We start from the raw sequence: 57,671 nt of genomic DNA, 5'->3' as shown, positions 1-57,671 counted from the left end.
GTACATCGAAGCACAAGCACCGTGCAGGGCTGAGCCGGAGGGAGTGGCGCGCACCGTCGCGCTCGACTGACCATGGACGACGACTTCACCGCCCGCGCCGGGGAGTACTGGCCCCGGCTCACGCGTACGGCCCGACTGCTCACGGGGAACGCCGCAGACGCGGACAGACGCGCGAGAGCGGCGCTGGCGGAGGTCTGCGCGCGGCGCCGGGTGCCGGGCGACGACGCGGAGTTCTACGTCCGGCGGGCACTGGTGCGGGGCTTCCTGCGGCGGTGGCCGCGCCTGCTCGACCGCCTCGGCCCCGGCGCCGGTTCCGGCTCCCACGCCGGGCACGCGCGGCAGCCGTACGCCTCCGATCCGCTCGACCCGCTCACCGAGGTGCTGGCCGGTCTGCCGCCCCGCCGGCGGGCCGTGGCCGTCCTGCGGCACTGGGACGGTCTGACCCGCCGGGAGACCGCGGCGGTGCTCGACACCTCGCCGGGTGCGGTCAAAGCGCTCTGGCGCCAGGCCGAGAAGGCGCTGCGCGCCCATCCCGCGTACCGCGAGGGCCCGTACGACGGGAGTCCGGCCGTGCCGGGACCCTTACCCGCTTCCGCCGTCGAGGCGGCCGGCCGTACGCGCCGTAGACAGCGCCGGCGCCGCACCGCCGTGCTCACGTCGGCCGGGGCGCTGCTCCTCGTGCCGCTGGTCGCGGGAGCCGTACGGGGCTCGGACTCCGGTTCCGGGACGAGCCCGTCCTCCGTGACCAGGACGGCGGTCCGGGTGGTGACCTCCGGTGAGCGCGTCGCCGCCGCGCCCGGTGTGGAGTTCTGGCTCACCGGGGACGGCACGCACCACTCGGCGCCGGGGCGCCCGAACCGGTTCCGTGCCGCCGGCGGGGACGGGGAGCCCGGTCTGACCGTCCACGCCGACCCCACGTCCGGCGGACGGGTGTTCCTCTCCGGTGTCCACCGGGGCTCCCGCGCGGCGGCCCGAGTCGAACTCGGCACGCCCGACGGCACGTTCACCGCCCGCGTCCTCACCCTGGCGGGCTCCCCCGGCTGGTCGGCCTGGTACGCGGACACCCAGCTCACCGGCGGCGACACCTGGTCGAAGAGCCTCACCGTGCGGGCGTACGACTCCGCCGGCAAGCTCCTCACACGGACGGACACCCCCTCATGAACGCCCCCGACCTGCTCCACGGCCTCGGCACCCGGCTGCGGCGGACCCGCCTGCGGCTGCGTCGCACCAGGGCCCGCCGGCTGCGCCGCACCCTGGCCGTCCTGCTGGCCCTGTTCCTCTCCGCGTGCGCCGCGCTCGTCGTCGCGTACCGGATGACCCCCGTCCCCGACCCGCACCCGGAGACCGTCAGCCAGAGCACGGTCTTCGTGGACACCGGCGGCGAGTACCTGGGCCGGCGCGGACCGGTCGACCGCCAGGACGTCCCCCTGCGCCAGGTCCCGCGCCATGTCCAGGACGCGGTGATCGCCGCCGAGAACCGCTCGTTCCGTACGGACTCCGGGGTCGCCCCGTCCGCGATCCTGCGGGCCGCGCTCGCCACCGTCACGGGCGGCGACCGCCAGGGCGGCTCCACGATCACCCAGCAGTACGTGAAGAACGCCCTGCTGACCCCCGAGCAGTCGCTGAAGCGCAAGGCGCACGAGGCGCTGATCGCCGTGAAGCTGGACCGCACGCGGTCCAAGGACGACATCCTGGAGGGCTACCTCAACACCGTGTACTTCGGCCGCGGCGCCGCCGGCATCGAGTCGGCGGCGCGGAACTACTTCGGGGTCGGCGCGAAGGACCTGACCGTCTCCCAGGGCGCGGCCCTCGCGGCGATCGTCAACCTGCCCTCCTACTACGAGCGGGCGGGCGCGGACGCGAAGGTGACGGGAACCCTGGAGCGGCGCTGGGTGTGGGTGCTCGACGCGATGGCGGACTCGGGCGCGATCAGTGCCGGCGAGCGGACCGGCGCACGCTTCCCGGCCTTCCGCTTCTATCCGCCGGGGAGCACGGACGGCCGGCGCCAGTACCTGATCGACGCGGCGTCCGCCGAGGCCGCCGACCGGCTCGGCATCACCGAGGACCAGTTGGCCCGCGGCGGCTACACGGTGCACACCACCTTCGACCTGCGCCTCCAGGACGAGACGGCGGAGCTGGTGCGCGAGCGGACACCGGCCGGCGGCAAGGGCGGCAAGGGCGGCGCGGGCGCACGGCTGCACACCGCCGTCGTCGCGACCGTCCCCGGGGACGGGGCGGTCCGGGTGCTGTACGGCGGGGCGGACTACGCCCACCAGCCGTTCAACGACGCCGTGGCCGGGGCGGTCGAGGCGGGCACGGTCCTCGACCCGTTCGTCAAGAGCCTGCGGACCGGCGGCCCGCTGGAGAGCCTCACCAAGGAGACGGCGCCGACGCCCCTGCGCCTGAACGCGGCCTACGCCACCCTGGCCGCCGACGGCACGTACGCGGCCCCGTACACCGTCGCGAAGATCACCAGGGCGGGCCGTACCGTCCACACCGCACGGCCCCGGACGCAGACGGCGATGCACGAGAAGGAAGCGGCCTTCGTCACCGCGCAGCTGGGCGGTCCCTACGCCACCGACCGCCTCTTCGCGCGGGCCGCGGCCGCCGTGCCGGTCCTGCCCGTCAGCCACTCGGCCGGCGCGGGCAGCGGGCCGGGGACGCGGACGGTCTGGCAGAGCGTGTACTCGCCGCGGCTCGCCCTCACCGTCGCCCTGTTCGCCGAGCGCGGCGGCAGACCGGCCCGGGTCGCGGGCCTCACCGGTACGCAGCAGCCCGACACGTACGCCGCGCGGCAGGCGAACGACGTGTGGCGGCTGGCCGGCTCCCCCGGCGGCGCGCCCCCGGTGACGGCGGAGCCGACGCCCGCGCCACAGCCGTAGCGGCACACAGCCGTAGGTCCGGGGCGCCACACCGCAGCCGTGGCGCCGCGGCCGACACCACAGCCGCGGTGCCGGCGGTCACCCGGACGGACCCGCCCGTTGGTGGGCGGGTCCCGGCCGTGGTGCCGTGGACGGGTGCCCGGTGACCAGGTCCAGCCCGCCCCGCGCATCCTGCTGACCCAGGCGGAGTTGGCGGCGCTCGCGGACGCCGTGCACCGCGCCGCGGACGCGGGGAGCGTGCGGGACGCCGGGGGCGGCGGAGGCGTTCAGGGCGTCGGGGGCGTCGCGGGCGCCGGGACCGTGGCGGAGTCCGCGCAGCGGCTGCTGGAGGAGCTGACGCTCACCCGGCGGCTGCTCGACAGCTGCCCCGCCGGTGTCGCCGTGCTCGACCGCGAGCTGCGCTACCTCTACCTCAACGACGCGCTCGCCCGGCTCAACGGCGTCCCGGCGGCCGAGCACCTGGGCCGCAGGCTGCGGGACGTGCTGCCCGACCTGGAGGCGTCGGAGCAGCTGCTCGAACAGGTGCTGCGCACGGGGGTCCCACAGGTCACCACCGTCGGCGGGCAGACCCCGGCCGACCCGGGCGGGGACAACCGGTGGTGGCTGGGCGCCTACCACCGGCTGACCGGGCCGTCCGGCGAGGTTCTCGGGGTGGCCGGGGTCGTCCTGGAGGTCACCGAGGCGCTGCGCGGCCGCGAGGACCTCGTCCGGGCGGGCAACCGGATGGCGCTGCTCGACGAGGCGAACCGCAGCACCGGCGCGACACTCGACCTGCGCCAGGCGTGCCAGGCGCTGGCCGACCTGCTGGTGCCGCGCTTCGCGGACTACGCGGCGGTGGACGTGGTGGACCCGGAGGGCACACCCCGGGTGCCCTCCGAGCGGTATCCGCTGCGCCTGCGCCGGATCGCGCTCGCCACCACACCGGACCTCGCGGAGGTGTCCTCGCCGCTCGGCCGGCTCGGTGAGTTCGTCGTGCACCGGGCCGGGTCCCCCATGGCGCACGTCCTGGCCGACCGGCGCCCGCTCGTGCTCAGCCACCCGGACGACGAGGCCGTGCGGCAGTTCACCCCGTCGCCCGAACGCAAGGAGCAGTTCCTGCGGATGGGCACGCACTCGGGGATCTACCTGCCCCTGGCGGTCCGCGAGGAGCTGGTGGGCGCGGTGATGGTGTTCCGGTCCGGCGACTCCCCCCGGCTGACCGACGCGGACGCGGAACTCCTCGGCGACCTCACCGACCGGGCCGCGACGGGCATCGCCCACGCGGTCCGCTTCACCCGCGAGCACGAGACGGCCCTGGAGATGCAGCGCGCCTTCCTGACCGCGCCCACGGTGACGGGTCCCGGCGTGGAGACCCTGGGCCGCTATCTGCCGGCCGGCGCGGGAGCGGAGGTGGGCGGCGACTGGTTCGACACGCTCGCGCTGCCGCACGGCCGCACCCTGCTCGTGGTGGGCGACGTCATGGGCCACGGCACCCGCGCGGCGGCGGCGATGAGCGAGTACCGCTCGGTCCTGCGCACCCTGGCCGTGCAGAGCAGCACCCCGGACTTCATCCTGCTCCAGGCCGAACGCACGGTCCTCGCCCTGGAGCTGGACCGTGTGGCGACCTGCCTCCTGGTCCTCCTGGACCCGCGGCAGGAGTGCGCCACCTTCTCCAACGCGGGCCACGTCCCCCCGCTGCTCGTCACCCCCGACGGCACCCGGACCCTGCTCAGCCTGCCGGTGGCCCCGCCGCTCGGCGTCGGCCTCGGCTCCTTCTCGTCCACCACGCTCCCCGTCCCGCCGGGCTCGGTGCTCCTCCTGTGCACCGACGGCCTGATCGAACGCCGCGACCGCGACATCGACTCCGGCCTCCGCACCCTGGCCGCCCTCCCCCTCACCCCGACGGCCCCCCTCCCCGCCCTCCTGGACACGGTCACGGCCCACCTGGACCCGCACACCTCGGAAGACGACGTGGCCATCCTCCTGGCCCGCACGAAACCCCCCGACCCCCACACGGATCGCATGCCCTGGCTCCCGGCGGGGTGGCTGCACGACCCGGGTCCGGCGGCCCGCTGAGTCCCGGACCCTATCGCTTCTCGTACGGGTCCGAGGGCGTCGGCGTCCTCCGGACCGATACGGCGTCCAGGACGGGGCGGGCCGTGTCCGAGCCCGGGGTGCCCACGGGGTGCCAGGTGCCGGTGACCGTCACCCACGTGTCGGCCGCGGGGGCCGTCGCGCCGCGGATCTCGACCTTCAGCGCCTGCGCGTCGGCGGCGCAGCAGGTGACCAGCAGGCGGGCGACGGACCACGTGCCGTCGTCGTCGCGGGTCACGAAGCCGGTCAGGCGGACCGTGCGGCCCTTCAGGGACGCGCCCGTGTCCCACTCCGCGCGGGAGGCGAACGCGCCGAGGGTCAGGTCGACGGGGTCCCCGGCCGGGAGCTCCGGGAAGGTGCCCGCGCCCTGTGCCGCGACCCGGGCCTCCTCGCGTTCCGCGCTGTACGAGCCGAGCGCGGGCGGCGGGAACAGGAGGAGGGCCAGGGCGGGAGCGGTGAGGAGCCAGGCGACGCGGGGGTTGCGGGTGTGGTCGTGGGCCCTGGACCGCCCGTCCTGCCCGTCATCACCGTCGTCCTCGTCGTGGTCGTGGTCATGGTCATGGTCATGGTCGTCGGTCCGGGTGAGGAGGCCCAGCAGGGCGAGGGCGATCAGGACCGTGCCGGAGATGACCAGGTAGGGGCGCAGGCCCTCTTTCACGTACCGCAGGTACAGCTCGCTGAAGAGAGCGATCCTGAGCAGCGCCGCCCCGCACAGGAGCAGCAGCACGCCCTGCGGGCGCAGGCGGACGCGGGAGCCGGGGCGGGGGATCACAGCAGCCACCCGCCCACCAGCACGCTGCTCAGCACGGCGACCACCCAGGTCACGGACGAGAACCGTACGGCGAACGCCCGCCCGAAGGTGCCCGCCTGGAGGGCGATGAGCTTCAGGTCGACCATGGGCCCGACGACCATGAACGCCAGCCGGGCGGTGGGCGAGAACCCGGTCAGTGAGGCCGCCACGAAGGCGTCCGCCTCGGAGCACACGCACAGCACCACGGCGAGGACGGCGAGCAGCAGCACCGACAGCCAGGGCGAGCCGGTGAACACGTCGAGCAGGGACCGCGGCACCAGGATGTTGAACGTCGCCGCGGCGGCCGCCCCCAGCACGAGGAAGCCACCGGCGTGCAGGAAGTCGTGCTGCAGTCCGTCCCGGAAGCCGCGCCACCCGCCCGCGGGGACCGCACCGCCGCTCCCGCGCCGTACGGACGGCAGCCACTCCTCCTTGCCGAACCGCACCCACAGCCAGCCCATCACCACGGCGGTGGCGAGCGAGGCGACGAGCCGGGCGCCGACCATGGCCGGCTGCCCCGGGAAGGCGAGGGAGGTGGCGACGAGGACGACCGGGTTGATGGCGGGCGCGGACAGCAGGAAGGCGAGCGCGGCCGCCGGGGCGACCCCGCGCCGCATCAGGCTGTCCGCCACCGGTACGGACGCGCACTCGCACCCCGGCAGCACGGCACCGGCCGCCCCGGCGACGGGCACGGCGAGCGCCGGGTTCCTCGGCAGGACGCGCCGGAAGACCCGCTCGGGCACGAACGCCCCGATCGCCGCCGACACGACCGTGCCGAGCAGCAGGAAGGGGATGCCCTGGACGACGACGGCCGTGAACACGGTCCACCAGGCGGCCGCCGCGGGTGTGGCGAGGTCCAGCGCCAGCATCGGCCCGAGCACGGACCCGACCGTGGCGACAGTGATCAGCGCGCCCCCGCCGACCACGGCGTACACGAGCGCACGGAACGCCGTCCGCGCCCCGTCACCCGCACTCCGCCGCAATCTCTCCATACGACGCAGCAGGCTAACGACCGCCCCTGTGCGCCACCCATGCGCCCCGCCTTATCGGGGCCGCGAGGAACTGCGCACCCCGTCACAGGCGCGGAAAATCGCACGCGGGCCCCGTCACAGGCGCCGGAGAACTGCGGGCCCCGTAAGGGGCGCGGGGAACTGCGCGCCCAGCCCTCACCGGGCCGGCAGCCGACAACGATCCCAGGCGGCCCCAGGGCCAGGGCGAGCGCAGGGCCTAATGAGGCACCGCGTTGGCCGCACTGACAAGCGCGGTGAACGCAACGACGGCAGCGCCGAGCGCCGCGATGTAACGAGCGGGAAGGTAACGCGCGGCAATGCGTCGGAACACGGCGACAACCTCGCATCGTCAACGTAGGCCAGCGTATTAAATCTGCACCATCGTGCGCTTAATGCGCCGCTTAACCTAGGGCGTGTTCGCCCCCGGGGCAAGGGCCGCATTGAGCCGATCGACGGCCTGCCCGGGCAGGGCCAACCTTCCTGTTTTCAACGGAAGTTGCGGAGCGGACAGCTGTAAGTCGACTTACTGGCATGCTTACGCCATGGCCGAGCGCGACGACCCGGGAATCATCGGGCGCAGAGTGCAGCTGCTGCGTACGGAACGCGGGCTGACACAGAGACAACTGGCGGAACCCGCCTACACCCCCGCGTACGTCTCCACCCTGGAGGCAGGACGCGTACGGCCCTCCGAGGAGGCGCTGCGGCACATCGCCGAGCGGCTCGGGGTCGCGTACGAGGAGCTGGCCACCGGGCGGCCCGCCCACCTCGCCACCGATCTGCGGCTCAGGCTCACCGACGCCCAGCGGACGCTGGCGACCGGCGAGGCGGAGATCGCCGCCGAGCAGTACACCGCCCTGCTCGCGGAGGCGGAGGCCCACGGCCTGGACGCGGAGTGCGCGGCGGCGCTGCTCGGGCTCGGCGAGTGCGCCCTGGACACCGGAGACCTCGCGACGGCCAGGCAGCGCTTCGAGCAGTCGGAGCAGCGGCTCGCGGACGAACCGCTGCCCGTCCGGGTCCCGGCCCTGCGCGGCCGGGCCGTCTCGCACTACCTCGCGGGCGAACTCCGCTACGCCTGCTACCTGCTGGAATCCGCCATCGACGAGCTGAACCGGGGCGGACTGCACGACCCGGACGCCCTGCTGCTGCTCTACGCGGCGGTGATCGCGCCCTACATGGACATGGGGGCGCACGCGCGGGCGGCACAGGCCGCGGAGTTCGCGCTCGCGCTGGCCCCGCAGGTCGGCGACCCGGCGCTGCTGGCCCGTATGCACCGGTCCGTCGCCCGCACGATGATCGCCGAAGGGCGGATGGCCGAGGCCGACGCGTCCCTGGGCAAGGCGGCCGAGCTGTACCGGCAGCTCCAGATCCGCACCGAGCTGGCCAACTGCCACTGGATGCGCGGCTACTTGTACGCACAGAACGGTGACCTGGAGCGCGCCGAGAGCGAGTTGCGCGAGGCGCAGGCCATGCACTCCGCGCAGCGCGCCGCGCTCTACACCAGCCAGGTCGCGGTGGAACTGGCGGACGTGCTGCACCGGCGCGGCAAGTCGGACGAGGCGGCGGCGCTGCTGCACGGCGTACTGGGCGACCTCAGCTCGGAGCGCGGGGCGGTCCATTCCGCGGGCGCGCACCGGCTGCTCGGCATCATCGCGGAGGACGGCCGGGACACCGAGACGGCCGAGGAGCACTACGTCCGCGCGCTCAGCCTGCTCGAACGGGCGGGCGCGGCCGGTGATCTGGCCGACCTGTGCCGGCTGCTCGGCGACCTGCTCCGCCGTACGGGGCGGATCGACGCGGCGCTGGACGCGTACCGGACGGGGCTCGGGCATCGGACCGCGCCCGGTACGACGACCCTGGGCCCGGCGCCGGCGCATCCGCCCCTCTGACCGGCTGCCCCGGCTTCCGGCGGGGGCGGCGCCGCGGGGGCCGGGCGGGCAGTTCCCCGCGCCCCCAAAGGGCCAAAAGCTGGGGCGCAGCCCCGCTTTTGAGGGGCGCGGGGAACTGCGCGCTCGGCCCCCACCGGCCCGCAGAAAGGTCACCGCACGGAACGAAACGGCGCCGCATAGGCTGCCCTCGTGACCCCTGCCGCCACCGCCCGCACCGCGCTGGACCTCACCGCCGGTCTCCCCCTGTCCGCCCTGGAGGACCTCTACCGGGACCTGCACCGCCACCCGGAGCTGTCGGGGCGCGAACACCGCACGGCCGGAGTGCTCGCCGGGCAGCTGCGGACGGCCGGGTACGAGACGGCCGAGGGCGTCGGCGGCACCGGCGTGGTCGGCGTGCTGCGCAACGGCGACGGGCCGACGGTCCTGCTGCGCGGCGACATGGACGCGCTGCCGGTCACCGAGGAGACCGGACTGCCGTACGCCTCCGAGGCCCCCGGCGTCATGCACGCCTGCGGCCACGACCTGCACGTCACCTGGCTGGCCGGCGCCGCGGGCGCCCTCGCCGCCGGGCGGGACACCTGGTCCGGGACGCTCCTCGTCGTCGGGCAGCCCGCCGAGGAGACCGGCAGGGGCGCCGCCGCGATGATGGAGGACGGCCTGTACGAGCGCTTCCCGCGCCCCGACGTCCTGCTCGCCCAGCACGCGGCCCCCGGCCCGGCCGGGCTGTACGCGCACACGCCCGGCCTGATCATGTCGGCCTCCACGGACGTCGACATCGTCGTGCACGGGGTGGGCGGGCACGGCTCGCGGCCCGAGGCGACCGTCGACCCGGTGGTGACGGCCGCGTACATCGTGACGCGCCTGCAGAGCGTCGTCTCGCGCGAGGTCGCGGCCCGCGAGCAGGCGGTACTGACCGTGGGGCGGATCGAGGCGGGCACGCGGCACAACATCATCCCGTCCGAGGCGCACATCGCCCTCAACCTCCGTACGCAGTCCGCCGAGGTGCGGGAGCGGATGCTCGCCGCGATCCGGCGCATCGCCGCCGGGGAGTGCGCGGCGGCGGGCTGTCCGCGCGAACCCACCGTGACGGTCGGCGGGAGTTTCCCGATGACCGTGAACGACGCGGACACCGACCGCCGGGTGGCGGCCGTGCACGGCGAGGTGTTCGGCGCGGGCACCGTCCTCGACTTCGGAGCCGTCATGGGCAGCGAGGACTTCCCGTTCCTCGCCGGGGACGGACTCCCCTACGCGTACTGGTTCGTGACGAGCACGCCCGCCGAGGTGTGGGACGCGGCGGCCGCCACGGCCGGCGACGACCTCATGGAGCAGCTCGCCGCCGTGCCCAGCAACCACAGCCCGCACTTCGCGCCCGACCTGGCGACGGTCGGCCCCGGCGTGCGGACACTGGTGTCGGCCGCCCTGGAGATGTTCACCCCGTGACGGCGCTCGCTCACACCTGCGTCTGCAGCCGGCTGAGGTGCCGGTGGACGTCGTCCAGCGCGCCCTGCCGGCGCCCGGGCACGCGCAGCCGCAGCGCGGCCAGCGCGGTCCCCAGCTCGCGGGCCCGCGTCGAGTCGCCGATACGGCCCCACTGGTGGTGCGCCCGGTCGACGGCCGCCTCGACCCCGGTCGCGTCCGGGGACTGCCCCGCGGCCAGCCGTGCCTCGGCCACCGCCAGCCAGGTCCGGCAGCTCAGCTCGGGGTCGCCCGCGAACATGGCGAGGTCCGCCCGTACCTCCATCCAGTGCACGACCTCGTCGGCCCCCGGACCGTGCGTCCGCAGCGCCGCCCGCTCCCACCGCTCGGCCAGCGCGGCGGCCTCGCCGTGCCGGCCGCTCTGCACCGCGGCGGTGATCTCGGCATGCGGATCGGCGGACGGATCGGCTGGCGGATCGGCTGGTACGGGCGCGGATGGGAGCGGTGTCACGGACAGGGGTACGGGCGGTGTCCCGGGGGGCGTCACCGGCATGGGTACGGCGGCCGGGGCCGGAACCCGGTGTCCGGGCTCGACCGCCAGGACGAGATCGCGGCTGGCGGCGTCCGGTTCCTCTCCGTACGACCGTGTCAGCGCCTGCTGGTGGAGGTACGCGAGCGGCGGGCGGTGACCGCTGCGCAGGATGGTGGCCACGGACTTCATGTACGTGGGCGCCGCCACCGACCGGCGCGGGGGAGGCGGGGCGACGCGGCCGTACAGCGCGGCGCCCGGCCCCACGGTGAGGGGCCTGCCGGTCAGGTGCTGCCAGCTCTCCGCGTCGGTGTGCAGGTCGACGAGGACCGTCGTGCTGCCCGGGGCGCGCAGCCGGAGCTCCTCCCGGATCCAGTGCCACGGGAAGCCGGTGTACCGGACGGTCGCGGAGGTCGTACGGGCCAGCGCGAGGTGCGGAAGCCGCTGGCGGCGGTCCAGTTGGAGCTGTCCGGTGAGGAAGACCGTGAGCGGGCCCGGGGCCGTCGCGGCGCCCCGCAGCCGGGTCAGGACCGCCTGCGGTTCCAGCGGGTCGGCGAGTTCGACCACGTTCGCGGTGTCCGTGCCGGACAGCACGGCGGGCGCCACCGCGGCGAGCACGGGGAGGACGGAGGCGGCGTCCACGAGACAGCCCTTGCCTGTCGGCGACGCTGCGATCAGCAAGACGGTTCCGGGCATCCCCGTAGTCTCCTCCCCTTGGATCACCACGGCGTCACGGTAACGGGTGCGGATGCAAAGCGGTGGGGTGCGAGGGCGGTACGGGTCAGGTGGTGCCGTTTTGCCCCTGCCGGGCCCGGCGCACCTGCCCCGGCTGCCCCGCCCGCCGCACCGCGAAGATCGTCGTGTCGTCGACGAGGCCCGCGCCGTGGCGGAGGGTGCCTTCCCTGACCAGTTCCACCAGAGGGCGGGGGCGCGCGACGGCCGGGTCGGTGGAGACGGCGAGGGAGACGCGCGCGCGGAGGGGGAAGAAGACGCCGTCGGCGTCGCGGGCCTCCGTCACGCCGTCCGTGACGAGGAGCAGCGTCTCGTCGGGGGCGAGGGGCACCCGGCGGACCGGCGGGACACCCGAGCGCGGCCCGGCGAGTCCGCCCAGGCCGAGGGGCAGGCCGTCGCCCGGCGGCAGGGGGCGTACCCCGGACGGTCCGGCCACGAGCGGGGGTTCGTGCCCGAAGTTGACGACCTCGATGTGGTCGTCCGGGGCGCCGGGCGGTGGGAACGCGACGAGGACCGCGGTCGCGAAGCGCTCCACGCCGCGTTCCGGCTCTCCGCCGAGGTCCGCCACGTACTGGCGGTGGCGGCGCATCCGTACCTCCAGCCGTTCGGCGACGACGGCGAGGGACGCGTCGTGGTACGCGGACTCGCGGAAGGTGCCGAGCAGGGCGGCGGCCGCGTCGACCGCGGGGAGGCCCTTGCCCTGGACGTCTCCGAGGAGGACGCGGGCGCCGTGCGGACTCGGCTGGATGTCGTAGAAGTCGCCGCCGACGCGGGCCTCGCTGTCGGCGGCCAGGTAGACGGCCGCGTGCTCCAGTCCGGCCCAGGGGGTGGGCATCGGGCGCAGGACGGTACGGCGGGTCGTGTCGGCCACGTCCCGCATGTGCAGCATCCGCCGCTCCTCGCGGACCCGCACCGCGCAGGCCGTGGTCGCGAGTGCCCCGCCCACGGCGACGAGGATGAAGTCGGGCAGGCCGGTCTGGTCCTGGTGCGGCCAGGCGGTGTCCACCTCGATGTAGGTGACGAGGGCGAGCACGGCGAAGGCGGCGGTGCCCTTCACTCCGCAGATCGCCGCCGCGATGCCGGGGACCAGGACGATCCAGGAGATGATCCTGAACTCGCCCGAGGTGTTGCTGTCGGTCACGGCGATCGCGACGAGGAGGAGGAGCGGGGGTGCCCAGGCGACGGTCCGCCCGCGTACGCGGAGCAGTTGCTGCCGCTGGGCGGGGGTGCCGTGCTCCGCGCCCGTCATCCGCCCAGCCAAGCACGCCCACCCACGCACCGCACGCGGGACGCCTGCTCTCTGCCGCCCCCCATCCGTGCGGCCCGGCTGCGGCTTGGCGCGCCCCTAGGCCAGCGGGGGCACAACCGAGCCTCCCCTGCAGGCCGACCGTGGCTTGGCGCGCAGTTCCCCGCGCCCCCTAGGCCAGTGGGGGCACAACCGAGTAGCCCGTGCAGGCCGACCGTGGCTGAGCGCGCAGTTCCCCGCGCCCCTGGGGCAGAGGGGGCACAACCGAGTAGCCCGTGCGGGCCGGTCGTGGCTGAGCGCGCAGTTCCCCGCGCCCCTGGGGCAGTGGGGGCACAGCCGAGTGGCCTGTGCCGGTTGGGCGTGGCTTGGCGCGCAGTTCCTCGCGCCCCTTGGGGGCGGCGGTGGGCGATCGCGACGAAAGCCAGGGCGAAGCCCGGCTTTCAGGGGCGCGGGGAACTGCGCGACCAGCCACGGGCGGCCCGCACCACAACCACGAGCCCAGACACCCCCCACCCCAGGGGCGCGGGGAACTGCGCGACCAGCCACGGGCGGCCCGCACCACAACCACGAGCCCAGACACCCCCCACCCCAGGGGCGCGGGGAACTGCGCGACCAGCCATGGGCGGCCCGCACCAGACACACCACCCCGAACCGCCCTCACCTAAGGGGCGCGGTCAGCCATGGGCGGCCCGCGCCACACCCACGAGATCAGACACCGCCGGCGGTGGGTGGTGGTGGTCCGGGTTCACTCACTCGTTCCCGTCCCGGACCACCCGTTCCTCGGACCACCACCCACCAGGCACCCACTCCCGGCCGGAGCCCGAGGCATCGCCCCCCACCAGGTAACACCCGTTCGGGTGAACCCTCCACCGGAGGCGGACCGATCCACCCCCGCCCGACCGATGAGTTTCCGTACCCCCGGGGGTCTGCACCTCGAGACCGAGCGAGGACTGCGTCGCCGGACCGATGCCCTTCAGGGTCAGCAGGCGCACCCTGGACACCAGCGGCAAGGACCGGACGAGCGAAGAACAACCACCGGAACGACGCGATGGGCGGACCGACATGACGAGCAGCAACCGCACCGACCACTGGGCCGGGCCGGCCATCGAGACCGCCGGCCTGGTGAAGACCTTCGGCGACACCCGCGCGGTCGACGGAGTGGACCTGCGCATCGAGTCGGGCACGGTCTACGGCCTGCTCGGCCCGAACGGCGCCGGCAAGACGACGACCGTCCGCATGCTGGCGACCCTGCTGCGCCCGGACGCCGGAGAGGCCCACGTCTTCGGCCACGACGTCGTACGGGAGGCGGACGCGGTCCGCAGCCGGGTGAGCCTCACCGGCCAGTACGCCTCGGTGGACGAGGACCTGACCGGCACGGAGAACCTCGTGCTGCTGGCCCGGCTGACGGGCCACTCCAAGAGGGCCTCGTACGACCGCGCGGCCCAGCTCCTCGACGCCTTCGGCCTGTCGGACGCGGCCGGCCGCCAGGTGAAGAACTACTCGGGCGGCATGCGGCGCCGTATCGACATCGCCGCGTCCATCCTCAACACCCCGGACCTGCTGTTCCTGGACGAGCCGACGACGGGCCTGGACCCGCGCAGCCGCAACCAGGTCTGGGAGATCGTGCGGGCCGTCGTCGCCCAGGGCACGACGGTCCTGCTGACGACGCAGTACCTGGACGAGGCCGACCAGCTGGCGTCCCGTATCGCCGTCATCGACAAGGGCAAGGTGATCGCCGAGGGCACCAAGGGCGAGCTGAAGGCGTCGGTGGGCGCGGGCGCCGTGCACGTGCGGCTGCGGGACGCCGACCGGCGCCCGGACGCCGAGCGGCTGCTCCGCGCGGCCCTCGACGCGGACGTCCAGCTGGAGCCGGACCCGGTGGCCCTGACGGCCCGGGTCGGCAACGGCACCCCGCACGGCAGCGGAGCCGCCGAGAAGGCGTCCCGCGCCCTCGCCGAACTCGCCCGCGCGGGCATCACCGTCGACAACTTCTCCCTGGGCCAGCCGAGTCTGGACGAGGTGTTCCTCGCCCTCACCGGAAAGCCCGAGCACGAGCCCGCCGGCCGCCCGGAGACACAACAGCCCACGCAGCAGCCCTCGCAGAAGAAAGAGGCCACGGCATGAGCACCGCGACCCAGTCCACCAACGCCGCGGACGCCGCGGATCTCGCACCGGTCCGGGCCGACAGCCTCGCCGCGGTCCTGGTCTCCGGCGAACGGCCGCCCCGGCCGAACGCCCTGCAGGCGTCCCTCACCTTCGGCTGGCGGGCGATCCTCAAGATCAAGCACGTCCCCGAGCAGCTCTTCGACGTGACCGCGTTCCCGATCATGATGGTGCTGATGTACACGTACCTGTTCGGGGGCGCGCTCGCCGGTTCGCCGCAGGAGTACATCCAGTACCTGCTGCCCGGCATCCTGGTGATGTCCGTGGTCATGATCACCATGTACACGGGCGTCTCGGTCAACATCGACATCGAGAAGGGCGTCTTCGACCGGTTCCGTTCGCTGCCCATCTGGCGTCCGTCGACGCTGGTCGGCTATCTGCTCGGCGACGCGCTGCGTTACACGATCGCGTCGGTCGTGATGCTGAGCGTCGGGCTGATCATGGGCTTCCGTCCGGACGGCGGCGTCCAGGGAGTGGTGGCGGGGGTTCTGCTGCTGATCGTCTTCTCGTTCGCCTTCTCCTGGGTGTGGACGATGTTCGGCCTGCTGCTGCGCACCGAGAAGTCGGTCATGGGCATGAGCATGATGATCCTGTTCCCGCTGACCTTCCTCAGCGACATCTTCGTCCGCCCCGAGACCATGCCGGGCTGGCTCCAGGTCTTCGTCAACAACAACCCCGTCACCCACCTCTCCTCGGCGGTGCGCGGCCTGATGGACGGCTCGTGGCCGAGCGCCGGGATCGCCTGGTCGCTGGGCTGGGCCGCCGCGCTGATCGCGGTCTTCGGCCCGATCACGATGCGGCTCTACAACCGCAAGTAGCCACGGCGGGGGAGGAAGAACCTCCCCAGGGACCGGACCGAGGGCCGCCCCGAGGGCCGGCCTGGGGTCCGTCCCGGGGACCGGACCGAGGGCCGCCTTGAGGACCGCCCAGGGACCGGACCGTCGGATCCCCCGGAAGAACGCAATCCGCGCCCGGATGCAGCACCCCGGCCGTGCCCCGGTGGCGGGGGCCGCGGCCGGAGTTCCTCCTTGAGGAGTGCGGAAAGTCCTCTCGGCGCTGCTGATCGTGCTCGCCTGCGTCCTCGTGCCGCTGGGCGGCCTCTCGGCATGGGCGAAGTACGAGATCGGCGACACCGGGCGGTACGTCGACACGATGGCACCGCTCGCCACCGGCCCCGGCGTCCGGGACGTGATCGCGGACACGGTCACCGACGGGATCATGAGCGAGGTCGAGGCGGGCCCCCTGGAGAGGGAGGTCCGCGCGTACGTCCACCGGGCGGTCCGGTCCTTCACGGGTACGGACGCCTTCCACGCGGCCTGGAACACGGCGAACCGCACCGCGCACGACGCCGTCCTGCGGGCCCTGCGCAGCGACCGCGAGGGCGCCGTCACGCTCGACCTGGCACCGGTCACGGCCCAGCTGAAGTCGCGGCTGGCCGACGACCGGGTGCCGATGGCCGACCGCATCCCCGTCGCGCGCACCGAGGTCACGGTCCTGCGCGCCCAGGAGCTGAACTCCCTGCGAAAAGGATTCCACGTGCTGGAGATCGCGGGTTTCTGGCTCCCCCTGGCGGCGGTCGCCCTGGCCGCCGGCGGCATCCTGCTGGCCGTACGCCGCCGCCGCGCCGTCACCGCCACGGCCCTCGGCATGGCCCTGGGCGCCGCCCTGCTGGCCCTCGCCACGGTCGCGGGGCGCGCCCTGACGCTCGACGGCCTCCCCGCGCACGTCCCCCGCGCGGCGGCCGGCGCGGTCTACGACGCCCTGACCGAGACGCTGCGCGCGGCCACCTGGTTCGTCCTCGCCCTCGGCCTCGCGGTGGCGCTGGCGACCTGGCTCACGGACCTCCGCGCGCGACGTCGCGCAGCGTCCGCAGTGCCCGTCCCAGCACCGGCACCGGAACCGACGCGAGCCCGAGCCTGACGGCGTCCGGTGCGCCCCGCGGCCCCACGGCGAAGGCGGGTCCCGGAGTGACCGCGATACCGCGCGCGGCGGCGGCCGCCGTGAAGGTGTCCGCACGCCACGGCGCGGGCAGTTCCCACCAGGCGTAGTACGCGTACGGATCGGCCCGCACGGTGAACCCCCCGAGCAGTTCGGCGACGACGCGCTGGCGCCGGGCCGCGTCCGCCCGCTTCTGCGCGACGAGCCGTTCGACGGTCCCATCCCTGATCCACCGCGTGCCGGCCTCCAGTGCGAACCGCCCCGCCGTCCAGCCGCCCGACCGCAGTGCGCCGGCCACCGCGCCGACCCGTTCCCCGGGGGCGACGAGGAAGCCGACGGTCAGCCCCGGGGCGACCCGTTTCGACAGCCCGTCGACGACATGGACGCGCTCGGGGGCGTAGGCGGCGAACGGCACGCCCTCCTCGTGCAGGAAGGACCAGACACGGTCCTCCACCACGGGCAGGTCCAACGCACGGACCACGGCGGCCAGTTCGCGTTTGCGCGCGTCGCCGGCCGTCACCGAGGTGGGGTTGTGCAGCGTCGGCTGGACGTACAGGGCGCAGAGCGGCGCGGTGCGGTGGGCGGCGGCGACGGCGTCGGGCCGCAGCCCCTCCTCGTCCGTGGCGAGCGGTACGAGCGGGCAGCCGATCCGCTCCGCGATCTCCTTGACCAGCGGATACGTCAGCTCCTCGACGCCGACCCGCCCGCCGGGCCGTACCAGCGAGGCGAGGACGCCCGCGATGGCCTGGCGGGCGTTCCCCGCGAAGAGCAGCTGGTCGGGGCGGGGTCGCCAGCCGGATCCGGCCAGCAGCCCCGCGACGGCCTCGCGTGCGGCGGCGGTCCCGGTGGCGGGGACGGTACGGGTGGCGTCGTCCAGGACGTCGGCCCGCAGCAGCGGAGCGAGGCCGCCGGCCAGCAGCTCCGACTGGCCCTGCACACTGGGGTAGTTGAGCTCCAGGTTGACGCTCACGTCGGGCGTGGCCTCGGCGAGGGCCCGGCCCGACGGCACCGGCGAGGCCCGTACGTAGGTACCGCGCCCGACCTCGCCGACGACGAGCCCGCGCCGTACCAGTTCCCCGTACACCCGCCCGGCCGTGGATCCCGCGATGCGCCGCCGCCGGGCGAACACCCGCTGCGGCGGCAGCCGTTCGCCGGCCTTCAGCCGTCCCGAGTAGATCTCCTCTGCCAGCCGGTCGGCGATACGCCGGTAGTCCTCCACATCCACCGCTCCCCTTCCGATTGCACCGAGGGCAAAGATCCTATTGCACCGACCAGTTGACGCGATCTAGGGTCCGTCACATGGCTCCCTTCCTCGCATACGAGGACAAAGGCGCGCAGAACTCCGCGGCGCTGCCCCTCGTCCTGATCCACGGCCATCCCTTCGACCGCACGATGTGGGCCCCCCAGGTGGCGGCCTTCTCCCCGGACCGCCGGGTGATCGTCCCGGACCTCCGCGGCTACGGCGCGTCCCCGGTGGTCCCCGGGGTCACCCCGCTCTCCGTCTTCGCCGAGGACGTCGCGGCCCTCCTCGACGAGCTCCGGGTACCCGAATTCGTCCTCGGCGGACTGTCGATGGGCGGGCAGATCGCCATGGAGTGCTACCGCCTGTTCCCCGGGCGCATACGGGGCCTGGTCCTCGCGGACACCTTTCCGGCCGCGGAGACCCCGGCGGGGAGGAGGTCCCGTGCCGCGACGGCCGACCGGCTGCTGCGCGAGGGGATGGCCGGGTACGCCGACGAGGTCCTGTACGAGATGGTCGCCCCGTACGCCCGTCCGGAGGTGGCGGCGCACGTCCGCCGCATGATGGTGGCGGCGCCGCCGGAAGGGGCCGCGGCGGCCCTGCGCGGGCGGGCGGAGCGGCCCGACTACCGCGAACTGCTGACCCGGGTCGCCGTGCCCACGCTGGTGGTGGTGGGCGAGGACGACGGGTTCACTCCCGTGGGGGATGCGGAGGCGATGCACGAGGCTCTGCCGGACTCGGTCCTGCATGTGGTGCGCGGCGCGGCACATCTGCCGAACCTCGAACAGCCCGCCGACTTCAACAGTGCGCTGTCCGCCCTGTTGACCCACCTCTGACCCTCGTCCGCCGCCTGCGCCCGCGCCCCGCCCCCGCCCCGTCAGGAACACCTCGTCCGCCGCGTGCGACCCGGCGAGGGCTGATCGTCGCGCAGTTCCCCGCGCCCCCAAAAACACGGCGCCACGCCCCAGCCCCGCCCCGCCAGGGGCGCGAGGAACGGCGCGACAAGCCCCCACCCACCGGCACCCGACCACGTGAGCCAGGCCGCAACCCGCCCTCCAGGGGCGCGAGGAACGGCGCGACAAGCCCCCGGCGGCCGGCACCCGAGGACGGGAGCCAGGGCGCAGCCCGGCTTTCAGGGGCGCGGGGAACTGCGCGGGCGACCCCCACCCACCCGCACCCGAACCGAAGGCCCCGCGGAGCAACCCCCCGCGCCCCGCCCCCGTCCTTGAGGGAGGATCCATGCACGGGCACAGGGCGAACGGGGTGGAAGGGGCGCGGCCTTGCGGAGCGCGACGGCTGAGACGGGCGAGTGGACCCGGGACGACGACGTCCCGCTGTCGCGGCGCGGCGGCACCCGGGCAGGCGCCTGGTTCGCCGGCCTGCTCCTCCTCGCCGTGAGCGTCGTCCTCGGCTGCCGCGTAGCCGACACCGACGCCGTGACCCCCGTACCGCAGCTGCTCGCGTTCCTGCCGTGGCTCCTCGCCCCCACCGGCATCGCCCTCCTCCTCGCCGCGCTGTCCCGCTGGCGCGTCGGCCTCGTCTGGGGCGTGGCCGCCCTCGGCGTGACCGCCTGGTACATCGAGCCGTACGGAAAAACGATGGAACCCGGAGGCGTACCGGTCGCCGAGGTCCGCGTCCTCACCGCGAACGTCGAGTTCGGCCAGGCGACGGACGAACTGATCGGGGCGGTCAGGAAACAGCGCCCCGACTTCGTCTTCGTCCAGGAGTGCGAGCAGACCTGTGAGAAGGCGTTGCAGCAGGCGCTCGGCAGGAAGGCCCAGCGCGCCGAGGACGGGAAGAGCGAGACGGTCGTCTATCCGTACCGGCAGGCCGTCGAGGGGCCCGAGTCCGAGGGGTCCGTGATCCTCAGCCGGCATCCCCTGAAGGCCGCGAAGGGCATCCCCGCCACCATGGGCATGCCCGGCGCCACCGCCGACGTGGACGGCCACGAGATCCGGCTCCAGCTGGCCCACCCCATGCCGCCGCTCCCCGCCCACCTGGACACCTGGCGCAAGGAGCTGTCCGCGCTGCGCGACTACGCCGCCGCGAACGTCGGCCGCCCCACCGTCGTCGCCGGCGACTTCAACGCCTCGCAGGACCACGCGGCCTTCCGCCGCATCCTGGACACCGGCTTCATGGACGGCGCCCGCCTCACCGGCGACACCCGCACCCCGACCTGGCCCGCCCCGACGGCCCCTCCCCTGGGCACCCAGATCGACCACGTCCTGGTGTCCCGCGGCTTCACGGCGAACAGGACCCGCTTCCTGGACCTCGACAACACCGACCACCGGGCACTGGTCGTCGACCTGACCCTCAACAAGAACCCGTGAGCCCCCGGACATGACGACCCCGGACATGACGACGTGGGCCGCCCTCTGTGCAGGAGGGGCGGCCCACGTCCGTGGGGGGTGGGGTGGTGCGACCTGGGGGGACCTACCGGTCCTGGTTGACCTTCGCCAGCGCCTTCGCGAGCCCGTTGGCCCACAGCTGGTTGACCCGCGACCGCTCAGCGGCGTTGGGGGTCGCGTTCGTGCAGGACGTGCCCGGACCGCCGCCCGACATCAGCTCGCTGCACGGCCCGGAGTAGTGGTCGGGGAGGCCGAGCACGTGCCCGGTCTCGTGGGCGGTCACGCGGGTGGAGTTGTACTGCTGGTTCTGCCGGTAGTCGAGGAAGATGTAGCCGCGCCCGTGCCCGTCCGTGGAGGCGTACGAACCACGCGAGTCGTTGCCCTCGCGGTACGTAAAGCTCGCGCCGCTGGTGCCGGCCTGGAGTCTGACGTTGGTGACGGAGCTGTTCCAGATCTGCGTGCTGCGGGCTATCTGGGAGGCGAAGGTCGGCGCGGCCGAGGCGTTGTAGACCACGGTGACCGCGGCGGCGTCCGGGTTCGCGGCACGCTTCTGCGCCACGGACTTCAGCACGGCGTCGAAGAACGCCTGGTTGGCCTTCGCCTCTTCGCCGGAGCCGTTGTAGGCGGTGTAGCCCGCGGTGGCACCGGAGGACACCGGGGCCGGGGCCGCGGCGGCCGGAACCGTACCGAGCGCGGCCGCGGTCAGGCCGAGTCCGACCGCGGCGGAGAGCAGGGGTGTGGACAGGCGCATCGAGGACTCCTCAGGGTGGGGGGTGAAGTCGTCCTCGGTGAGTTTCGGCGCCTGTGCGGCCGCTGTGATGATGCCAATCGGCGATAGGACGCAGCTATCCGCCCGGAACCGACCGTCCAAGTCGCCAGTTTTGGATGGGGTTTGTGCGTCTGGTGAAAGCTGAACTTCCGTCTTAGGCTCCGACGCCATGGACCTCGAGGTGAGGCACCTCCGTGCGCTGTGCGCCATAGCCGACACCGGCAGCCTGCACCGGGCCGCCCGGCAGCTCGGCGTCTCCCAGCCCTCGTTGAGCACCCAGCTCAAACGCATCGAGCAGGAGCTCGGCGGCCCCCTCTTCCTCCGCGAACGCACCGGCTGCCGGCCGACCCCGCTCGGGCTGGTCGTCCTCGGCCGCGCCCGTCCGCTGGTGGCCGAAATGCGCACCCTCGTCGCGGAGGCGCGGGCCGCCGCGACGGACGCCGACGGACACCGGCTCCGGATCGGTTCCACCGCGAGCCGCGCCCTCGCGGGCTGGCTGCGGCGGCTGCGCGCACGGCAGCGGGAGCCGGTCCTGCAGATGGACGTCTCCCCGAACGCCCTGCTGCGCATGCTCGCCGACGGGCGGCTCGACGTGGCCTTCGTGCACGAGGTGGAGGGCAGTCCGCTGCGGGTGCCGGAGGGGCTCGCGCTGCGCGTGCTGGTCGCACGCGAGCCGCAGTTCGTCTCCCTGCCGGCCGACCATCCGGCGGCCGCGTATCCGGAGGTCCGGCTCGCCGACCTGGCCGAGGACCGGTGGATGATCGATCCGACGGTCGACGGCGAGTGGGACGCCGTGCACCGCATGCTGCGGGCCGCCGGGCTGCGGCCGCGGGTGCTGCACGGGGACTACCACACGGCCGCCTCACTGGTCGCCACCGGCGAGGTCGTCACGGTGTGCCAGCCGACGTGCCAGCCGCGTCCGGAGATGGCGGTGCGGCGGATCCAGGGGGACCCGCTGGGGGTCCGGCTGATGCTCGCGGCCCGTACGGAGGCGGATGTGGACTTCGTCTTTCCCGCGCTGTGGGAGGCGTACGCGGAGGTCGCCCGGGAGGCACCCGGCTACGGGGAGTGGCTGGATCTGGTCGGCGTGTAGCGGGCGGGTGGGGGCGAGCGCGTCCCTGGAGCAAAGGAACCGGAGGCGCCCCCTGTCTCAGGAGGCGCCCCCGGTCATGGGTGCGTCGGGCTCAGACGCCGATGTCCCCGCCGTCCTTGCGCCAGACGGCCACGACCGCCGGGCGGACCATCTTGCCGGGGCCGTCGGGCCAGACGCTCGCCGGGTTCTCGACGGTCGCACCGGTGATCTCGCCCGGGTGCTGCACCGCCACCAGGACGCGGCGGTCCTGGACGATCGGGCCGCAGGTCTCGGCACCCTTCGGCACGGTCAGGAACTGCTTCAGCTCACCGCGCCGGTCGCCCTTCGTCGCCACACCGAACAGGCCGTCGTGGGAACCGAGCTGGGCACCGTCGGTGGAGATCCACAGGTTGCCGTGCGGGTCGAAGGCCACGTTGTCCGGGCAGGAGATCTGGCTGACCTTGTCCTTCGGGTAGCCCGCGAAGTACGTGGCCGGGTCCTTCGGGTCGCCCGCGACGAGGAACAGCGACCAGGCGAAGCTGGTGGCGTCGGCGCGGTTGCGGCGCTCGGTGAGCTCCAGGACGTGCCCGTGCTTGTTGGCGTTGCGCGGGTTGGCCTCGTCCGCCTTGGCGTTGGAGCCGACACCGCGGTTGGTGTTGTTCGTCAGGGCGACGTACACCTTGCCGGTGTGCGGGGAGGGCTGGACGTCCTCCGGGCGGTCCATCTTCGTGGCGCCCACCTTGTCGCCGGCGAGGCGCGTGAAGACGTACACCTCCTCGGCGGTCATGCCGGGGACGTGCGAGACGGCGCCCTTCGCGGTGGCGGTGGCCAGCGGGATCCACGTACCGCTGCCGTCGAACTCGCCGTCGGCCGGGAGCTTGCCGGTGCCGTCGATCTCGATCGCCGGGGAGTCGCCGGTGAGCTTGGCGACGTACAGCGTGCCCTCGTCGAGCAGGGTCAGGTTGTGCTCGCGGGCGGCGCGGCTGTTGCCGTGGCGCATCCGCTTGCTGCCGACGAACTTGTACATGTAGTCGAAGCGCTCGTCGTCACCGGTGTAGGCGACCGGGCGGCCGTCGTCCGTGAGACGGATCGTCGCGCCCTCGTGCTTGAACCGGCCGAGCGCGGTGCGCTTGCGGGGCGTCGAGGTCGGGTCGTACGGGTCCAGCTCGACGATGTAGCCGAAGCGGTGCACCTCGTTCGGCTCCTGGGCGACGTCGAAACGCTTGTCGAACCGCTCCCACTTGCGCTCGGTGGCGCCGGTGCCGATGCCGTAGCGGGCGTCCGTCGTACGGCTCGCGTTGGCGAAGTACTGGTTGAAGTTCTCCTCGCCGTGCAGCGTCGTACCCCACGGGGTCTCGCCGCCGGCGCAGTTGTTGAGCGTGCCGAGGACCTTCTTGCCGGTCGGGTCGGCGGAGGTCCGCAGCAGGGCCGAGCCGGCCGCGGGACCGGTCACCCGGAACTCGGTGGTCGCGGTGACGCGCCGGTTGAGGTGGTGGCGGGGCACGGCGGTGAGCTTGCCGCTGCGCCGGTCCTCCTCGACCACGACGACGCCCAGACCGTGGGCGGCCCAGGCGATCTCCACCTGCTCGCGGGTCGGGTTCGCGGGGTCGTACCCCTTGAACATCAGGATCTCGTCCGTGTACTCGTGGTTCGCCACGAGCAACTGGCGGCCGCGCTCACCCGGCAGCGGGAGCAGCGCGAGGAAGTCGCAGTTGTAACCGAACTGGCCGGCCTGCGCCCTGGCCGTCTGCCGGTCCGGGTCGAAGGCCGGGGCGCCGCGCAGGATGGGCTCGCCCCAGCGGATGACCACGTTCTGACCGTAGCCCTCGGGCACGGTCACGGCGTCGGCGGTGTTCGGCGCGACGGGAGTGAAGCGCAGGCCGCGGGCGGCCTTGCCCTTCGAACCGTGCGAGCCGTGCGAGGCGGCGGCCGTGGCCGGCTGGGCGGCGGCGGGGGTCGCGCCGGCCGAGAGAACCGCGCTCCCGGCCGCCGTGGTCACGGTCACCGCGGCGGCGGCACGCATCATGGATCGGCGGCTCAGCGCTCCGGCGATGACGTCGCCGACGTATTCGTTGGCGCTGGTGTTGGGCGCCGGGTGGAAGCAGGCGTCACCACAGCGGTAGCGGCAGGTCATCTCGGAGCGGCCGCCCGGGTGTGAGCCGGTCGAGCCGATCAGCGGCAGCAGGTTGCGCACGTTCACTCCCCTATGTCTGTGTCTGGCGTGACGCTAAGGGCACGCCCGTTCGGGGGCGCAGCCAAGAGGTGAACGAGTGGTGAACCCCCGGAGTCCGCAGGGGTGCCAAGGCAAAGGAGAGGTAAGGCGAACCTAAGTTGGCGGGCATAATTGACCCCGCCCAAGATCCCCGAATCCTGCGGCTAACCTTACGTGTCCGTCCTGGCCAGGGATTGACGGAACCAACTCATGCGAAGGGTTGCGCACATGGGCATTCTCACCCGCCTGCGGAATGCGTTCGGAAAGTCACGCAAGGGGGACGCTGCCGCTGCCCCTTCCGCATCTGCCGCCGAGCCGACCGTGCCGGCGGCCCGGCAGGAGACGGCTCCCGAGCCCACGCCTGCGGCAGCCGAGCCTGACGCTTCTGTCCCCGCACCCGCCGGGGAGTCCCGCACGGGCTCCGGGTCCGGCACGGGCTCCGGGTCCGGCACGGGCTCCGGGTCCCGTTCCGGGAACGAGGCCGAACCGAAGACCGCACCGAAGACCGAGCCCAAGGCGTCCGTGGTGGACGACCTGGTCTCGGCGGCGTTCGACAACGTGACGGTCCCGAAGCAGGCGGCCGCGCCCGCGGCGCCGGCCGACCGGGAGAAGCAGGCGAAGCCTGCGGCCGAGGCCGAGCCCGCGGAGGAGACCGAGGCCGGTCCCGCCGCGAAGGCGCAGACGCGGGCCGAGCCTGCCGCCGAGGCCGCGCCCGCGCCCTCCGAGATCGAGCCCGAGGCGAAGCCCGAACCCGCCGCCGAGGCCGCGCCGGCCGCTGAGCCCGAGACGAAGCCCGAACCCGCCGCCGAGACGGCACCGGCCGCCCAGCCCGAGCCGAAGCCCGAACCCGTCGCCGAGACGGCACCGGCCGCTGAGCCCGAGGCGAAGCCCGAACCCGTCGCCGAGACGGCGCCGGAGCCGGAGATCGAGCCGGAGCCTGCCCCCGCTGAGAAGGCCGAGCCCGTGGTGGCCGAGGCGCAGCCGGTCGCCGCCAAGACAGAGGACGCGGCCGAGGCCGAGCCGGTGGCCGAGCCCGTGGTCGTCGACGTCGAGCCCGAGCTGATCATCCAGCTCGTCCCGGAGCCCGAGACCGAGCCGGAACCCGAGCCGGTCGTCGCCTCCGAGGCCGAGGCCGAGGCCGCCGCCGAGAAGGCGTCCGCGGCGGAGGCCGAGGTCGAAGCCGCCGTCGCCGAGGTGGTGGCGGAGGACGAGCCGGCCGCCGACGCCGAAGCCGACGAGGCCACGCGGAAGCCGTCCGAGGCGAAGGCCGAACCTGCCGCCGAAGCCGAAGCTGCCGCCGTCGCCGTCGCCGAGGTTGCGGCTGAACCCGCTACCGAACCGAGCACCGAAGCCACACCCGAAGTCACCACAGCGGAAGCCACCACCCCTGAGGCCGACGCCCCAGAGGCCGACGCCCCTGAAGGCGACGCCTCCGCGGTCGCCGCCCCCGCGGGCGGCGCCGCCACCGCCCTCGCCGACGTCGAGTCCCGCGCCCCCGGCCTCCTCTCCGCCTACCGCGCCGCCGCCACCGCCCTTGAGAACCAGGGCCTCACCGGCGCCCGCGCCCGGGTCTACCTCGTGCTGGACCGCTCCGCCTCGATGCGCCCGTACTACAAGGACGGCTCCGCGCAGGCCCTCGGCGAGCAGACCCTCGCCCTCGCGGCCCATCTGACGCCGGAGGCGGGCGTCCAGGTCGTCTTCTTCTCCACGGAACTGGACGGCACCGGCGAACTCACGCTCACCGAGCACGAGAACAAGATCGACGAACTCCACGCCGGCCTCGGCCGCATGGGCCGTACGAGCTATCACGCGGCCGTGGAGGAAGTGATCGCCCTGCACGAGAAGTCGGGCACTCCCGCGCAGCCCGGTCTGGTCGTCTTCCAGACGGACGGTGCCCCGGACGCCAAGACGCCGGCCACCCAGGCGCTGACGGCGGCGGCGAAGAGCCACCCCGGTCTCTTCTTCTCCTTCGTCGCGTTCGGCGAGCAGGACAACAAGGCGTTCGACTACCTCCGCAAGCTGAAGTCGGACAACACCGCCTTCTTCCACGCGGGCCCCACGCCCCGCGAGCTCACGGACGCGGAGATCTACGAGGGCGTCCTGGCGAACTGGCGTCCGTAGCCTCCCCGCCCGCCCCTCGAACTGCCTCGACCTCCCTCACCCCGGCCGCCCCTTCTCGTCCCGTAAAACGGGGAGCGGGCGGCCCACCCATGTCGGCTACGATTCCAAGGTTCGTAAGACGGTCGGAGGTCGAGGCGTCACCCGACCCGCCGTCACCCCACGCAGCGACTCGGGAGCAGCCCGCAATGGCTCGACACCTCATCACCAGCGCCCTTCCGTACATCAACGGGATCAAGCACCTGGGCAACATGGTGGGGTCCATGCTCCCGGCGGACGTGTACGCCAGGTACCTCCGCCGGCGCGGCCACGAGGTGCTCTACATCTGCGCGACGGACGAGCACGGCACGCCGGCCGAACTGGCGGCGAAGGAGCGGGGCCTGCCGGTCGCCGAGTTCTGCGCCCAGGCGCACGACGCGCAGAAGGCCGTCTACGACGGCTTCCAGCTGGCGTTCGACTACTTCGGCCGCAGCTCCTCCCCGCAGAACGCGGAGCTGACGCAGCACTTCGCCCGCCGCCTGAACGAGAACGGCTTCATCGAGGAACGCGCCATCCGCCAGGTGTACTCCCCGGCCGACGGCCGCTTCCTGCCGGACCGTTACGTGGAGGGCACGTGCCCCCACTGCGGTTACGACAAGGCGCGCGGCGACCAGTGCGAGAACTGCACGCGCGTCCTGGACCCGACCGACCTGATCAGCCCGCGCTCGGCGATCTCGGGTTCGACGGAGCTCGAGGTCCGCGAGACGAAGCACCTCTTCCTCCTCCAGTCGAAGCTGCAGGGCGAGGTGGAGGCGTGGATCGACGAGGTCGCGGACGAGTGGCCGCAGCTCGCGTCCTCCATCGCCCGCAAGTGGCTGACCGAGGGCCTGCACGACCGCGCGATCACCCGTGACCTGGACTGGGGCGTCCCGGTGCCGGCCGACACCTGGCCGGAGCTGGCGGCGGAGGGCAAGGTCTTCTACGTCTGGTTCGACGCCCCGATCGAGTACATCGGCGCGACGAAGGAGTGGGCGGACGCCGTCCCGGAGGAGAACCGGGACTGGAAGTCGTGGTGGTACGAGCCGGCGGGCGCCTCCGACGTGCGCTACACGGAGTTCATGGCGAAGGACAACGTCCCCTTCCACAGCGTGATGTTCCCGGCCACGGAGATGGGCGTACGGGAGCCGTGGAAGAAGGTCGACCAGCTCAAGGCGTTCAACTGGCTGACGTACTACGGAGGCAAATTCTCCACGTCGCAGAAGCGGGGCGTCTTCACCGACCAGGCCCTGGACATCCTGCCCGCGGACTACTGGCGGTACTTCCTGATCGCCAACGCCCCCGAGTCGGACGACTCGTCGTTCACGTGGGAGCACTTCACGGCGACGGTCAACAAGGATCTGGCCGACACCCTCGGCAACTTCGTCAACCGCGTCCTGTCCTTCTCGAAGAAGCGCTTCGGCGAGGAGGTCCCGGCGGGTTCGGCGGCGGGTGCGCCGGAGGCGAAGCTGGGCGAGGAGATCGCGTCGCTCCTCGCCGAGTACGAGACCCAGATGGAGGCGCTCCAGTTCCGCAAGGCGGCGGCCGCCCTGCGCGCGCTGTGGTCGGCGGGCAACTCCTACCTGGAGGAGAAGGCCCCCTGGCTGGAGATCAAGACGAACCAGGAGGGCGCGGCCCTCACGCTGCGTACGGCGATGAACCTGATCCACCTCTACGCGGTGGTCTCGGAACCCTTCATCCCGGCGTCCTCGGCCGCCATGCGCGCGGCCTTCGCCCTGCCGGACGACACGGCGACCTGGGTGACCCAGGAAGAGGCGAGGTCCCTGACCGCCCTCCCCGCGGGCACCCCCTTCACGGTCCCCCCGGTCCTCTTCGCCAAGATCACGGACGAGGACCTGGAAACGTACAAGGAGCGCTTCGGCGGCGCACCGGAGTAGTCACCGTACGAGTACGCCGATCTTGTCGATGCGGTGTTCGGGGTTGCCCAGGTCGTCGCGCCAGTGGTTCCCTGCCGCGTCGTCCTCGGGGGTGGCGCAGGTGGAGATGGTGATCATGGCCTGGGTGGGCCGCCTGGCGGGGAAGCCGGGTACGGCCGCCCGCTGTTCGGCCAGCGAGCGTTCCGAGCGGAAGGACGTCTCGCGGGTGCCGGTGATCACGTACTCGTGGACCGTGCCGCCCGAGGTGACCCGGACCGGGTCGCCCTCGTCGAGGGACGGAAGATCCCGCAGCGGACCTCCGGCGGAGAGTCTGTGCGCCGTGACCAGGTAGTTGCCCACCTCACCTGGCCCGACACCGCCCCGGCTGCCGTACGGGCTGGCGCCGACGCCACGGTTCTGGATCCGCGTGCCCTCCCGGTCGTCGGTCGTCCCCTCGTACGGGACGACGCGCAGGTCCTCGACCCGGATCGCCGGGATGCTGAGCGAGGCGGCCGCCCGGCTCCCGGGGCCGGTCTCACGGGGCGTCGGCGGGGCCGGGGAGGTGTCCCGGGAGGGCTCGGCGGGGGTGGTCGCCGGCCCCGTCACGGTGGACACCGGTCCCGGGGCACCCGAGGACGCGTCGGCGGCCCCCACGCCTCCGGAGCAGCCGAGAAGCAGTCCGACGGCGGCGCCCGCGAGGACGGCGGAGAGACCCTGCCGGAAGAGGTGGTCGACCGCCGTCATCGGGTCCCTCCCGTGCTGCTTCGCCCGGCCGTGGACCAGGCATGACTCGGTGAACTGCGCCAGTACGCCGCGGTGTCGGGGTCGCCGGACCGCGCAGGGGCTATCAGGGTTCCCAGTATGGCGGCGGCCCGCGGGCCCCGGCCGGCTTCGGGCCGTGGACCGGCGTGCGCGGCTCCCGTTCCCGTTACGGGACCCCGCTCCTGGCCTGGGCACGAATCATCCGTATGGTTTCGCCATGGCAGTTCCCCAGGTCGTCCCGATCGCGTACGAGCCGCGCCACCGCACCGATGCCGTCGGACACTACGCGGAAGGGCAGTTCCTGGGATCGGTCACCTACGCCTTCCCCGAGGACTTCCGCCCCGACGACGGCTGGGAGGAGCACAAACGCCTCTTCACCGTGCTCCACACCTTCGACGCGCAGGGCCGTCACCGTGACTCGGAGATCTGGTGCGCCGGCACCTGGGCCGAGCAGCAACGCGCCCCGCACGGGCCGGACTCGGTGCTCTCCCAGGCCCAGGCCCACCTCGCGAAACTCCTCCGCAGCCTGCCGCGCCGCCGCTACACCGACATCGCGGTCCAGCCCTTCCGGCTCACCCGTGACGGTGTGCTGTTCGGCCTGCTGGCAGGTGAGGACGAGGGAGAGGCGTGGGCCGAGCTCTATCCGGACCGCCTGGGCTTCGGGCCGCCCTGGGACGGCTCGTACGACACCTGAGCACGTCCTCCGGCAGCGGCGGTCCGGGGTCGAGGCCGAGGGCCGCGCGGGCCGTGCGCACGTGGTGCAGGCCCTCGACGGCCGTCCGCGTCACCTGCGCGTACTGGACGGGGGTCCGGGCGGCGGCCAGTTCGCCGCGCGCGGTACGCAGGCATGCGGTGGCGTCCGTCAGGGACCGCTCCGCGTTCCGGTCGCCCCCGGCACCGGAACCGGTTTTCGAGCCGGCCCGTACGTCAGAGGTGGGCAGGCCGCCGCCGCGGCGGAGCCCCCACCGGTCGGCGTCGGCCTCCGCGTCCGGGCCGGACAGGTCCCGCGTCCGGCTCCGGAGGCGACACGCGACCACCGCTCCGGCGATCAGCAGCAGTGCGAGCAGCACGGTCGATGCCATGTTCGCCATGTTCTCCTCCGGTGATCTCGTCCGGCACCGCCGGCGTCCCACGGGGGCCGTCCCCTCCTCACCCTCGTACGTGTCATCCCACTCCCCGGTGCTGTGCGCACTCGACGAGCACCCTGTGAGCCGCCCGGCCACCCACCCTTCTGCCCGGCATCGCGCACGACGAACGGGCCCGGAACCGTCGTGGTTCCGGGCCCGTCGGCCGTGTGCGGGGGCGACGTGGCGTGCGTCGCGGTCCTACTTCGCCGGGTTCACCGGCTTGCGCACGGAGAGGTGCAGCTCACGCAGCCGCGTCTCGTCCAGCTCGGTGGGCGCGCCCATCATCAGGTCCTGCGCGTTGCCGTTCAGCGGGAACGCGATGGTCTCCCGGATGTTCGGCTCGTCGGCGAGGAGCATGACGATGCGGTCGACGCCGGGGGCGATGCCGCCGTGCGGAGGGGCGCCGAAGCGGAACGCGCGCAGCATGCCCGCGAACTGCTCCTCGACCGTGTCGCGGTCGTAGCCCGCGATCTCGAAAGCCTTCAGCATGATCTCCGGCTCGTGGTTCCGGATGGCGCCGGAGGACAGCTCGACGCCGTTGCAGACGATGTCGTACTGCCAGCCCAGGATGTCCAGCGGGTCCTGGGTCTCCAGGGCCTCCAGACCGCCCTGCGGCATCGAGAACGGGTTGTGCGAGAAGTCGATCTTCCCGGTCTCCTCGTCCTTCTCGTACATCGGGAAGTCGACGATCCAGCAGAAGCGGAAGACGCCCTCCTCGAAGTGACCGGCGCGCTTGGCGGCCTCGACGCGCACCGCGCCCATGATCTTGGAGACCTCGTCGAACTCGCCCGCGCCGAAGAACACCGCGTGGCCGGCCGCCAGCGACAAGCGCTTGGTCAGCTCGGCGACGTTGTCCTCGGTGAGGAACTTGGCGATCGGGCCCGTCAGCGAGCCGTCCTCGGCCACCCGCACCCAGGCGAGGCCCTTCGCGCCCTGCGAGACCGCGTAGTCCCCGAGCTGGTCGAAGAACTTCCGGGGCTGCGCGGACACGTCCGGCACCGGCAGCGCCCGTACGTGCTTGCCGGCGAACGCCTTGAACTCCGAGCCCTCGAAGATGTCGGTGATGTCGGCCAGCTCCAGCTGGGCCCGCAGGTCCGGCTTGTCGGAGCCGTACTTCAGCATCGACTCGCGGAACGGGATCCGCGGGAACGGGGAGGTGACGTTGCGGCCGTTGCCGAACTCCTCGAACAGCTCGGTCATGAGCTTCTCGATCGGCTGGAAGACATCCTCCTGCTCGACGAAGGACATCTCCACGTCGAGCTGGTAGAACTCGCCCGGCGACCGGTCGGCGCGCGCGTCCTCGTCGCGGAAGCAGGGCGCGATCTGGAAGTACCGGTCGAAGCCCGAGATCATCAGCAGCTGCTTGAACTGCTGCGGTGCCTGCGGCAGGGCGTAGAAGCGGCCCGGGTTGAGGCGGGACGGGACGACGAAGTCGCGCGCGCCCTCGGGAGAGGTGGCGCTGAGGATCGGGGTCGCCATCTCGTTGAAGCCCAGCGCCGTCATCTTGTGGCGGATCGCCGAGATGACCGACGTGCGCAGCAGGATGTTGCGGTGCATGCGCTCGCGGCGCAGGTCGAGGAAGCGGTACTCCAGGCGCCGCTCCTCGTTCACGCCGTCCTCGGTGTTGATCGTGAAGGGCAGCGGGGCGGCGGCGCCGAGCAGCTCGACCTCGCCGACCTCGACCTCGATCTCGCCGGTCGGCAGCTCCGCGTTCACGTTCTCCGCGCCGCGGGAGACGACCTTGCCGTCGACCCGGACGGTGGACTCCTTGGAGACCTTGTCGAGGGCCTCGTACGCGGGGGTGCCGGGGCGGGCGACGAGCTGCGTGATGCCGTAGTGGTCGCGCAGATCGATGAAGAGGATGCCGCCCAGGTCTCGGCGATTGTGCAGCCAGCCGCTCAGCCGGACGTCGGTGCCGACGTCAGAGGCGCGGAGCTCGCCGCAGGTGTGGGACCTGTACCGATGCATCGTCGTTCATCCAGTCTTCGCGGTCGGGGACATGTTTCACGTGAAACACAGGCAAGGGTACCGGCCGGCCCATGATCGCTGTCCGCAATAGTCGCCGGGCCGGCCCGTGGGACAGTCCTCCGGGCCCGGCACCCACCCCGTCCCACCTGCCTCGGTGGCACCCTTCGTTCACCTGTTCATACAGTGGGTCAATGCGCACAGGTGATCCCCTTCCGTCTGTGGGGGATGTCCTCGCCACACTCGCCACCGGCCTGTGGAGGTGGGACGACGGCGCCGGGAAGGTCACCCTCGACGCCGAGGCCGCCCGGCTCCTGGGCCTGCCCTCGGAACCGACCGTGCTGACGGAGGCGGGCGTACGGGCCCGTTTCCACCCCGTCGACTGGAACGAGGTCAACGGGGTCGTCCAGCTCGCCGCCGCCGAGAGGACGCTCGCCGAGCTGCGGCTGCGGGTCATGGACGACCAGGGCCGCGTGCTCCGTACCGTACGCAGCCGTTCCAAGCCGTCGATCGACCCGCGCACCGGGTCGTACCAGCTGATCGGCACCCTCCAGGAGGTCACCGAGCCGCCGCCGGGCGCCGCGGCGCGGACGCCGGTGACGGGTGACTGGCGGCGCTCGCGCGAGGCGTTCCTGCTGGACGCGGGGCGTGCGCTGGCCGAGGCACGGTCCACGGCGGAGGTGCTGCGGGTCGCGGCCGGCCTGTCGATGCCCGGGTTCTCGCCGGACGGGCTCGCGGTCTTCGGCGCGGAGGCCGACCGGCTCACCGTCATCGGCCACCACGGGCAGCGGCCGGGGGACGAGGACCCGTTCTCCCAGATGCCGCTGGACACGGACTACCCGGCCGCGGAGGTCGTCCGCACCGGCCGTGCCGTCTACCTCTCCTCGCCGGACGACTACCGCGGCCGCTATCCGGCCGCCTGGCCGCTCGCCCAGCACTTCGGCCGCCAGTCCTGGGCGTTCCTGCCGCTCACGGTGGCGGGGCGCACCATGGGCGCCTGGATGGCGGCCTTCACGTATCCGGTCACCTTCACGCCCGACGAACGGTCCGTGCTGACGACGGTGGCGCGGATGCTGGCCCAGGCCCTGTCGCGGGCCGGGGTCACCGAGTCGGAGCGGGAACTCACGGACGGCCTCCAGCGCTCGATGCTGCCCACCCTGGGGCCGAAGATCCCCGGGATGAGCGTCGCGGCCCGGTACGTGCCCACGGGCGGCGGGCTGCAGGTCGGCGGCGACTGGTACGACATGATCCCGCTGCCCGGCGGCACCTCGCGGACGAACCCCGGAGGCGGCCGCTTCGCGCTGGTCATCGGCGATGTCCAGGGCCACGACGTACGTGCCGCGGGCCTGATGGGCCAGCTCCGGATCGCGCTGCGGGCCTACGCCTCCGAGGGGCACCGCCCGGACGCGGTCCTCTCACGCGCCTCGCGTTTCCTGTACGGCATCACGTCCGACGACGAGCTGGCGGACCTGCGCTTCGCGACCTGCCTGTACGTGGAGGTGGACCCGGAGAGCGGCGTGCTGGAGATAGCCAGGGCCGGGCATCCGGACCCGGCCATCCGTATGGCGGACGGGACCGTGCTGAGCCGGTCCACCGCCGGCGGGCTGCCGCTGGGCATCGACCCGGACGCCGACTACCCGACGACGCGGCTCGTGCTGGAGCCCGGCGAGACGATGCTGATGTGCACGGACGGGCTGATCGAGACCGGCGGACACGACCTGGACACCGGCTGGCTGCGGATCCGGCAGATCCTGGAGAGCCACGACGGTGACATGGAGGTACTGGCCGACGCGCTGGTCCAGGGGGTGCACGGACCCTCCTCGCACCATGCGACCGGGCCGCTGGCGGACCGCCGCGAGGACGACATAGCCGTGCTGCTGCTGTGCCGGGCGGGGGAGGGGGGCTGCGATCCCGGCACCGCGGCTCCCACCCGGCCCGCCGCACGGCGCACCATGCTGTCCGTCGCGCAGGCCGAGCCCCAGAAGGTCGCGGTGGCCCGACAGCAGCTCCGGGAGTTCCTGCACGACTGGACCTGCGCCGACCAGGTCGACTCCGCGGTCCTGCTGCTCTCCGAGATGGTCACGAACGTACTCGTCCACACGGACGCGGACGCGCTGCTCGTCGCCGAGGTGACGGGCTCCGCGGGCGCCCGCCGGATACGGATCCAGGTGGCGGACGGCAGCGACGACCTGCCCCACAAGCGGCATCCCGGCGAACTGGCCTCCTCCGGGCGGGGCCTGGTCCTGACGGAACTGCTCGCCGACGCATGGGGCGTGGACCCCCAGGGCGAGGGCAAGAACATCTGGTTCGAGTTCTACGAGGAGGGGGCCGGGTCCGGGCCCGGCGGGGCGGCCGCCTCCGGGTTGCCGGGCGGCGACTCCACGCCCACGGTCTCCGGCGACGCGTGACGGTTCCGCGGTTCCGCGATCACGGCCCTGCGGTTCCGCGGTTTCGCGATCACCCCGCACGACACGTGGGCCCCCGTCCGGGTCGGACGGGGGCCCACGTGTCGTGCGACCGGCTCGGCGGGACCTACAGGCCGCCCTCGGACATCCCGTGGACCGCCGGGACCGTGCCCAGCCGGCCCTTCTGGAAGTCCTCGAACGCCTGCTGGAGTTCGTCGCGGGTGTTCATCACGAACGGGCCGTAGTGGGCCATCGGCTCACGGATCGGCTGCCCGCCCAGGATGACGACCTCCAGGTCCGGGGTGTTCGCGTCCTGCTTCTCGTCCGCGCGGACGGTCAGCGAGGAACCCGCGCCGAACACGGTCGTCTGGCCGGTACGGACCGGCCGGCGCTCAGCGCCGACACTGCCGCGGCCCGCCATCACGTACGCGAGGGCGTTGAAGTCCTCGCGCCACGGCAGGGTGAGCTCGGCGCCGGGTGCCACGGTCGCGTGGACCATGGTGATCGGCGTGTGCGTGATGCCCGGGCCCTCGTGACCGTCCAGCTCACCGGCGATGACCCGCAGGAGCGCGCCGCCGTCGGGGGTGCTGAGCAGCTGGACCGAACCGCCGCGGATGTCCTGGTAGCGCGGCGCCATCATCTTGTCCTTGGCGGGCAGGTTCACCCACAGCTGGAGCCCGTGGAAGAGACCGCCCGACATGACGAGCGACTCCGGCGGGGCCTCGATGTGCAGCAGGCCCGAGCCCGCCGTCATCCACTGGGTGTCGCCGTTGGTGATGGTGCCGCCGCCACCGTTGGAGTCCTGGTGGTCGAAGACGCCGTCGATGATGTAGGTCACGGTCTCGAAGCCGCGGTGGGGGTGCCAGGGGGTGCCCTTCGGCTCGCCCGGCGCGTACTCCACCTCACCCATCTGGTCCATCATGATGAACGGGTCGAGGTGACGGTAGTTGATCCCGGCGAACGCGCGTCGGACCGGGAAGCCCTCTCCCTCGAAGCCGCTCGGTGCCGTGGTCACCGTGAGCACGGGACGTGCCACGGCCTCGGCCGATGCCACCACGCGGGGCAGGGTCAGCGGGTTCTCGACGGTCACTGCAGGCATGTCGGTACCTCCTTGTGCTTCGAGTTTAGTTGAAAGTGGAACTTCCTGCCACCGCAAACACGGGACGCCCGGAGGGAATTCCCTCCGGGCGTTGCGGGGTGGGGTCGGGGTGAGGTTGTCGTGCGGGTGCGGGTCGGCCGTGGCTGGTCGCGCAGTTCCCCGCGCCCCTTGGGGGTGGGGGTTGCGGGGCGTGCGAGTCTGCGGGCGCGTCGTGGCTGAGCGCGCAGTTCCCCGCGCCCCTTCTGGGGGCGCGGGGAACTGCGCGAACGGCCCCCACCGGCCCGCGGTGGTGCACGCGCCCGGCCACACGGCCCAGGCGGGTCCGGCAAGCCCGCCAGGCTTGCCGGACCCGCCTGAAAAGGCTCAGCCGTACATGCGGCGCATGGCGAAGTCCACCATCTGCTCGACCGCCTTCGCGTCGAAGACGATGCGATGCTCCCCCTCCATGTCCAGGACGAAGCCGTAGCCGGTGGGGAGCAGGTCGATCACCTCGGCTCCGGTGATCACGAAGTACTTGGACTCCTTGCCGGCGTACCGGCGCAGCTCCTTGAGCGAGGTGAACATCGGGATCACGGGCTGCTGCGTGTTGTGCAGCGCCAGGAACCCGGGGTTGTCGCCGCGCGGGCAGTAGACCTTGGACGTGGCGAAGACCTGCTGGAAGTCCTCGGGGGTCAGCGACCCCGTGGTGAACGCGCGCACCGCGTCCGCCAGCGAGGGCGGCGACGGCTCGGGATAGAGCGGCGGCTGCTGGCCGTACCCGCCGACCCCGCCGACCCCACCGGGCATCTGCTGCTGCGGCGGCGGCTGGGGCTGCGTGTACTGCTGCTGCCCCGGTCCCACGTTCTGGTCATAGCCGTACATGGGGCAAGCGTACCGAGGGCATGGCGCCCGGGGTCGCCCATGCCGGATTTCCTCGAACAGGTGGCGGACTCGACGACTGGCACCCGAATGTAGACCCTGCTCACACTTGGACAATCAGGGGTTGCTTCTTATTACCGACGGGTAGCATCATCGTAGCTACTGGTTGGTACACGAACCAGACGCGCACCAGACTTCGAACCAGGTACGAGGACTCCTCACCGAGGACCCACCACCTCCCCGATCTTTCAACGGAGCCGTCGCCATGGGGCACTACAAGTCGAATCTCCGCGACATCGAGTTCAACCTCTTCGAGGTGCTCGGGCGCGACAAGCTGTACGGCACCGGCCCGTTCGCGGAGATGGACACCGAGACCGCCAAGAGCATCCTCGACGAGCTGACCCGCCTCTCGGAGAACGAGCTGGCGGAGTCCTTCGCGGACGCCGACCGCACCCCGCCGGTCTTCGACCCGGAGACCAACACGGCGCCCGTGCCGGCGTCCTTCAAGAAGTCCTACAAGGCTTTCATGGACTCCGAGTACTGGCGGCTCGGCCTGCCCGAGGAGATCGGCGGCACCACCGCGCCCCGCTCCCTCATCTGGGCGTACGCGGAGCTGGTGCTCGGCGCGAACCCCGCGGTCTGGATGTACTCCTCGGGCCCCGCGTTCGCGGGCATCCTCTTCGACGAGGGCAACGACGTCCAGAAGCACGTCGCGAAGCTCGCCGTCGACAAGCAGTGGGGCTCCACGATGGTGCTCACCGAGCCGGACGCCGGCTCGGACGTCGGCGCCGGCCGCACGAAGGCGGTCCAGCAGGAGGACGGTTCCTGGCACATCGAGGGCGTGAAGCGGTTCATCACGTCCGGTGAGCACGACATGTCGGAGAACATCCTCCACTACGTGCTCGCCCGCCCCGAGGGCGCGGGACCCGGCACCAAGGGCCTCTCCCTCTTCCTCGTACCGAAGTACGAGTTCGACTTCGAGACCGGCGAACTGGGCGAGCGCAACGGCGTGTACGCGACGAACGTCGAGCACAAGATGGGCCTCAAGGCGTCCAACACCTGCGAGATGACGTTCGGCGACCGCCACCCCGCCAAGGGCTGGCTCGTCGGCGACAAGCACGACGGCATCCGCCAGATGTTCCGGATCATCGAGTTCGCCCGCATGATGGTCGGCACGAAGGCGATCTCCACGCTCTCGACGGGCTACCTGAACGCGCTGGAGTACGCCAAGGAGCGCGTCCAGGGCCCCGACCTCGCGCAGTTCATGGACAAGACCGCGCCCAAGGTCACCATCACGCACCACCCGGACGTGCGCCGCTCGCTGATGACGCAGAAGGCGTACGCGGAGGGCATGCGCGCGCTCGTGCTGCACACCGCCGCGATCCAGGACGAGATCCAGGTCAAGGAGGCCGAGGGCGCGGACGCCTCCACGCTCGAAGCGATGAACGACCTGCTCCTGCCGATCGTGAAGGGCTACGGCTCCGAGAAGGGGTACGAGCAGCTCGCCCAGTCGCTGCAGACCTACGGCGGCTCCGGGTTCCTCCAGGAGTACCCGATCGAGCAGTACATCCGCGACGCCAAGATCGACACGCTGTACGAGGGCACGACCGCGATCCAGGGCCAGGACTTCTTCTTCCGGAAGATCGTCCGCAACCAGGGCGCGGCGCTCAACTCGCTCGCCGAGGACATCAAGAAGTTCCTGGCGCTCGGCACGGGCGGCGAGGAACTGTCCGTGGCCCGTGAGCACCTCGCCAAGGCGGCCGTCGAGCTGGAGGCCATCGTCGGTCTGATGCTGACCGACCTCGCGGCGACCGAGCAGGACGTCAAGAACATCTACAAGGTCGGGCTGAACACCACCCGCCTGCTGATGGCGTCCGGTGACGTCGTCGTCGGCTACCTGCTCCTGAAGGGCGCGGCCGTGGCCGCCGAGAAGCTGGAGACGGCGTCCGCGAAGGACCGCGCGTTCTACACCGGCAAGATCGCGGCGGCCAAGTTCTTCGCCGCCAACGTCCTGCCGGGCGTCACCGGCGCACGCCGGCTGGCCGAAGCCGTGGACCTGGACCTGATGAACCTGGACGAGGCCGCGTTCTGACCCGCGTTGCATTGAGAGACCGGAGCCGAAGACCGGGGCACCCCCGGTCTTCAGCCGGCCCGGGCTGAGGCGCAAGACCGCCACTTTGAAGACCGGGGCACACCCCCGTCTTCAGCCCGCTTGGGCTGAGACGCAAGACCGCCCCTGAAGACCAGAGCGCACCCCCGTCCTCAACCGGCCCGGGCTGAGACGCAAGACCGCCCCTGAAGACCAGAGCGCACCCCCGTCCTCAACCGGCCCGGGCTGAGACGCAGGACCGCCCCTGAAGACCGGGGCGCAGCCCCGTCTTCAGGGGCGCGGGGAACTGCGCGACCAGCCCCCACGCACCCGCGGATCCCCCACCCGCTCACGGACTCGGGACCCGCGGCCGACGCCCCGCGGGCCTCGCAGGCGCCCAAGGCCCCGCGAGGCCCGCACCCCGTCTGTACACACCCCTCACGACGCCCCGTTCCCATCCCCGGAAGCACCCGTGGGTCCGTCGTTAAGGTGAACCCATGCGCACACCGCCCCGCTTCGACCGCGGACACACCGACGACCTGATGTCCTTCCTGGCGGCGAGCCCGTCCCCGTACCACGCGGTGGCGAACGCCGCCGAGCGGCTGGAGAAGGCCGGCTTCCGCCAGGTCACGGAGACCGACGCGTGGGACGGGACCACCGGCGGAAAGTACGTGCTGCGCGGCGGCGCGATCGTGGCCTGGTACGTGCCGGAGGGCGCCGAGCCGCACACCCCCTTCCGTGTCGTCGGGGCGCACACCGACTCCCCCAACCTGCGGGTGAAGCCCCGCCCCGACAGCGGCGGGCACGGCTGGAGACAGGTCGCCGTAGAGGTCTACGGCGGTCCGCTGCTCAACTCCTGGCTGGACCGTGACCTGGGCCTGGCCGGCCGTCTGTCGCTCCGGGACGGCACCACGCGGCTCGTGAACATCGACCGCCCCCTGCTGCGTGTACCGCAGCTCGCCATCCACCTGGACCGTTCCGTCACCGCCGAGGGCCTCAAGCTCGACAAGCAGCGGCACCTGCAGCCCATCTGGGGCCTGGGCGACGACGTACGCGACGGCGACCTGATCCACTTCCTGGAGCGGGAGGCCGGGGTGGCCGAGGGCGAGACCACCGGCTGGGACCTGATGGTCCACTCCATCGAACCGCCCGCCTACCTGGGCCGCGACAAGGAGCTCGTCGCGGGCCCGCGCATGGACAACCTGATGTCCGTGCACGCCGGTACGGCGGCGCTGGCCGCCGTCGCGAACGCCGACGAGCCCCTCCCGTACATCCCGGTCCTCGCGGCGTTCGACCACGAGGAGAACGGTTCGCAGTCCGACACGGGAGCGGACGGCCCGCTGCTCGGCAGCGTGCTGGAACGTTCGGTCCACGCGCGTGGAGGATCGTTCGAGGACCGCGCGCGTGCCTTCGCGGGCACGGTCTGTCTCTCCTCCGACACGGGCCACGCCGTGCACCCGAACTACGCCGAGCGGCACGACCCGACGCACCACCCGCGCGCGGGCCGGGGCCCGATCCTCAAGGTGAACGTCAACAACCGCTACGCGACGGACGGTTCGGGCCGCGCGATCTTCGCCGCGGCCTGCGACAAGGCCGGCGTGCCGTTCCAGACGTTCGTCTCCAACAACTCCATGCCGTGCGGCACGACCATCGGGCCCATCACCGCGGCCCGCCACGGCATCAAGACGGTCGACATCGGCGTGGCCATCCTGTCGATGCACAGCGCCCGCGAACTGTGCGGCGCGGACGACCCGTTCCTGCTGACGAACGCGCTGGTGGCGTTCCTGGAAGGGTAGTTGCGCCGCCCCCGCCCCTGACGCGTCGTCCACTCCCGTACGGGCAGGCCGGATCGGCCGTGGCATGGAGGTGCCGTGCCCGGGTACCCGCACGGCACCCGGGAACCGTACGGTCCCCGGGCCCGGCACGACACCGTGTGCAACAGGAGGCGACACCCATGGGTCTGGGCGGGTGCATCATTCTGATCGCCGTAGGGGCGATCCTCACGTTCGCGACCGACTGGGACATGCAGGGGGTCAACCTCGACCTGGTCGGCGTCATCTTCATGATCGTCGGGCTGATCGGCGTGGCGACCTTCAGCAGCATCGCCAAGCGGCGCAGGGTCGTCGTGCCGCCGCAGCAGACCACGCAGGTGGTCGACGACACGCGCCACCGCAACTCGAGCGGCTACAACGACGGCTACGGCGCCTGACCGGCTCACGTGCCGGGCGTCCGACGTTCGCGCAGACGCCCGACTCGGGCACCCGGGCGCGGTACCGGCACTCGGGCGCCCGGGCTCGGTACCGGCGGCTGTCAGGTGAGCGCGTGACCCGTGGTGACGTCCACGTGGTCCGGAACCTCCTCGTGCCGGTCGCCGACGGTCAGCGTCCCGGTGGGTTCGAAGAGCAGGATCGCGGCTCCTGACGGCGCGGACGGCTTGTGCTCGACACCACGCGGCACCGTGAACACCGAACCCCTGGCGAGGGTGACCGTGCGTTCGCCGGCGGGTTCGCGCAGCCCGATGAGCAGTTCCCCCTCCACGACCAGGAAGAACTCGTCGGTGTGGTCGTGCGTGTGCCAGACGTGCTCGCCCCGCACCTTGGCGATCCGTACGTCGTAGTCGTTGACCGCCGTGACGATACGGGGACTCCACAGCTCGGTGAAGGAGTCGAGGGCGTCGGAGAGGGCGACGGGTCCGCTGACAGCGGGTTCGTTGGTCATGGGCACATCCTGGGACGTGACGGCTCCGCGGACGAGTGCTAGAAATCGCACATGCCGCACGGATCCTCGCACCGCGACTCCCCGCTCCGCAGCTCCCCGCGCCCCCGATCGCCGCACCGCGTGGCCGTGATCGTCGACGAGGGCACCAACCCCTTCGAGGTCGGGGTCGCGACCGAGCTGTTCGGCCTGCCCCGCCCCGAGCTCGGCCTGTCCGAACCGCTGTACGAGCTGACGCTGTGCACGCCCACCCCCGAGGTCCGGATGAACCACGGCTTCTTCACGCTGAGCGGGGTGCCCGGGCTGGACGCGGTGGACGACGCGGACACCCTCGTCGTCCCGGGCCGCCCCGACAACGTCGTGCCACGCGGCGAGGCCGTGCTCGACGCGGTCCGGCGCACCCACGCGCGCGGCGCCCGCGTCGTGAGCCTGTGCACCGGAAGCTTCGCGCTCGCCGAGGCCGGGGTGCTCGACGGACGCCGCGCCACCACGCACTGGCGCTGGGCCGACCTGTTCCGGGAGCTCCATCCGGACGTCCTGCTGGAGCCGGACGTCCTCTTCGTGGACGAGGGCGACGTGCTGACCGCGGCCGGGAGCGCGGCCGCCCTCGACCTCGGGCTGCACATCGTGCGGCATGACCACGGCGCCGAGATCGCGAACGCCGTGTCCCGGCGGCTCGTCTTCGCCGCCCACCGGGACGGCGGACAGCGGCAGTTCGTCGAACGGCCGGTGCCCGACGTACCGGACGAGTCGCTCGCACCGCTGCTCACCTGGGCCGGGGAGCGGATCGGCGACCCCCTGACGGTCGCCGACCTCGCCACGCGCGCGGCGGTCAGCCCCGCCACGCTGCACCGCCGCTTCCGCGCCCAGCTCGGTACGACCCCGCTGGCATGGCTGACCGGCGAGCGGGTGGCGCTGGCCTGCCGGCTCATCGAGCGCGGCGAGGAACGGCTCGACATCGTGGCGCGGCACAGCGGCCTCGGCACCGCCGCCAACCTGCGGGCGCGGCTGCGGCGCGAGACCGGACTCAGCCCGTCGGCCTACCGGCGGCGTTTCGGGCCCGCCACCGGGGAAGCGCTGAAGGCATGAGATTCCTCGTACGCGACCGGCTCATGGGTATCGGTGACGACTACTGGATCGAGGACGAGCGGGGCCGCAAGGCGTTCCTCGTCGACGGCAAGGCGATGCGGCTGCGGGACACCTTCGAGCTGAAGGACCCGCAGGGGCGCGTGCTGATCGACATCCACAAGAAGATGCTCGCGCTGCGGGACACGATGGTCGTCGAGCGGGGCGGCGAGCCGCTGGCGACCATCCGCAGGAAACGTCTCTCGCTGCTGCGCAACCACTACCGCGTCGCGCTCGCCGACGGCACCGAACTCGACGTCAGCGGCAAGATCCTCGACCGGGAGTTCGTCGTCGAGTACGACGGACAGCCGCTGGCACGTGTCTCGCGGCGATGGCTGCGGCTGCGGGAGACCTACGGTGTCGAGATCGAACGGGAGGACGCGGACGCGGCGCTGCTGATCGCGGTGACGGTGTGCGTCATCCACCTGTCGGAGAGGGAGCACGACTCCGACTGACCCGCGGTCCTCATCACCGGACGGGCTGGACCCTTCCAGCCCGTCCAGCGGGCGGTGGGCGGTGGGCGGTGGGCGGTGGGGGCGAACAAAAACGCCACGGCACCGCCGTCCCTTACCGCCGAGGCGCCGCGACCCCCAGCAAGCGGTCCTTGAGCGCCGGAAACTGCTCCCGCGTGACCCCCACCTTCGAGGCATCGAACTCCACGGTGAGGACCTCCTCCCCGGCCCCCGCCTCCGCGAGGACCTCCCCCCACGGATCCACCACGATCGAGTGACCGGCCTGCGGCACCCCCGCATGCCCCCCGCCCGTCCCGCAGGCCAGCACATACGCCTGGTTCTCGACGGCCCGCGCCTGCGCCAGCAGCGTCCAGTGCGACCGGCGCCGCTCGGGCCACCCCGCGGAGACGACGAGCGTCTCGGCCCCGGCGTCGACGAGCCCGCGGAAGAGTTCGGGGAAGCGGAGGTCGTAGCAGGTGGCGAGCCCGAGCGTGGTCCCGGGCAGACGCACGGTCACCAGCTCGGAGCCCGCCCCCATCAGCACGGCCTCACCCTTGTCGAAGCCGAACCGGTGGATCTTCCGGTACGAGGCGACGAGGTCACCGGTGGGGGAGAACACGAGGGAGGTGTTGTAGAGCGAGTCCGCAGCCCCACCGGCCCCATCGTCGGCAGCCCCAGCGGCCCCACCGCCGGACGCGCCGCCCACCCCGCCGCCGGAGGCAACCCGCTCCGGAATCGAACCCGCGTGCAACCACACCCCCGCGTCGCGTGCCGCCTCGGCCATCACCTCGTACGTGGGGCCCTCCAGCGGCTCGGCCTCGGTGCCGAACGCCTCGTAGGCGAAGGCGCCGGTCGTCCACAGTTCGGGCAGAATCACCAGGTCGGACCCGGTCTGCTGCCGTACCAGCGAGGCGACGCGCCGCCTGCGGGCACCGACCGATTCGGCCTCGTCCACGTCGATCTGGAGGAGAGAGGCGCGCACACTACCACCGTCCTGGCATTCGAGGCTTTGATACGGGCCTACGATCGTCACACGAAAGCACTGCCGGGGTGCCTCACAGCAGCGTAACTTAGCGTCCCAAGACACCCGCTGCCTGTGCACTGCCCGCGCCCAACCGCCCGAGGGGTCCCGTTTCCGTGAGTCTGCATCCCAGCCTTCAGTCCTACGCCGACGCCTGGACTCATTCGATCGACGCGATATCCGACCTGGTGTCGCCGCTGGTCGAGGGGGAATGGAACCGGCGGACTCCATGCCCGGGCTGGTCGGTACGCGACATCGTCTCCCATGTGATCGGCCTCGACTGCGAGGCGCTGGGCGACCCCAGGCCGATCCACACGCTCCCCCGCGACCTGTACCACGTGACGAACGAACACCAGCGGTACATGGAGATGCAGGTCGACGTCCGCCGCCACCACACCGCTCCGGAGATGACCTCCGAGCTGGAGTACACGGTCATCCGCCGCAACCGCCAGCTCCGCAACGAGTCGCGTCTGCCCGACGCGATGGTGCGTGGCCCGCTCGGTACGGAGGTCACCCTAGAGGAGTCCATGCGCAACCGGGCGTTCGACCTGTGGGTGCACGAGCAGGACCTGCGCACCGCCCTCGGCCGGCCGGGCAACCTCGACTCCCCGGGCGCCCACATCACCCGCGACGTCCTGCTGAGCAGGCTCCCCAAGGTGGTCGCCAAGGACGCGGGCGCTCCGGCGAACTCGGCGGTCGTCTTCGACGTCCACGGCCCGGTCGAGTTCCTGCGCACGGTCCGCGTCGACGCCGACGGTGTCGGTTCGATAGACGGCGCCCCGTCCCTCGGCCCGGCCGCCACCCTCGCCCTGGACTGGGAGACCTATTTCCGCCTGGCCTGCGGCCGGGTGACCCCCGAGGCCGTGTCGGACCGGATCAAGACCGAGGGCGACCCGGACCTGACAGCGGCGATCCTCCGCAACTTCACGGTCACGCCGTAGCCCCGCCTGCTTCAGCTGCCCGGCGTCCTGCGTCCTGTCATGTCGGCCCGTCCGGCGTTCGAGGACCGTGGGTTCGGGGCGGCGCCCCCGAGGAACGGAGCCCCCGAGAAACGGACCCGGGCAGGGGCCGGGAGCGGCCCCCGGCGTCACCCCACACCTACGCCGGTACGTGCACCGTCTCCACCCGGCTGGCGACCGACCGCTCCCGTTCCCGCCGGGCGGCCGACCTCCGCAGCAGCAGGATCTGGCTGAGCCCGAGCGCCTGCAGGACGAACACCGCCGAGAACGCCACGGTGTAACTCCCCCCGGTGGCGTCCAGCAGCACCCCCACCGCGAACAACGTCGTCATCGACGCGACGAACCCGCCCATGTTGGTGATGCCGGAGGCGGTCCCCTGCCGCTCGGGCGGATTCGCGGGCCGCGCGAAGTCGAAGCCGATCATCGACGCGGGCCCGCACGCACCCAGCACCGCGCACAGCACGACCAGCAGCCACATCGGCGCGTGGTCGGCGGGCCAGGCGAGCGTGGCGGCCCACACGACGGCCGTCGACAGGACCGTGCCGAGCGCCAGCGGCAGCCGCGCCGCGTGGTGCCGGGCGACGATCTGCCCGTACACCAGGCCGATGAGCATGTTGGACAGCACGACGAGGGTGAGGAGTTCACCGGCCGTCGCCCGTGACAGGCCCTGCGCCTCGACGAGGAACGGCAGCCCCCACAGCAGCAGGAACACCATCGCCGGGAACTGGGTCGTGAAGTGCACCCACAGCCCGAGCCGGGTCCCGGGCTCCCGCCAGGACGCCGCTATCTGCCGGCGCACGTACGCGGCTCCCCGGTGCGGGAACGGCTCCGGCTCGTGTCCCTCGGGGTGGTCCTTGAGGAACACCAGCACCAGGACGAGGACGACGACACCGGCGACCGAGCTGCCGGCGAACGCCGCGGTCCAGCCGACACCGTGCAGCAGCCGGGCCAGCACGAGCGTCGAGACGAGGTTGCCCGCCATGCCCACGAGGCCGGCGAGCTGCGCGACCATCGGCCCGCGCCGGGCCGGGAACCAGCGCGAGCCGAGGCGCAGCACGCTGATGAACGTCATCGCGTCACCGCACCCGAGCAGCGCGCGCGAGGCCAGCGCCGTTCCGTACGTCGGTGAGAACGCGAAGCCCAGCTGCCCGATCGTGAACAGGACGACGCCGAGGGTCAGCACCTTCTTGGTGCCCAGCCGGTCGACCATCAGCCCGACCGGTATCTGCATGCCCGCGTAGACGAGGAGCTGGAGGATCGAGAAGGTCGACAGCGCGGAGGCGTTGACGTGGAAGCGGTCGGCGGCGTCGAGCCCCGCCACCCCCAGCGACGTGCGGAAGATGACCGCGACGAAGTAGACGGAGACACCGACGGACCAGACCGTGACGGCTCTGCGACCGCCCGGCGGGTCGCCCGGGAGGGCCGGCGAGGACGACGAAGAGGACGAGGACGACGAACTCAACGGACGTCTCCCCGCGCCAGGTTGGAGAACCAGCTGACGTGGCGGTGGACCAGGCCGACCGCCGCCTCGGCGTCGCCGGCACGCAGCGCGTCGAGGATCTCCTGGTGCTCGGTGAGCGTCTTGGTGATCCGGTCCGGGTGGGCGTGCATCACGGCGACGCCCATCCGCAACTGGCGGTCGCGCAGCTGGTCGTAGAGGCGGGAGAGGATCTCGTTGCCCCCGCTGCGGACGATCTCGGCGTGGAAGCAGCGGTCGGTGACGGCGGCTCCGGAGAGGTCACCGGCGGCGGCCTGTTCCTGCTGTTTCGCGAGAAGTTCGGTCAGGCGCCCGATCAGCGCGGGCGAGGCCGGTACCGCCTTGCGGACGGCGTGCTCCTCGACGAGCTGCCGGGTCTCCACCACGTCCGCGATCTCCTGCGCGGAGACGGGCAGTACGAGGGCGCCCTTCTTCGGGTAGAGCCGGATCAGGCCCTCGACCTCCAGCTTGAGCAGGGCCTCGCGCACCGGTGTCCGCGAGACGCCGACGGCCTCGGCCAGCTCGCCCTCGGTGAGCAGCGTCCCGCCCTCGTAACGCCGGTCCAGCACGGCCCGCTTGACGTGCGCGTAGACACGCTCGGCGGCCGGGGGCCGCTTCATGGTCCGTTGTTCGGTCTGCCGGTCGGGCGCGGGGGCGGCGGGGGACGGTGCTGAAGGCATGCGCACAGCATAGATACAACAGGTACGCATGGTCATGAGCGGTCCAGGATATGGACGAGGTAAAAAAGGGCACCCCAGTTCCATAACCGCACATCTATTTGTGCTACTTACGAGTCTCAGAGGAAGGCGCCACTCTCAAGTGGCGGCTCTCCTGGGGCATTTGGCACTCACTCGGTGCCATCGACGTAAATCGGGGTAAACGACTTGATAACCGGCATAAAGGGTCTACGAGTTCGCAGAGCTGCCGCAGTGGCCTTCACCACCGGAGCCGTGCTCACGACCGGCGCCCTCAGCACGGCACCCGCACAAGCCCTCGCGGTGCCCACGATCGCCGCCAAGGGCGGCTACGTGATGAACAACGGCACGGGCAAGACGCTCTACACCAAGGCCGCCGACACCCGCCGCTCCACCGGCTCCACGACGAAGATCATGACCGCGAAGGTCGTGCTGGCGCAGCCGAACCTGAACCTGGACGCCAAGGTCACCATCCAGAAGGCGTACAGCGACTACATCGTCTCCAAGAACGCCTCGTCGGCCCGGCTGATCGTCGGCGACAAGGTCACCGTCCGCCAGCTCCTCTACGGTCTGATGCTGCCGTCCGGCTGCGACGCCGCGTACGCGCTCGCCGACAAGTTCGGCTCGGGCTCGACGCGTGCCGCCCGCGTCAAGTCGTTCATCGGCAAGATGAACAAGCAGGCCAAGGACCTCGGCCTCACCAACACGAAGTTCGACTCCTTCGACGGCATCGGCAGCGGCTCGAACTACTCCACGCCGCGCGACCTGACGAAGATGACGAGCAGCGCGCTGAAGAGCGCCAACTTCCGCGCGATCGTGAAGACGAAGAAGTACACGGCGAAGACCGTGACGAAGACCGGCGGCACCCGCACGATGGCGACGTGGGTCAACACCAACGGTCTGCTGAACAGCTACAGCGGCACGATCGGCGTCAAGACCGGCTCCGGCCCCGAGGCCAAGTACTGCCTGGTCTTCGCCGCGACCCGCAACGGGAAGACGGTCGTCGGGACCGTGCTCGCCTCGACGTCCATCACGGCCCGTGAGTCGGACGCGAAGAAGCTCATGACCTACGGCTTCGCCAAGTAGCGGAACCGAAAGGACTGCGCCGTTCCCCGCGCCCCTGAGAAGGGTCGCGGGGAACGGCGCGGTCTTTCAGCTCTCACGCGCCCGCAGCCGGACCGTCAACCCCAGGTGATCAGCCGCTTGGGCTGTTCCAGGACCGCGGCCACGTCCGCCAGGACCTTCGAACCCAGCTCCCCGTCGACCAGCCGGTGGTCGAAGGACAACGCCAGCGTCGTCACCTGACGGGGCTTGACCTTCCCCTTGTGCACCCACGGCTGCGGCTTGATCGACCCGACGGCGAGGATCGCGGACTCACCGGGGTTGAGGATCGGCGTCCCCGTGTCGACGCCGAACACCCCGACGTTGGTGATGGTCACCGTGCCGCCCTGCATGGCCGCCGGCGAGGTCCGGCCCTCGCGGGCGGTACCGACCAGCTCCCCCAGTGCCTCGGCGAGCTGCGGCAGCGTCTTGGCGTGCGCGTCCTTGATGTTCGGGACGATCAGGCCACGGGGCGTGGCCGCAGCGATTCCCAGGTTCACGTAGTGCTTCCGCACGATCTCCTGGTTCGCCTCGTCCCAGGAGGCGTTGACGTCCGGGTTGCGCTTGATGGCCACCAGCAGGGCCTTGCAGACCAGCAGCAGCGGATTGACCCGCAGCCCCTGCATCTCCTTGTCCTGCTTGAGCTCCTCGACCAGCCGCATCGTGCGGGTCACGTCGACCGTGACGAACTCGGTGACGTGCGGCGCGGTGAACGCCGAGCCGACCATCGCCGCCGCGGTCGCCTTGCGGACCCCCTTGACCGGGACACGGGTCTCCCGCACGCCGTCGTACGAGGCGGGCGCGGCCGGAGCGGATGCCGCGGCGGGGACGGCAGCCGGGGCCTCCTGGGGCGCCACGGTGACCGGAGCGGTCACGGGCTCCGCCACGGGGCCCGGGGCCACCGCCGCGTGCACGTCCTCGCGGGTGATGATCCCGTCCGGACCGGACGGCGTGACCGCCGCCAGGTCGACCCCGAGGTCCCTGGCCAGCTTGCGCACCGGCGGCTTGGCCAGCGGACGGGCCGACGGGGCGGCCGGAGCCGCGTGTCCGTTCAGCTCGCCCTGCACCGCCAGGGCCGCCTCCGGCTGCGGGACCGGAGCCCCTCTGCGGGGGCGGCGCTTCGTGGAGGACACCGCGACCCCGTACCCGACCAGGACCGGCTTGCGGCCCTCCGGCTCGGGCTCCTCCGGGGCGCCGGCGGACTCCTGGGCCGGAGCCACGGGCTCCGCCGAGGACGCCGTCGGAGTCGCCGCGACCGGAGCCTGCGCCCCGGCCGGAGGCTGCGCCGCCGCGGGCGCGGCCGGAGCGGATCCGCCCGTCACGTCGACCGCGATGATCACCTGGCCGACGTCCACCGTCGTCCCCTCGGGGAAGCGCAGCTCGTGCACCACCCCGTCGTAGGGGATCGGCAGCTCGACGGCGGCCTTGGCGGTCTCCACCTCGCAGACCACCTGCCCGTCGGTCACCCTGTCACCGGGCTGGACGTACCACTTGAGGATCTCCGCCTCGGTCAGGCCCTCGCCCACGTCGGGCATCTTGAACTCGCGCAGCCCCGAGGCCGTTTCTGTCATCGTCGTCACGACCCTCTCCTCAGTACGCCAGCGAGCGGTCGACGGTGTCGAGCACCCGGTCCAGGCCCGGCAGGTACTCGTCCTCCAGGCGCGCCGGCGGATACGGGGCGTGGTAGCCGCCGACCCGCAGCACCGGTGCCTCCAGGTGGTAGAAGCACCGCTCCGTGATCCGGGCCGCGATCTCCGCGCCCGTCCCCAGGAACACCGGCGCCTCGTGCACCACGACCAGGCGGCGGGTCTTCTCCACCGAGGTCTGGATCGAGTCGAAGTCGATCGGGGACATCGACCGCAGGTCGAGGACCTCCAGGGACTTGCCCTCCTCCTGGGCGGCGGCCGCGGCCTCCTGGCAGACCTTCACCATCGGCCCGTACGCGGCCAGCGTCAGATCGGTGCCCTCGCGGACCACGCGCGCCTTGTGCAGCGGCCCGGGGATCGCCTCGCGGTTCACCTCGGACTTGTCCCAGTAGCGCCGCTTCGGCTCGAAGAAGATCACCGGGTCGTCGCTGTGGATGGCCTGCTGCATCATCCAGTAGGCGTCGCTCGCGTTCGACGGGGAGACCACCTTCAGGCCCGCCACGTGCGCGAAGAGCGCCTCGGGGGACTCGGAGTGGTGCTCCACCGCGCCGATGCCGCCGCCGTAGGGGATGCGGATGACGACGGGGAGCTTGATCTTGCCGAGTGCCCGCGCGTGCATCTTCGCGAGCTGCGTGACGATCTGGTCGTAGGCCGGGAAGACGAACCCGTCGAACTGGATCTCCACGACCGGGCGGTAGCCGCGCAGCGCGAGTCCGATCGCCGTGCCGACGATGCCCGACTCGGCGAGCGGGGTGTCGATGACCCGTTCCTCTCCGAAGTCCTTCTGGAGACCGTCGGTCACCCGGAACACGCCGCCGAGCTTGCCGACGTCCTCACCCATGATCAGGACCTTGGGGTCCGCGTCGAGGGCCGTGCGCAGCGATTCGTTGATCGCCTTGGCCAGTGCCATCTTTTCCGCTGTCATCGCTGGTCGCCCTCCCCTTCATCGGCGAACGACGCCTGGTAGGCGGCGAACTGGGCCCGCTCCTCGTCGACGAGCGCGTGCCCGTCCGCGTACACGTTCTCGAAGATGGCGAAGCGGTCCGGGTCCGGCATGGCACGGACGACTTCGCGCACTCGTCTGCCCAACGCCTCGCTCTCGGCGTCGAGTTCCGCGAAGAATCCCTCGTCCGCGTGGTTTGAGTCCTCCAGGTACGTGCGCAGGCGCAGGATCGGGTCCTTCGCCTCCCACGCCTCGCGCTCCTCGTCGGCCCGGTACTTGGTCGGGTCGTCGGAGGTGGTGTGGGCGCCCATGCGGTACGTGTACGCCTCGACGAGGGTCGGCCCCTCGCCCCGGCGGGCCCGCTCCAGCGCCCACTTCGTGACGGCGAGGCAGGCGAGGACGTCGTTGCCGTCGACGCGGACGCCCGGGAAGCCGTACCCCTGTGCGCGCTGGTAGAGCGGGACGCGGGTCTGTCGCTCGGTGGGCTCGGAGATCGCCCACTGGTTGTTCTGGCAGAAGAACACGACGGGCGCGTTGTAGACCGCGGAGAAGGTGAACGATTCAGCGACGTCGCCCTGGCTGGAGGCACCGTCCCCGAAGTACGCGATCACCGCCGAGTCCGCGCCGTCCTTGGCGACGCCCATGGCGTACCCGGTGGCGTGCAGCGTCTGTGAGCCGATGACGATCGTGTAGAGGTGGAAGTTGTTGCTGTTCGGGTCCCAGCCGCCGTTGTTCACGCCGCGGAACATGCCGAGCAGGTTGGCCGGGTCGACGCCGCGGCACCAGGCGACGCCGTGCTCGCGGTAGGTCGGGAAGACGTAGTCGTCCTCGCGGGTGGCCCGGCCGGAGCCGATCTGGGCGGCCTCCTGGCCGAGCAGCGAGGCCCACAGGCCCAGCTCGCCCTGGCGCTGCAGGGAGGTGGCCTCGGCGTCGAAGCGCCGGGTGAGCACCATGTCCCGGTAGAGCCCCCGCAGCTCTTCGGGGGTGATGTCGGCTACGTACGCGTCATATTCGCCATTCTTGACGCGCTTCCCTTCCGGGGTCAGCAGCTGTACGAGGTCGGGCCGGGCGCCCGGTGGCTTCTTCGCAGCGGTGCGCTTGGCACCGGCGCTGCGTCGCGGCTTGCGCGCGGCAGTGCTCTCCACGGTCACGTGTGCTCCTCCGTCGGTCCGGCCCCCGGGGTTGCCGGGAACTGGGGTTCCCCCGGCTCGTCGAGAACCGGGGGAGCGGCTCGCCTGCTCTCCGTACCCGTGCACGGGGTGGGTGCCCTCGGCCGGGAACAGGCGTGACAGGTGCCCCGGCGAGCGCCCTGCAACAAGCACGTTACCCAGTGCTCCACATTTCTGTGAAACCCCTCCTGACCTGCGTTTTTTATCGGATTTCCAAGTACTTTCCACTTGGGCTTCCCACTACTGCGCCGGAGTCGGAGCAGTCGCTGGTCACAGCACTGGTCACAGCCTTGCAGGGGGCCGGAACACCGGCACGTTATCCCGGCCACCCCGGGGACGGGAAGGGTTCCACTGGCGCGGGCGGAAAGATCGTGTGTGAGACTGACTCCGTGCGCGAAGAAGGAAAAATCACTGTATTTCTTCTCGACGACCATGAAGTAGTCCGCCGGGGAGTGCACGAGCTGCTGTCGATGGAGGACGACATCGAGGTGGTCGGCGAGGCCGGCACGGCGGCCGACGCGCTGGCGCGCATTCCGGCCACCCGCCCCGACGTCGCGGTCCTGGACGTACGGCTGCCGGACGGCAGCGGGGTCGAGGTCTGCCGCGAGATCCGCTCCGCGGACGAGTCGATCAAGTGCCTGATGCTGACCTCCTACGCGGACGACGAGGCCCTCTTCGACGCGATCATGGCGGGCGCCTCGGGCTACGCGCTGAAGGCGATCCGCGGCGACGAACTGCTCGCGGCGATCCGTGACGTCGCGGCGGGCAAGTCGCTGCTCGACCCGGAGGCGACCGCTCGCGTCCTGGAGCGGCTGCGCGACGGAGGCAGCCCGAAGGGCGACTCCAGGCTCGCCAAGCTCACCGACCAGGAGCGCAGGATCCTCGACCTGATCGGTGAGGGGCTCACCAATCGCGTCATCGGCGAGCGGCTGCACCTCGCCGAGAAGACGATCAAGAACTACGTCTCCAGCCTGCTGGCCAAGCTCGGCATGGAGCGGCGCGCGCAGGCGGCCGCCTATGTGGCCCGGATGCAGGCGGGGAGACAGCAGTGAGCTGACGCGGGAGCCGGGAAACGGCACGCGCGCGTGGAGCCCGTTTCCGGGTTCCACGCGCGCGGGAGGCAGTCGTGCGGGGTGCTGCGGCCGTGGCGGCCGGACGGGCTCAGCCCTCCGCGCCGGGATCCCCGTTCGTGCCGCCGTCGTCGCCGGCCGGGGCCGTGTCCGTCGGCTCGTCCGGGGACTCCGTCGGCTCGTCCGGCGTCTCGGAGGGCGTGGGCTCCTTGGTCGTGGGGTCGGCCGAGGGCTTGGTCTCCGAGGGGGTGGGCGAGTACGTCGGCGACGGCTGGTACGACGGCGTGTAGTCCTGGTTGCCGCCCGTGCTCGTGTCCTCGTCCGTCTGCTCGTCCGTCGGCTTCTTCGACGTGTCCTCGCTGGGAGTGCTCTCCTTCTCGCTCTCGGAAGCGGTCGGCGACGTCTTCGTGCCGGGTCCGTCGCCGTCGCCCCCGCCCCCGTTGAGCGCCAGCGCCACACCCGCCGCGATGGCGATCACCGCCAGGACAGCGAGGATCCACAGCTTGCCGCGGCCGCTGCCCCGGTTGCCGTGGCCCTCGAAGCCGCCGTCGTCACCGCCTCCGCCCCGGCCCGGGGGCAGGAGCGGTGCGGGGATCTGGGTGGTGCCCAGGTCACCGGGGTGCGGCAGCCCGGCCGCGCCGGCGAGACCCATGGCCGGGGTGCTCAGGCCCTCGTGCGCGGTGACCGGGCCGGTGTTCCAGGTTCCGGTGTGGCCACCCTGGTCGTACAGCATCTGCAGCCCGTACTGGACCAGTCCGCGCATCTCCTCAGCGGTCTGGAACCGGTCGTCGGGCTCCTTCGCGAGGGAGCGCATGACGAGGCCGTCGAGCTCCGGCGGCGTCGCGTCCGAGACCTCGGACGGCGGCACCGGGATGTCCTGGACGTGCTGGTAGACCACCGACAGCGGGGTCTCGCCGGTGAACGGGGGCCGCAGCGCGAGCAGTTCGTAGAGCAGACAGCCCGTCGCGTACAGGTCGCTGCGGTGGTCGACCGCCTTGCCGAGCGCCTGCTCCGGGGAGAGGTACTGGGGCGTGCCCATGACCATGCCGGTCTGGGTCATCGTCGACTGCGCGCCGTGCAGGGCGCGGGCGATGCCGAAGTCCATCACCTTCACCGCACCGGTGTTGGTGATGATCACGTTCGCGGGCTTGATGTCCCTGTGAACGATGCCGTGCTGGTGTGAATAAGCGAGTGCCTCCAGCACGCCGGAGACGATGATGAGCGCCTGCTCGGGGCCCGGTGCCTCGGCGTTGATCAGAAGGTCCCGGATCGTACGGCCCTCGACGAGCTCCATCACGATGTACGGGACGGTCTGGTGGGCGAACACGTCCTCGCCGGAGTCGTAGACCGCCACCACCGCGTGGTGGTTGAGGCCGGCGACGGACTGGGCCTCGCGCGTGAAGCGGGCCTTCGAGACGGGGTCCTCCGCCAGGTCGGAGCGGAGCAGCTTGACCGCGACGGTCCGCCCCAGGCGGACGTCCTCCGCGGCGAACACCTCGGCCATGCCGCCCCGGCCGAGTCTGTGGGTCAGTCGGTACCGACCGTCCCCGACCAGCCCGCCGTTACCCCACAACTCCGGCGCATCTGACATACCGCCGCCAGTCGCCTCGGGGTCGGACGGGCCCTGAGCGCGCTGCTGCTGTGCCATCGGTCCTCGCCGTCGTTTCTGTCCACACCGGTCGACGTAGTACGCGCGGTGGTTGTTACGGTCTCCGTCGGGCCACGCTACAGCCTCCACGCGAAGCGCCGGTCCGGGATGGACCCGGTCGCCGAACCCGCGGGCGGTCCGCGGGTGCACATTCTGTGTACCGGCGGTACGACACCTGTAACGCTTCCGCGACTCTTCTTTCGCGTACGGTCACGGAACGGGCACCGAGCTTGACGTGTCAGTGCCCTCCGGCAGACTTGGCCGGTAATGACCACAGAGATCACCGGCCGCGGGAGCCACACCAGCAGTTTTCGCCCGCGTGACGGCGCACGGCCGATGGGGGACGCAGAAAGATGAGCCAGGACGGCGCACATGGCCGGTATGTGGGGCGCTCGGTCGCCGGCGGGCGCTACCAGCTGCGCGACTTGCTCGGCGAAGGCGGCATGGCTTCGGTGCATCTCGCGTACGACTCGGTGCTCGACCGGCAGGTCGCGATCAAGACCCTCCACACCGACCTGGGGCGGGAGCAGGCGTTCCGCGAGCGCTTCCGCCGCGAGGCCCAGTCGGTGGCCAAGCTCACGCACACGAACATCGTCTCGGTCTTCGACACCGGCGAGGACGACCTGGACGGGGTGACCACTCCGTACATCGTCATGGAGTACGTCGAGGGCCACCCGCTCGGTTCCGTCCTCGACCAGGACATCGCGCAGCAGGGCGCCATGCCCGCCGACAAGGCCCTGAAGATCACCGCCGACGTGCTGGCCGCGCTGGAGATCAGCCACGAGATGGGGCTGGTCCACCGCGACATCAAGCCGGGCAACGTCATGATGACGAAGCGCGGTGTGGTCAAGGTCATGGACTTCGGCATCGCCCGCGCCATGCAGTCCGGTGTGACCTCGATGACCCAGACCGGCATGGTCGTCGGCACCCCGCAGTACCTCTCCCCCGAGCAGGCCCTCGGCCGCGGCGTCGACGCCCGCTCCGACCTGTACTCCGTCGGCATCATGCTGTTCCAGCTGGTCACCGGGCGGCTCCCGTTCGAGGCGGACTCGCCGCTGGCCATCGCGTACGCGCACGTCCAGGAGACGCCCGTCGCGGCCTCCTCGATCAACCGCTCGCTGCCGCCCGCGATGGACGCGCTGATCGCCCGCGCGCTGAAGAAGAACCCGAACGAACGCTTCGTGAGCGCCGAGTCGATGCGCGACGAGTGCCTGCGCGTGGCCCAGTCCTTCCAGGCCGCTCCCCCGAGCATCGTGCCGGGCGTGCAGACGTCGAGCGGAGCCGGTGTGAGCTCCGCGGTCTTCCCGCCGGTCGACCAGTCGGCGCAGCCGCCCCAGGGGAACGTGCAGACGCCGTACCAGCCCGGGGCCTACGGCCCGCCGACACCGGCGCCCGCACAGCACACGCCCGCTCCGTCGTACGGCTATCCCCAGCAGGGCGGCTACCCGACGCCGGCCCAGACCGCGGCGTACTCCCCGCAGCAGGGCCTGTCGACCCCGCCGCCGTACACGATGTCCCCGCACTCCTCGGGCGGTGCCGGCGGGGGCGGCCGCAAGAGCAACATGCCGGTGATCGTGGGGTCGATCGTCGTCGCGCTCCTCGCCATCGGCGGGCTGATCACCGCGCTCACGCTGGGCGGCGAGGACGACGACAAGAAGCCGTACGACGCCGAGAGCGCCCGTACGTCGGCGTCCGAGGAGGTGTCCGGGCACAAGGGCCCCGACACCACGAAGAAGATCGACAAGACCGAGTGCACGGAGCCGGACGAGTCGTACAACGACGCCGACAAGATCAAGGTCCCGAACTTCAAGTTCAAGAACATCGACTCGGTCAAGGCGTGCTTCCAGGCGGCGGGCTGGCAGTACGAGTCCAAGCCGGTGAACGAGAACGCGTACGGCGAGGGCACGGTCATGACCCAGATCCCCGAGGCGGACTCGGACGTCGACCCCAAGAGCATGCCGAAGATCCAGCTCTACGTGTCGACGGGCGACCCCGCCTGAACCCGGCGCACGTCCGGCCATGAGTCCGGCCGGACGGAAGGGGCCCGGCATCTCTGCCGGGCCCCTTCCGTCCGGCCGCTCGGCCGCTCGCTCCTCGTACGGGTCTACAGGTACGGACCGCCCGTGCGGCCGCCGGCCGCCCGCGGGTCCACCTCGTCCTCGCCGCCGACACCCGGGGGCAGCGCCCGGCGCATCTGCTCCAGCTGGGCCCTGGCCGCCATCTGCTGGGCGAACAGAGTGGTCTGGATCCCGTGGAAGAGGCCCTCCAGCCAGCCGACCAGCTGAGCCTGCGCGATCCGCAGTTCGGCGTCGGAGGGAATGCCCTCGTCCGTGAACGGCAGGGACAGCCGCTCCAGTTCCTCGACGAGATTGGGCGCGAGCCCGTCCTCCAGCTCCTTCACCGAGCTGGCGTGAATCTCCTTGAGCCGTACCCGGCTCGCCTCGTCCAAGGGTGCCGCACGCACCTCCTCGAGCAGCTGCTTGATCATGCTCCCGATGCGCATGACCTTGGCGGGCTGTTCCACCATCTCCGTCACCGGGACCTCACGGGAGTCCTCGTCCCCACCGCCACCGAGAGCCATCCCGTCCTGGCCTACGACCAGAATCTGCGGGTTCTCCGGCGACCTTTCGTTCCTCGGCATCTCCATGCCGCCATTCTCTCGCACTCACACATTTCACCAGCCTGGTGCCCCCTCCGGGGCGTGATCCACCCTGTACGGACCCGTGCTGCGCGTCAGCCGGACGGCGGCGGAGCGGGTGGCGGCCCTGACGGCTGAGCGGTCGGCGGTGTCGGCGCGGCCGCCTCCGCGAGCCGCAGCAGACGGGCCTCGCAGTGGTCCAGCCAGCGGATCTCGGCCTCCGCACGGAAGATCAGATGCTCCAGGACGAGCAGCCGGGCCACCTCGTCCCGGTCTGCGGGGGCCTCCGCGAGCGCCTGCGCCCTGAGCCGGGTGTACGTGTGCATGGCGTCCGACAGATACCGCCGCTGCGCCTCCACGATCACCCGCACATCGGCCCCGGGCGCCCCGA

At 72.1% G+C, this 57,671-nt stretch carries 45 protein-coding genes (1 of these 45 cut by a window edge); 24 read left to right on the top strand and 21 right to left on the bottom strand.

Annotation, left to right across the window (positions count from 1 at the left end; all coding sequences use genetic code 11):
* The first annotated feature begins 72 nt into the window (after positions 1-72).
* The 3 genes from ACFYXC_RS17300 to ACFYXC_RS17290 all read left to right on the top strand — a co-directional run bounded on the left by ACFYXC_RS17300 (position 73) and on the right by ACFYXC_RS17290 (position 4,937).
* Positions 73-1,161: a sigma factor-like helix-turn-helix DNA-binding protein gene (locus ACFYXC_RS17300; RefSeq protein WP_389552237.1), complete on the top strand. Its 1,089-nt coding sequence runs from the start codon at positions 73-75 to the stop codon at positions 1,159-1,161.
* Positions 1,158-2,882, top strand: a complete 1,725-nt coding sequence (locus ACFYXC_RS17295; protein ID WP_389552234.1) for a transglycosylase domain-containing protein — start codon at positions 1,158-1,160, stop codon at positions 2,880-2,882. The genes ACFYXC_RS17300 and ACFYXC_RS17295 overlap by 4 nt, the downstream gene beginning before the upstream one ends.
* Positions 2,883-3,017: 135 nt before the next feature.
* On the top strand, positions 3,018-4,937 hold the full coding sequence (locus tag ACFYXC_RS17290; RefSeq protein ID WP_389552232.1) for a SpoIIE family protein phosphatase: 1,920 nt from the start codon (positions 3,018-3,020) through the stop codon (positions 4,935-4,937).
* 10 nt (positions 4,938-4,947) lie between these two features.
* Here the strand turns inward: ACFYXC_RS17290 and ACFYXC_RS17285 are convergent, their stop codons facing one another.
* On the bottom strand, positions 4,948-5,736 hold the full coding sequence (locus ACFYXC_RS17285) for a TIGR03943 family putative permease subunit (RefSeq protein WP_389552229.1): 789 nt from the start codon (positions 5,734-5,736) through the stop codon (positions 4,948-4,950).
* Positions 5,724-6,737 (bottom strand): permease, encoded by a 1,014-nt coding sequence (locus ACFYXC_RS17280; RefSeq protein WP_389552226.1) that lies wholly within the window; start codon positions 6,735-6,737, stop codon positions 5,724-5,726. The genes ACFYXC_RS17285 and ACFYXC_RS17280 overlap by 13 nt, the downstream gene beginning before the upstream one ends.
* Positions 6,738-7,297: 560 nt before the next feature.
* Between ACFYXC_RS17280 and ACFYXC_RS17275 the strand changes: the two genes are divergently transcribed.
* Both ACFYXC_RS17275 and ACFYXC_RS17270 read left to right on the top strand, forming a co-directional pair.
* Positions 7,298-8,641, top strand: a complete 1,344-nt coding sequence (locus ACFYXC_RS17275) for a helix-turn-helix domain-containing protein (RefSeq protein WP_389552223.1) — start codon at positions 7,298-7,300, stop codon at positions 8,639-8,641.
* 189 nt (positions 8,642-8,830) lie between these two features.
* Positions 8,831-10,081, top strand: coding sequence for an amidohydrolase (locus tag ACFYXC_RS17270; protein WP_389552220.1), 1,251 nt, complete (start codon positions 8,831-8,833; stop codon positions 10,079-10,081).
* Positions 10,082-10,091: 10 nt separating this feature from the next.
* Here the strand turns inward: ACFYXC_RS17270 and ACFYXC_RS17265 are convergent, their stop codons facing one another.
* Together ACFYXC_RS17265 and ACFYXC_RS17260 are read right to left on the bottom strand one after the other, a co-directional pair.
* Complete coding sequence (locus tag ACFYXC_RS17265; RefSeq protein ID WP_389552217.1) at positions 10,092-11,282, bottom strand: hypothetical protein; 1,191 nt, start codon at positions 11,280-11,282, stop codon at positions 10,092-10,094.
* 85 nt (positions 11,283-11,367) lie between these two features.
* Positions 11,368-12,567, bottom strand: coding sequence for a PP2C family protein-serine/threonine phosphatase (locus tag ACFYXC_RS17260; protein ID WP_389552214.1), 1,200 nt, complete (start codon positions 12,565-12,567; stop codon positions 11,368-11,370).
* Positions 12,568-13,626: 1,059 nt separating this feature from the next.
* On the opposite strand from ACFYXC_RS17260, the gene ACFYXC_RS17255 reads away from it, so the two are divergent.
* The 3 genes from ACFYXC_RS17255 to ACFYXC_RS17245 all read left to right on the top strand — a co-directional run bounded on the left by ACFYXC_RS17255 (position 13,627) and on the right by ACFYXC_RS17245 (position 16,647).
* Entirely contained in the window at positions 13,627-14,688 is a 1,062-nt protein-coding gene (locus ACFYXC_RS17255; RefSeq protein ID WP_389552211.1) for an ATP-binding cassette domain-containing protein, read from the top strand.
* Positions 14,685-15,545, top strand: a complete 861-nt coding sequence (locus ACFYXC_RS17250) for an ABC transporter permease (protein ID WP_388917654.1) — start codon at positions 14,685-14,687, stop codon at positions 15,543-15,545. The genes ACFYXC_RS17255 and ACFYXC_RS17250 overlap by 4 nt, the downstream gene beginning before the upstream one ends.
* Before the next feature lie 217 nt (positions 15,546-15,762).
* Positions 15,763-16,647, top strand: coding sequence for a hypothetical protein (locus ACFYXC_RS17245; protein WP_389552208.1), 885 nt, complete (start codon positions 15,763-15,765; stop codon positions 16,645-16,647).
* Here the strand turns inward: ACFYXC_RS17245 and ACFYXC_RS17240 are convergent.
* Complete coding sequence (locus ACFYXC_RS17240; protein ID WP_389552827.1) at positions 16,562-17,884, bottom strand: PLP-dependent aminotransferase family protein; 1,323 nt, start codon at positions 17,882-17,884, stop codon at positions 16,562-16,564. The two genes, ACFYXC_RS17245 and ACFYXC_RS17240, sit on opposite strands and share 86 nt — an antisense overlap.
* An 80-nt stretch (positions 17,885-17,964) precedes the next feature.
* Between ACFYXC_RS17240 and ACFYXC_RS17235 the strand changes: the two genes are divergently transcribed.
* Together ACFYXC_RS17235 and ACFYXC_RS17230 are read left to right on the top strand one after the other, a co-directional pair.
* Positions 17,965-18,741 carry an alpha/beta fold hydrolase gene (locus tag ACFYXC_RS17235; protein WP_389552206.1) on the top strand — a complete coding sequence of 259 codons (777 nt, stop codon included), beginning with the start codon at positions 17,965-17,967 and terminating at the stop codon, positions 18,739-18,741.
* 444 nt (positions 18,742-19,185) lie between these two features.
* Positions 19,186-20,235, top strand: coding sequence for an endonuclease/exonuclease/phosphatase family protein (locus ACFYXC_RS17230; protein WP_389552203.1), 1,050 nt, complete (start codon positions 19,186-19,188; stop codon positions 20,233-20,235).
* Between the two features lie 103 nt (positions 20,236-20,338).
* On the opposite strand, the gene snpA is transcribed toward ACFYXC_RS17230, so the two are convergent.
* Positions 20,339-21,004, bottom strand: a complete 666-nt coding sequence (snpA, locus tag ACFYXC_RS17225) for a snapalysin (RefSeq protein WP_389552201.1) — start codon at positions 21,002-21,004, stop codon at positions 20,339-20,341.
* Positions 21,005-21,191: 187 nt separating this feature from the next.
* Between snpA and ACFYXC_RS17220 the strand changes: the two genes are divergently transcribed.
* On the top strand, positions 21,192-22,115 hold the full coding sequence (locus ACFYXC_RS17220; RefSeq protein WP_389552198.1) for a LysR substrate-binding domain-containing protein: 924 nt from the start codon (positions 21,192-21,194) through the stop codon (positions 22,113-22,115).
* Positions 22,116-22,206: 91 nt separating this feature from the next.
* On the opposite strand, the gene ACFYXC_RS17215 is transcribed toward ACFYXC_RS17220, so the two are convergent.
* On the bottom strand, positions 22,207-24,288 hold the full coding sequence (locus ACFYXC_RS17215; protein ID WP_389552824.1) for a PhoX family protein: 2,082 nt from the start codon (positions 24,286-24,288) through the stop codon (positions 22,207-22,209).
* Between the two features lie 246 nt (positions 24,289-24,534).
* Between ACFYXC_RS17215 and ACFYXC_RS17210 the strand changes: the two genes are divergently transcribed.
* Together ACFYXC_RS17210 and metG are read left to right on the top strand one after the other, a co-directional pair.
* Positions 24,535-26,427: a VWA domain-containing protein gene (locus tag ACFYXC_RS17210; protein WP_389552196.1), complete on the top strand. Its 1,893-nt coding sequence runs from the start codon at positions 24,535-24,537 to the stop codon at positions 26,425-26,427.
* Between the two features lie 185 nt (positions 26,428-26,612).
* A complete protein-coding gene (metG, locus tag ACFYXC_RS17205; protein ID WP_389552193.1) occupies positions 26,613-28,337 on the top strand; it encodes a methionine--tRNA ligase in 1,725 nt (574 codons plus the stop codon).
* Here metG and ACFYXC_RS17200 read toward each other — a convergent pair whose 3' ends face one another.
* Positions 28,338-29,060 (bottom strand): class E sortase, encoded by a 723-nt coding sequence (locus ACFYXC_RS17200; protein WP_389552190.1) that lies wholly within the window; start codon positions 29,058-29,060, stop codon positions 28,338-28,340.
* A 235-nt stretch (positions 29,061-29,295) separates the two neighbouring features.
* On the opposite strand from ACFYXC_RS17200, the gene ACFYXC_RS17195 reads away from it, so the two are divergent.
* Positions 29,296-29,772 (top strand): hypothetical protein, encoded by a 477-nt coding sequence (locus ACFYXC_RS17195; protein ID WP_388917631.1) that lies wholly within the window; start codon positions 29,296-29,298, stop codon positions 29,770-29,772.
* Positions 29,773-30,403: 631 nt separating this feature from the next.
* On the opposite strand, the gene aspS is transcribed toward ACFYXC_RS17195, so the two are convergent.
* Positions 30,404-32,173, bottom strand: a complete 1,770-nt coding sequence (gene aspS, locus ACFYXC_RS17190; RefSeq protein WP_389552185.1) for an aspartate--tRNA ligase — start codon at positions 32,171-32,173, stop codon at positions 30,404-30,406.
* 191 nt (positions 32,174-32,364) lie between these two features.
* On the opposite strand from aspS, the gene ACFYXC_RS17185 reads away from it, so the two are divergent.
* Positions 32,365-34,578, top strand: coding sequence for a SpoIIE family protein phosphatase (locus tag ACFYXC_RS17185; RefSeq protein ID WP_389552182.1), 2,214 nt, complete (start codon positions 32,365-32,367; stop codon positions 34,576-34,578).
* A 124-nt stretch (positions 34,579-34,702) separates the two neighbouring features.
* On the opposite strand, the gene ACFYXC_RS17180 is transcribed toward ACFYXC_RS17185, so the two are convergent.
* Both ACFYXC_RS17180 and ACFYXC_RS17175 read right to left on the bottom strand, forming a co-directional pair.
* Complete coding sequence (locus ACFYXC_RS17180) at positions 34,703-35,674, bottom strand: pirin family protein (RefSeq protein WP_388917622.1); 972 nt, start codon at positions 35,672-35,674, stop codon at positions 34,703-34,705.
* A 363-nt stretch (positions 35,675-36,037) separates the two neighbouring features.
* Positions 36,038-36,535 (bottom strand): SseB family protein, encoded by a 498-nt coding sequence (locus ACFYXC_RS17175; protein ID WP_389552179.1) that lies wholly within the window; start codon positions 36,533-36,535, stop codon positions 36,038-36,040.
* Positions 36,536-36,797: 262 nt separating this feature from the next.
* Between ACFYXC_RS17175 and ACFYXC_RS17170 the strand changes: the two genes are divergently transcribed.
* The 3 genes from ACFYXC_RS17170 to ACFYXC_RS17160 all read left to right on the top strand — a co-directional run bounded on the left by ACFYXC_RS17170 (position 36,798) and on the right by ACFYXC_RS17160 (position 40,830).
* Entirely contained in the window at positions 36,798-38,624 is a 1,827-nt protein-coding gene (locus ACFYXC_RS17170; protein ID WP_389552176.1) for an acyl-CoA dehydrogenase, read from the top strand.
* 494 nt (positions 38,625-39,118) lie between these two features.
* Complete coding sequence (locus ACFYXC_RS17165) at positions 39,119-40,417, top strand: M18 family aminopeptidase (RefSeq protein ID WP_389552174.1); 1,299 nt, start codon at positions 39,119-39,121, stop codon at positions 40,415-40,417.
* 158 nt (positions 40,418-40,575) lie between these two features.
* Complete coding sequence (locus tag ACFYXC_RS17160; protein WP_388917610.1) at positions 40,576-40,830, top strand: DUF6458 family protein; 255 nt, start codon at positions 40,576-40,578, stop codon at positions 40,828-40,830.
* A gap of 101 nt (positions 40,831-40,931) precedes the next feature.
* Here the strand turns inward: ACFYXC_RS17160 and ACFYXC_RS17155 are convergent, their stop codons facing one another.
* Entirely contained in the window at positions 40,932-41,339 is a 408-nt protein-coding gene (locus ACFYXC_RS17155) for a cupin domain-containing protein (protein ID WP_389552171.1), read from the bottom strand.
* A gap of 51 nt (positions 41,340-41,390) precedes the next feature.
* Here ACFYXC_RS17155 and ACFYXC_RS17150 point away from each other — a divergent pair, with 51 nt between their 5' ends.
* Both ACFYXC_RS17150 and ACFYXC_RS17145 read left to right on the top strand, forming a co-directional pair.
* Positions 41,391-42,425, top strand: coding sequence for a helix-turn-helix domain-containing protein (locus tag ACFYXC_RS17150; protein ID WP_389552168.1), 1,035 nt, complete (start codon positions 41,391-41,393; stop codon positions 42,423-42,425).
* Positions 42,422-42,916 (top strand): LURP-one-related/scramblase family protein, encoded by a 495-nt coding sequence (locus ACFYXC_RS17145; protein WP_389552165.1) that lies wholly within the window; start codon positions 42,422-42,424, stop codon positions 42,914-42,916. Before ACFYXC_RS17150 ends, ACFYXC_RS17145 begins: the two co-directional genes overlap by 4 nt.
* 112 nt (positions 42,917-43,028) lie before the next feature.
* Here ACFYXC_RS17145 and ACFYXC_RS17140 read toward each other — a convergent pair whose 3' ends face one another.
* The gene (locus ACFYXC_RS17140; protein WP_389552162.1) at positions 43,029-43,895 is read right to left on the bottom strand and encodes a carbon-nitrogen family hydrolase; all 867 of its coding nucleotides are present in this window, start codon (positions 43,893-43,895) and stop codon (positions 43,029-43,031) included.
* Positions 43,896-44,050: 155 nt separating this feature from the next.
* On the opposite strand from ACFYXC_RS17140, the gene ACFYXC_RS17135 reads away from it, so the two are divergent.
* Complete coding sequence (locus ACFYXC_RS17135) at positions 44,051-44,875, top strand: maleylpyruvate isomerase family mycothiol-dependent enzyme (protein WP_388917595.1); 825 nt, start codon at positions 44,051-44,053, stop codon at positions 44,873-44,875.
* A 157-nt stretch (positions 44,876-45,032) separates the two neighbouring features.
* Here ACFYXC_RS17135 and ACFYXC_RS17130 read toward each other — a convergent pair whose 3' ends face one another.
* Together ACFYXC_RS17130 and ACFYXC_RS17125 are read right to left on the bottom strand one after the other, a co-directional pair.
* Positions 45,033-46,355 carry a nitrate/nitrite transporter gene (locus ACFYXC_RS17130; protein WP_389552158.1) on the bottom strand — a complete coding sequence of 441 codons (1,323 nt, stop codon included), beginning with the start codon at positions 46,353-46,355 and terminating at the stop codon, positions 45,033-45,035.
* Positions 46,352-47,050: a GntR family transcriptional regulator gene (locus ACFYXC_RS17125; protein ID WP_388917589.1), complete on the bottom strand. Its 699-nt coding sequence runs from the start codon at positions 47,048-47,050 to the stop codon at positions 46,352-46,354. Before ACFYXC_RS17125 ends, ACFYXC_RS17130 begins: the two co-directional genes overlap by 4 nt.
* A gap of 204 nt (positions 47,051-47,254) precedes the next feature.
* Here ACFYXC_RS17125 and ACFYXC_RS17120 point away from each other — a divergent pair, with 204 nt between their 5' ends.
* Positions 47,255-48,151: a D-alanyl-D-alanine carboxypeptidase family protein gene (locus tag ACFYXC_RS17120; protein ID WP_388917586.1), complete on the top strand. Its 897-nt coding sequence runs from the start codon at positions 47,255-47,257 to the stop codon at positions 48,149-48,151.
* Positions 48,152-48,246: 95 nt separating this feature from the next.
* Here the strand turns inward: ACFYXC_RS17120 and ACFYXC_RS17115 are convergent, their stop codons facing one another.
* From ACFYXC_RS17115 to pdhA, 3 genes are read right to left on the bottom strand one after another with little or no spacing between them, the layout of a single operon-like run.
* Positions 48,247-49,746 carry a dihydrolipoamide acetyltransferase family protein gene (locus ACFYXC_RS17115; RefSeq protein WP_389552155.1) on the bottom strand — a complete coding sequence of 500 codons (1,500 nt, stop codon included), beginning with the start codon at positions 49,744-49,746 and terminating at the stop codon, positions 48,247-48,249.
* Between the two features lie 10 nt (positions 49,747-49,756).
* Complete coding sequence (locus ACFYXC_RS17110) at positions 49,757-50,737, bottom strand: alpha-ketoacid dehydrogenase subunit beta (protein WP_389552152.1); 981 nt, start codon at positions 50,735-50,737, stop codon at positions 49,757-49,759.
* Positions 50,734-51,906, bottom strand: a complete 1,173-nt coding sequence (gene pdhA, locus ACFYXC_RS17105) for a pyruvate dehydrogenase (acetyl-transferring) E1 component subunit alpha (protein WP_388917577.1) — start codon at positions 51,904-51,906, stop codon at positions 50,734-50,736. The genes ACFYXC_RS17110 and pdhA overlap by 4 nt, the downstream gene beginning before the upstream one ends.
* Positions 51,907-52,313: 407 nt before the next feature.
* On the opposite strand from pdhA, the gene ACFYXC_RS17100 reads away from it, so the two are divergent.
* Positions 52,314-52,976 (top strand): response regulator, encoded by a 663-nt coding sequence (locus ACFYXC_RS17100; RefSeq protein ID WP_388917574.1) that lies wholly within the window; start codon positions 52,314-52,316, stop codon positions 52,974-52,976.
* 109 nt (positions 52,977-53,085) lie between these two features.
* Here the strand turns inward: ACFYXC_RS17100 and ACFYXC_RS17095 are convergent, their stop codons facing one another.
* On the bottom strand, positions 53,086-54,642 hold the full coding sequence (locus ACFYXC_RS17095; protein WP_389552147.1) for a protein kinase: 1,557 nt from the start codon (positions 54,640-54,642) through the stop codon (positions 53,086-53,088).
* A 353-nt stretch (positions 54,643-54,995) separates the two neighbouring features.
* On the opposite strand from ACFYXC_RS17095, the gene ACFYXC_RS17090 reads away from it, so the two are divergent.
* Positions 54,996-56,642, top strand: coding sequence for a protein kinase (locus ACFYXC_RS17090; protein WP_388917568.1), 1,647 nt, complete (start codon positions 54,996-54,998; stop codon positions 56,640-56,642).
* A 104-nt stretch (positions 56,643-56,746) separates the two neighbouring features.
* On the opposite strand, the gene ACFYXC_RS17085 is transcribed toward ACFYXC_RS17090, so the two are convergent.
* Positions 56,747-57,289 (bottom strand): bacterial proteasome activator family protein, encoded by a 543-nt coding sequence (locus tag ACFYXC_RS17085; RefSeq protein WP_388917565.1) that lies wholly within the window; start codon positions 57,287-57,289, stop codon positions 56,747-56,749.
* Between the two features lie 86 nt (positions 57,290-57,375).
* A protein-coding gene (locus ACFYXC_RS17080; protein ID WP_389552142.1) for a PadR family transcriptional regulator crosses the window boundary here: on the bottom strand, positions 57,376-57,671 show its 3' end. The gene runs 304 nt beyond the window's last position; the window shows 296 of its 600 coding nt (coding positions 305-600); its start codon lies off the right edge, out of view; the stop codon is at positions 57,376-57,378.

The organism is Streptomyces sp. NPDC002701, from assembly GCF_042889045.1.
GTDB lineage: Bacteria > Actinomycetota > Actinomycetes > Streptomycetales > Streptomycetaceae > Streptomyces.
The sequence above is the reverse complement of the archived record's forward strand: the minus strand, read 5'-3'. Positions and strand labels throughout refer to the sequence as shown.

Coding starts and splice junctions, on each gene's coding strand:
- ACFYXC_RS17300 (WP_389552237.1), top strand. CDS start 73: ATGGACGACGACTTCACCGCCCGCGCCGGGGAGTACTGGCCCCGGCTC.
- ACFYXC_RS17295 (WP_389552234.1), top strand. CDS start 1,158: ATGAACGCCCCCGACCTGCTCCACGGCCTCGGCACCCGGCTGCGGCGG.
- ACFYXC_RS17280 (WP_389552226.1), bottom strand. CDS start 6,737: ATGGAGAGATTGCGGCGGAGTGCGGGTGACGGGGCGCGGACGGCGTTC.
- ACFYXC_RS17275 (WP_389552223.1), top strand. CDS start 7,298: ATGGCCGAGCGCGACGACCCGGGAATCATCGGGCGCAGAGTGCAGCTG.
- ACFYXC_RS17265 (WP_389552217.1), bottom strand. CDS start 11,282: ATGCCCGGAACCGTCTTGCTGATCGCAGCGTCGCCGACAGGCAAGGGC.
- ACFYXC_RS17260 (WP_389552214.1), bottom strand. CDS start 12,567: ATGACGGGCGCGGAGCACGGCACCCCCGCCCAGCGGCAGCAACTGCTC.
- ACFYXC_RS17255 (WP_389552211.1), top strand. CDS start 13,627: ATGACGAGCAGCAACCGCACCGACCACTGGGCCGGGCCGGCCATCGAG.
- ACFYXC_RS17250 (WP_388917654.1), top strand. CDS start 14,685: ATGAGCACCGCGACCCAGTCCACCAACGCCGCGGACGCCGCGGATCTC.
- ACFYXC_RS17235 (WP_389552206.1), top strand. CDS start 17,965: ATGGCTCCCTTCCTCGCATACGAGGACAAAGGCGCGCAGAACTCCGCG.
- snpA (WP_389552201.1), bottom strand. CDS start 21,004: ATGCGCCTGTCCACACCCCTGCTCTCCGCCGCGGTCGGACTCGGCCTG.
- ACFYXC_RS17220 (WP_389552198.1), top strand. CDS start 21,192: ATGGACCTCGAGGTGAGGCACCTCCGTGCGCTGTGCGCCATAGCCGAC.
- ACFYXC_RS17210 (WP_389552196.1), top strand. CDS start 24,535: ATGGGCATTCTCACCCGCCTGCGGAATGCGTTCGGAAAGTCACGCAAG.
- metG (WP_389552193.1), top strand. CDS start 26,613: ATGGCTCGACACCTCATCACCAGCGCCCTTCCGTACATCAACGGGATC.
- ACFYXC_RS17200 (WP_389552190.1), bottom strand. CDS start 29,060: ATGACGGCGGTCGACCACCTCTTCCGGCAGGGTCTCTCCGCCGTCCTC.
- ACFYXC_RS17195 (WP_388917631.1), top strand. CDS start 29,296: ATGGCAGTTCCCCAGGTCGTCCCGATCGCGTACGAGCCGCGCCACCGC.
- aspS (WP_389552185.1), bottom strand. CDS start 32,173: ATGCATCGGTACAGGTCCCACACCTGCGGCGAGCTCCGCGCCTCTGAC.
- ACFYXC_RS17185 (WP_389552182.1), top strand. CDS start 32,365: ATGCGCACAGGTGATCCCCTTCCGTCTGTGGGGGATGTCCTCGCCACA.
- ACFYXC_RS17180 (WP_388917622.1), bottom strand. CDS start 35,674: ATGCCTGCAGTGACCGTCGAGAACCCGCTGACCCTGCCCCGCGTGGTG.
- ACFYXC_RS17175 (WP_389552179.1), bottom strand. CDS start 36,535: ATGTACGGCTATGACCAGAACGTGGGACCGGGGCAGCAGCAGTACACG.
- ACFYXC_RS17170 (WP_389552176.1), top strand. CDS start 36,798: ATGGGGCACTACAAGTCGAATCTCCGCGACATCGAGTTCAACCTCTTC.
- ACFYXC_RS17165 (WP_389552174.1), top strand. CDS start 39,119: ATGCGCACACCGCCCCGCTTCGACCGCGGACACACCGACGACCTGATG.
- ACFYXC_RS17160 (WP_388917610.1), top strand. CDS start 40,576: ATGGGTCTGGGCGGGTGCATCATTCTGATCGCCGTAGGGGCGATCCTC.
- ACFYXC_RS17155 (WP_389552171.1), bottom strand. CDS start 41,339: ATGACCAACGAACCCGCTGTCAGCGGACCCGTCGCCCTCTCCGACGCC.
- ACFYXC_RS17150 (WP_389552168.1), top strand. CDS start 41,391: ATGCCGCACGGATCCTCGCACCGCGACTCCCCGCTCCGCAGCTCCCCG.
- ACFYXC_RS17145 (WP_389552165.1), top strand. CDS start 42,422: ATGAGATTCCTCGTACGCGACCGGCTCATGGGTATCGGTGACGACTAC.
- ACFYXC_RS17125 (WP_388917589.1), bottom strand. CDS start 47,050: ATGCCTTCAGCACCGTCCCCCGCCGCCCCCGCGCCCGACCGGCAGACC.
- ACFYXC_RS17110 (WP_389552152.1), bottom strand. CDS start 50,737: ATGACAGCGGAAAAGATGGCACTGGCCAAGGCGATCAACGAATCGCTG.
- ACFYXC_RS17095 (WP_389552147.1), bottom strand. CDS start 54,642: ATGGCACAGCAGCAGCGCGCTCAGGGCCCGTCCGACCCCGAGGCGACT.
- ACFYXC_RS17090 (WP_388917568.1), top strand. CDS start 54,996: ATGAGCCAGGACGGCGCACATGGCCGGTATGTGGGGCGCTCGGTCGCC.
- ACFYXC_RS17085 (WP_388917565.1), bottom strand. CDS start 57,289: ATGGAGATGCCGAGGAACGAAAGGTCGCCGGAGAACCCGCAGATTCTG.